Annotated in this window: 53 protein-coding genes and 1 pseudogene (1 of these 54 running past the window's edge); 35 read left to right on the top strand and 19 right to left on the bottom strand. The window is 68.3% G+C overall.

Going from position 1 to position 57,671, the window contains the following annotated elements:
- From GOAMI_RS08075 to GOAMI_RS08085, 4 genes and pseudogenes are all read left to right on the top strand, one after another.
- Nucleotides 1–216, top strand: partial view of a thiamine ABC transporter substrate-binding protein gene (locus tag GOAMI_RS08075; RefSeq protein ID WP_006435974.1) — the 3' end only. 876 nt of this gene lie to the left of the window's left edge; 216 of the gene's 1,092 nt are visible here — the last part of the coding sequence; its start codon lies off the left edge, out of view; it ends in the stop codon at nt 214–216.
- 7 nt (nt 217–223) lie between these two features.
- A complete protein-coding gene (locus tag GOAMI_RS08080) occupies nt 224–1,885 on the top strand; it encodes an ABC transporter permease (RefSeq protein WP_006435975.1) in 1,662 nt (553 codons plus the stop codon).
- Nucleotides 1,882–2,955, top strand: coding sequence for an ABC transporter ATP-binding protein (locus GOAMI_RS22325; protein WP_006435976.1), 1,074 nt, complete (start codon nt 1,882–1,884; stop codon nt 2,953–2,955). The genes GOAMI_RS08080 and GOAMI_RS22325 overlap by 4 nt, the downstream gene beginning before the upstream one ends.
- Nucleotides 2,956–2,979: 24 nt before the next feature.
- Nucleotides 2,980–3,869 (top strand): annotated as a pseudogene (locus GOAMI_RS08085) (EamA family transporter).
- A gap of 4 nt (nt 3,870–3,873) precedes the next feature.
- Here the strand turns inward: GOAMI_RS08085 and GOAMI_RS23195 are convergent.
- Nucleotides 3,874–4,050 carry a hypothetical protein gene (locus GOAMI_RS23195; protein ID WP_006435979.1) on the bottom strand — a complete coding sequence of 59 codons (177 nt, stop codon included), beginning with the start codon at nt 4,048–4,050 and terminating at the stop codon, nt 3,874–3,876.
- A 206-nt stretch (nt 4,051–4,256) separates the two neighbouring features.
- Between GOAMI_RS23195 and typA the strand changes: the two genes are divergently transcribed.
- From typA to cofG, 7 genes are all read left to right on the top strand, one after another.
- Entirely contained in the window at nt 4,257–6,167 is a 1,911-nt protein-coding gene (gene typA / locus GOAMI_RS08090) for a translational GTPase TypA (protein WP_006435980.1), read from the top strand.
- A gap of 65 nt (nt 6,168–6,232) precedes the next feature.
- Nucleotides 6,233–8,164, top strand: a complete 1,932-nt coding sequence (locus GOAMI_RS08095) for an ABC transporter family substrate-binding protein (protein WP_040004668.1) — start codon at nt 6,233–6,235, stop codon at nt 8,162–8,164.
- Nucleotides 8,161–9,051 carry an N-acetyl-1-D-myo-inositol-2-amino-2-deoxy-alpha-D-glucopyranoside deacetylase gene (gene mshB, locus GOAMI_RS08100; RefSeq protein WP_006435982.1) on the top strand — a complete coding sequence of 297 codons (891 nt, stop codon included), beginning with the start codon at nt 8,161–8,163 and terminating at the stop codon, nt 9,049–9,051. The genes GOAMI_RS08095 and mshB overlap by 4 nt, the downstream gene beginning before the upstream one ends.
- Before the next feature lie 92 nt (nt 9,052–9,143).
- Nucleotides 9,144–9,527, top strand: coding sequence for a hypothetical protein (locus GOAMI_RS08105; RefSeq protein WP_006435983.1), 384 nt, complete (start codon nt 9,144–9,146; stop codon nt 9,525–9,527).
- A gap of 62 nt (nt 9,528–9,589) precedes the next feature.
- Nucleotides 9,590–10,744, top strand: coding sequence for a hypothetical protein (locus GOAMI_RS08110; protein ID WP_006435984.1), 1,155 nt, complete (start codon nt 9,590–9,592; stop codon nt 10,742–10,744).
- A gap of 98 nt (nt 10,745–10,842) precedes the next feature.
- Nucleotides 10,843–12,279, top strand: a complete 1,437-nt coding sequence (locus GOAMI_RS08115) for a flavin-containing monooxygenase (RefSeq protein ID WP_210738061.1) — start codon at nt 10,843–10,845, stop codon at nt 12,277–12,279.
- Nucleotides 12,276–13,583 carry a 7,8-didemethyl-8-hydroxy-5-deazariboflavin synthase CofG gene (cofG, locus tag GOAMI_RS08120; protein WP_006435986.1) on the top strand — a complete coding sequence of 436 codons (1,308 nt, stop codon included), beginning with the start codon at nt 12,276–12,278 and terminating at the stop codon, nt 13,581–13,583. The genes GOAMI_RS08115 and cofG overlap by 4 nt, the downstream gene beginning before the upstream one ends.
- 72 nt (nt 13,584–13,655) lie before the next feature.
- Here the strand turns inward: cofG and GOAMI_RS08125 are convergent, their stop codons facing one another.
- The 5 genes from GOAMI_RS08125 to GOAMI_RS08145 form a co-directional block, all read right to left on the bottom strand.
- Nucleotides 13,656–13,997, bottom strand: a complete 342-nt coding sequence (locus GOAMI_RS08125) for a DUF3703 domain-containing protein (RefSeq protein WP_006435987.1) — start codon at nt 13,995–13,997, stop codon at nt 13,656–13,658.
- On the bottom strand, nt 13,981–14,697 hold the full coding sequence (locus tag GOAMI_RS08130) for a cation efflux transmembrane domain-containing protein (protein WP_006435988.1): 717 nt from the start codon (nt 14,695–14,697) through the stop codon (nt 13,981–13,983). Before GOAMI_RS08130 ends, GOAMI_RS08125 begins: the two co-directional genes overlap by 17 nt.
- Nucleotides 14,697–15,032, bottom strand: a complete 336-nt coding sequence (locus GOAMI_RS08135) for an ArsR/SmtB family transcription factor (protein WP_006435989.1) — start codon at nt 15,030–15,032, stop codon at nt 14,697–14,699. Before GOAMI_RS08135 ends, GOAMI_RS08130 begins: the two co-directional genes overlap by 1 nt.
- 63 nt (nt 15,033–15,095) lie before the next feature.
- On the bottom strand, nt 15,096–15,491 hold the full coding sequence (locus GOAMI_RS08140) for a rhodanese-like domain-containing protein (protein ID WP_006435990.1): 396 nt from the start codon (nt 15,489–15,491) through the stop codon (nt 15,096–15,098).
- Entirely contained in the window at nt 15,488–16,081 is a 594-nt protein-coding gene (locus GOAMI_RS08145) for a cysteine dioxygenase (RefSeq protein ID WP_006435991.1), read from the bottom strand. The genes GOAMI_RS08140 and GOAMI_RS08145 overlap by 4 nt, the downstream gene beginning before the upstream one ends.
- 450 nt (nt 16,082–16,531) lie before the next feature.
- On the opposite strand from GOAMI_RS08145, the gene fdxA reads away from it, so the two are divergent.
- Both fdxA and dapC read left to right on the top strand, forming a co-directional pair.
- Nucleotides 16,532–16,861 carry a ferredoxin gene (gene fdxA / locus GOAMI_RS08150; protein ID WP_006435992.1) on the top strand — a complete coding sequence of 110 codons (330 nt, stop codon included), beginning with the start codon at nt 16,532–16,534 and terminating at the stop codon, nt 16,859–16,861.
- Between the two features lie 63 nt (nt 16,862–16,924).
- Nucleotides 16,925–18,067, top strand: a complete 1,143-nt coding sequence (gene dapC, locus GOAMI_RS08155; RefSeq protein WP_040004669.1) for a succinyldiaminopimelate transaminase — start codon at nt 16,925–16,927, stop codon at nt 18,065–18,067.
- A gap of 21 nt (nt 18,068–18,088) precedes the next feature.
- On the opposite strand, the gene GOAMI_RS08160 is transcribed toward dapC, so the two are convergent.
- Nucleotides 18,089–18,745 (bottom strand): TetR/AcrR family transcriptional regulator, encoded by a 657-nt coding sequence (locus GOAMI_RS08160; RefSeq protein WP_006435994.1) that lies wholly within the window; start codon nt 18,743–18,745, stop codon nt 18,089–18,091.
- Between the two features lie 247 nt (nt 18,746–18,992).
- Between GOAMI_RS08160 and GOAMI_RS08165 the strand changes: the two genes are divergently transcribed.
- A complete protein-coding gene (locus GOAMI_RS08165; protein ID WP_006435995.1) occupies nt 18,993–21,128 on the top strand; it encodes an ABC transporter permease in 2,136 nt (711 codons plus the stop codon).
- 144 nt (nt 21,129–21,272) lie between these two features.
- Here the strand turns inward: GOAMI_RS08165 and dapD are convergent, their stop codons facing one another.
- On the bottom strand, nt 21,273–22,238 hold the full coding sequence (dapD, locus tag GOAMI_RS08170; RefSeq protein WP_006435996.1) for a 2,3,4,5-tetrahydropyridine-2,6-dicarboxylate N-succinyltransferase: 966 nt from the start codon (nt 22,236–22,238) through the stop codon (nt 21,273–21,275).
- Between the two features lie 141 nt (nt 22,239–22,379).
- Here dapD and GOAMI_RS08175 point away from each other — a divergent pair, with 141 nt between their 5' ends.
- The 10 genes from GOAMI_RS08175 (at nt 22,380) to GOAMI_RS08215 (ending at nt 31,083) form a co-directional block, all read left to right on the top strand.
- Complete coding sequence (locus tag GOAMI_RS08175; protein ID WP_051995388.1) at nt 22,380–22,961, top strand: DM13 domain-containing protein; 582 nt, start codon at nt 22,380–22,382, stop codon at nt 22,959–22,961.
- A gap of 18 nt (nt 22,962–22,979) precedes the next feature.
- Entirely contained in the window at nt 22,980–24,077 is a 1,098-nt protein-coding gene (gene dapE / locus GOAMI_RS08180) for a succinyl-diaminopimelate desuccinylase (protein ID WP_006435998.1), read from the top strand.
- Between the two features lie 51 nt (nt 24,078–24,128).
- Entirely contained in the window at nt 24,129–24,953 is an 825-nt protein-coding gene (locus tag GOAMI_RS08185) for an LOG family protein (RefSeq protein ID WP_006435999.1), read from the top strand.
- Nucleotides 24,950–25,486, top strand: coding sequence for an LOG family protein (locus tag GOAMI_RS08190; RefSeq protein WP_006436000.1), 537 nt, complete (start codon nt 24,950–24,952; stop codon nt 25,484–25,486). Before GOAMI_RS08185 ends, GOAMI_RS08190 begins: the two co-directional genes overlap by 4 nt.
- A 76-nt stretch (nt 25,487–25,562) precedes the next feature.
- A complete protein-coding gene (locus GOAMI_RS08195; protein WP_006436001.1) occupies nt 25,563–27,395 on the top strand; it encodes a long-chain-acyl-CoA synthetase in 1,833 nt (610 codons plus the stop codon).
- A complete protein-coding gene (gene folP / locus GOAMI_RS08200; protein ID WP_006436002.1) occupies nt 27,392–28,273 on the top strand; it encodes a dihydropteroate synthase in 882 nt (293 codons plus the stop codon). Before GOAMI_RS08195 ends, folP begins: the two co-directional genes overlap by 4 nt.
- Nucleotides 28,270–29,283 (top strand): glucosyl-3-phosphoglycerate synthase, encoded by a 1,014-nt coding sequence (locus tag GOAMI_RS08205; RefSeq protein WP_006436003.1) that lies wholly within the window; start codon nt 28,270–28,272, stop codon nt 29,281–29,283. Before folP ends, GOAMI_RS08205 begins: the two co-directional genes overlap by 4 nt.
- A 139-nt stretch (nt 29,284–29,422) precedes the next feature.
- Nucleotides 29,423–29,869, top strand: a complete 447-nt coding sequence (locus GOAMI_RS08210; protein WP_006436004.1) for a DivIVA domain-containing protein — start codon at nt 29,423–29,425, stop codon at nt 29,867–29,869.
- 102 nt (nt 29,870–29,971) lie between these two features.
- Complete coding sequence (locus GOAMI_RS22555; protein WP_004019232.1) at nt 29,972–30,139, top strand: DUF3117 domain-containing protein; 168 nt, start codon at nt 29,972–29,974, stop codon at nt 30,137–30,139.
- A 41-nt stretch (nt 30,140–30,180) separates the two neighbouring features.
- Nucleotides 30,181–31,083: a putative RNA methyltransferase gene (locus GOAMI_RS08215; protein ID WP_006436005.1), complete on the top strand. Its 903-nt coding sequence runs from the start codon at nt 30,181–30,183 to the stop codon at nt 31,081–31,083.
- A 24-nt stretch (nt 31,084–31,107) separates the two neighbouring features.
- Here the strand turns inward: GOAMI_RS08215 and glgA are convergent, their stop codons facing one another.
- Nucleotides 31,108–32,274, bottom strand: a complete 1,167-nt coding sequence (gene glgA / locus GOAMI_RS08220) for a glycogen synthase (protein WP_210738045.1) — start codon at nt 32,272–32,274, stop codon at nt 31,108–31,110.
- A 113-nt stretch (nt 32,275–32,387) separates the two neighbouring features.
- On the opposite strand from glgA, the gene glgC reads away from it, so the two are divergent.
- On the top strand, nt 32,388–33,602 hold the full coding sequence (gene glgC, locus GOAMI_RS08225) for a glucose-1-phosphate adenylyltransferase (protein WP_006436007.1): 1,215 nt from the start codon (nt 32,388–32,390) through the stop codon (nt 33,600–33,602).
- 364 nt (nt 33,603–33,966) lie between these two features.
- On the opposite strand, the gene GOAMI_RS08230 is transcribed toward glgC, so the two are convergent.
- From GOAMI_RS08230 to cofD, 3 genes are read right to left on the bottom strand one after another with little or no spacing between them, the layout of a single operon-like run.
- On the bottom strand, nt 33,967–34,542 hold the full coding sequence (locus tag GOAMI_RS08230; RefSeq protein ID WP_006436008.1) for an NUDIX hydrolase: 576 nt from the start codon (nt 34,540–34,542) through the stop codon (nt 33,967–33,969).
- Nucleotides 34,539–35,888 carry a coenzyme F420-0:L-glutamate ligase gene (locus GOAMI_RS08235; protein WP_006436009.1) on the bottom strand — a complete coding sequence of 450 codons (1,350 nt, stop codon included), beginning with the start codon at nt 35,886–35,888 and terminating at the stop codon, nt 34,539–34,541. Before GOAMI_RS08235 ends, GOAMI_RS08230 begins: the two co-directional genes overlap by 4 nt.
- Nucleotides 35,885–36,919 (bottom strand): 2-phospho-L-lactate transferase, encoded by a 1,035-nt coding sequence (cofD, locus tag GOAMI_RS08240; RefSeq protein ID WP_006436010.1) that lies wholly within the window; start codon nt 36,917–36,919, stop codon nt 35,885–35,887. The genes GOAMI_RS08235 and cofD overlap by 4 nt, the downstream gene beginning before the upstream one ends.
- A gap of 715 nt (nt 36,920–37,634) precedes the next feature.
- Here cofD and GOAMI_RS08245 point away from each other — a divergent pair.
- On the top strand, nt 37,635–37,898 hold the full coding sequence (locus GOAMI_RS08245; protein WP_232513138.1) for a WhiB family transcriptional regulator: 264 nt from the start codon (nt 37,635–37,637) through the stop codon (nt 37,896–37,898).
- Nucleotides 37,899–37,994: 96 nt separating this feature from the next.
- Here the strand turns inward: GOAMI_RS08245 and GOAMI_RS08250 are convergent, their stop codons facing one another.
- The gene (locus tag GOAMI_RS08250) at nt 37,995–38,516 is read right to left on the bottom strand and encodes a metallopeptidase family protein (protein ID WP_006436012.1); all 522 of its coding nucleotides are present in this window, start codon (nt 38,514–38,516) and stop codon (nt 37,995–37,997) included.
- A 103-nt stretch (nt 38,517–38,619) separates the two neighbouring features.
- Here GOAMI_RS08250 and GOAMI_RS08255 point away from each other — a divergent pair, with 103 nt between their 5' ends.
- The 3 genes from GOAMI_RS08255 to manA all read left to right on the top strand — a co-directional run bounded on the left by GOAMI_RS08255 (nt 38,620) and on the right by manA (nt 41,791).
- A complete protein-coding gene (locus GOAMI_RS08255; protein WP_174324715.1) occupies nt 38,620–39,180 on the top strand; it encodes a DUF3499 domain-containing protein in 561 nt (186 codons plus the stop codon).
- A 170-nt stretch (nt 39,181–39,350) separates the two neighbouring features.
- A complete protein-coding gene (locus GOAMI_RS08260; protein WP_006436014.1) occupies nt 39,351–40,499 on the top strand; it encodes a hypothetical protein in 1,149 nt (382 codons plus the stop codon).
- Entirely contained in the window at nt 40,496–41,791 is a 1,296-nt protein-coding gene (gene manA, locus GOAMI_RS08265) for a mannose-6-phosphate isomerase, class I (protein WP_006436015.1), read from the top strand. Before GOAMI_RS08260 ends, manA begins: the two co-directional genes overlap by 4 nt.
- A 31-nt stretch (nt 41,792–41,822) precedes the next feature.
- Here manA and eccE read toward each other — a convergent pair whose 3' ends face one another.
- Nucleotides 41,823–43,556, bottom strand: a complete 1,734-nt coding sequence (gene eccE, locus GOAMI_RS08270; protein WP_006436016.1) for a type VII secretion protein EccE — start codon at nt 43,554–43,556, stop codon at nt 41,823–41,825.
- A gap of 201 nt (nt 43,557–43,757) precedes the next feature.
- Here eccE and eccB point away from each other — a divergent pair, with 201 nt between their 5' ends.
- Complete coding sequence (gene eccB / locus GOAMI_RS08275; protein ID WP_006436017.1) at nt 43,758–45,236, top strand: type VII secretion protein EccB; 1,479 nt, start codon at nt 43,758–43,760, stop codon at nt 45,234–45,236.
- Between the two features lie 76 nt (nt 45,237–45,312).
- On the opposite strand, the gene GOAMI_RS08280 is transcribed toward eccB, so the two are convergent.
- The 3 genes from GOAMI_RS08280 to GOAMI_RS08290 all read right to left on the bottom strand — a co-directional run bounded on the left by GOAMI_RS08280 (nt 45,313) and on the right by GOAMI_RS08290 (nt 48,372).
- Nucleotides 45,313–46,401: a DNA polymerase III subunit beta family protein gene (locus tag GOAMI_RS08280; protein ID WP_040004684.1), complete on the bottom strand. Its 1,089-nt coding sequence runs from the start codon at nt 46,399–46,401 to the stop codon at nt 45,313–45,315.
- A 52-nt stretch (nt 46,402–46,453) separates the two neighbouring features.
- The gene (gene hpxO, locus GOAMI_RS08285; RefSeq protein ID WP_040004685.1) at nt 46,454–47,611 is read right to left on the bottom strand and encodes an FAD-dependent urate hydroxylase HpxO; all 1,158 of its coding nucleotides are present in this window, start codon (nt 47,609–47,611) and stop codon (nt 46,454–46,456) included.
- A 134-nt stretch (nt 47,612–47,745) separates the two neighbouring features.
- Nucleotides 47,746–48,372 carry a TetR/AcrR family transcriptional regulator gene (locus tag GOAMI_RS08290; protein WP_006436020.1) on the bottom strand — a complete coding sequence of 209 codons (627 nt, stop codon included), beginning with the start codon at nt 48,370–48,372 and terminating at the stop codon, nt 47,746–47,748.
- A gap of 111 nt (nt 48,373–48,483) precedes the next feature.
- Between GOAMI_RS08290 and GOAMI_RS08295 the strand changes: the two genes are divergently transcribed.
- The 5 genes from GOAMI_RS08295 (at nt 48,484) to nrdF (ending at nt 53,730) form a co-directional block, all read left to right on the top strand.
- A complete protein-coding gene (locus GOAMI_RS08295; RefSeq protein ID WP_006436021.1) occupies nt 48,484–49,041 on the top strand; it encodes an NAD(P)H-dependent oxidoreductase in 558 nt (185 codons plus the stop codon).
- A gap of 392 nt (nt 49,042–49,433) precedes the next feature.
- Nucleotides 49,434–49,670: a redoxin NrdH gene (locus tag GOAMI_RS08300; RefSeq protein WP_006436022.1), complete on the top strand. Its 237-nt coding sequence runs from the start codon at nt 49,434–49,436 to the stop codon at nt 49,668–49,670.
- Nucleotides 49,671–49,900: 230 nt separating this feature from the next.
- A complete protein-coding gene (gene nrdI / locus GOAMI_RS08305; RefSeq protein ID WP_006436023.1) occupies nt 49,901–50,365 on the top strand; it encodes a class Ib ribonucleoside-diphosphate reductase assembly flavoprotein NrdI in 465 nt (154 codons plus the stop codon).
- A gap of 99 nt (nt 50,366–50,464) precedes the next feature.
- Nucleotides 50,465–52,657 carry a class 1b ribonucleoside-diphosphate reductase subunit alpha gene (nrdE, locus tag GOAMI_RS08310; protein ID WP_006436024.1) on the top strand — a complete coding sequence of 731 codons (2,193 nt, stop codon included), beginning with the start codon at nt 50,465–50,467 and terminating at the stop codon, nt 52,655–52,657.
- 68 nt (nt 52,658–52,725) lie between these two features.
- A complete protein-coding gene (gene nrdF / locus GOAMI_RS08315; protein ID WP_006436025.1) occupies nt 52,726–53,730 on the top strand; it encodes a class 1b ribonucleoside-diphosphate reductase subunit beta in 1,005 nt (334 codons plus the stop codon).
- A gap of 48 nt (nt 53,731–53,778) precedes the next feature.
- On the opposite strand, the gene GOAMI_RS08320 is transcribed toward nrdF, so the two are convergent.
- On the bottom strand, nt 53,779–54,588 hold the full coding sequence (locus tag GOAMI_RS08320; RefSeq protein ID WP_006436026.1) for an SWIM zinc finger family protein: 810 nt from the start codon (nt 54,586–54,588) through the stop codon (nt 53,779–53,781).
- Nucleotides 54,585–57,581 (bottom strand): DEAD/DEAH box helicase, encoded by a 2,997-nt coding sequence (locus GOAMI_RS08325; protein ID WP_006436027.1) that lies wholly within the window; start codon nt 57,579–57,581, stop codon nt 54,585–54,587. The genes GOAMI_RS08320 and GOAMI_RS08325 overlap by 4 nt, the downstream gene beginning before the upstream one ends.
- Nucleotides 57,582–57,671 lie beyond the last annotated feature (90 nt).

The following is a 57,671-nucleotide window of genomic DNA, read 5'->3' on the forward strand; positions in this document are numbered from 1 at the left end:
GCACGCAAGCTCGTCGACTACATGCTGAGCCCGGCAGTGCAGTCCGCGCTGCCGGAGTCGATGTATGTGTACCCGGTGCAGCGGGACATCGCCCTGCCCGAGGGGTGGCCGGCCCGAGCGGCGGTGCCGGCGTGGATGTCATCGATGCCGCCGGCCACGATCGCGGAGAACCGCGAGAGCTGGCTCGACCAGTGGCGTGCCGCTGTCGGAAGGTGATCGCCCGGTGACCCGGGTGACGGCGCGGCCCGCGGCGCGGACGGCGACGGTCGCCGGCCGGGTGGCGCTGCGTCTGATCCCGGCGCTGTTCATCGCCGTCCTGTTCGCCTGGCCGGTCCTCGCGCTCGTCCGCCGAGCCGTGCATCTGGCCGCCGCGTCGGGCGAACGACTCGGCGACCTCCTCACGCGTACCGACGCGTGGGCGCTCCTGGGCGTGACGGTCGGGCAGGCGGCGGCGTCGACCGTGCTCGCGCTTGTCGCGGCCGCGCCGATCGCATGGCTGTACGCCCATGTCGGTGGGCGCGCATCGGTCCTCCTCGCCGTCGCGGTGACGGTGCCGTTCGTGTTGCCGACGGTGGTGGTCGGCGTCGCCTTCCGATCGTTGCTGAGCGGCCCGCTCTCCTTCCTGCACATCCAGTCCGGGCTCGGCGCGGTGCTGGCGGCGCATGTGTTCATCAACGTCGCCGTCGTCGTGCGCGTGGTGGGTGCGGCGTGGCGGAACCTCGACCCCCGGCTGCTGGAGGCTGCGCGCACCCTGGGCGCCGGACGACTGCGCGCGACGCTGACCGTGGTGATCCCCAGGCTGCTACCCGCCACAGCCGGTGCAGCCGCGTTGATCTTCCTGTTCTGTTCCACCAGTTTCGGCGTCGTGATCATCCTGGGCGCGGGACAGTTGCGCACCCTCGAGAGCGAGATCTACACCCAGGCCATCGGCTACTTCCGCATCCCGGAGGCGGTGGTGTTGTCGATGGTGCAGATCGTCGTCGTGTTCGCGGCCCTGATGCTCACCCGTGTGTTCGCCGATCCCGCCGGGACCGGCTCCGCCCGTGGCGGCGCAGAGCGGCGTCGTCGGGATGCGGCGTTCGCGAACGGTCGGTTCGTGCTTCCGGCGATGTGGTTGGTGGGCGCGTGGACGGTGCTGCTGCTCGTCGGGCCGGTCGTGGTCCTGATGGCGCGATCGGTGCGGCCGACGGCCGGGGGTGACTGGACGCTCGCCGGATACCGGGCCCTCGCCGAGCCGGTCAACGGGGTCACGCCGCTGGAGAGCCTCGAGTACTCGCTGGTGTCGGCGGCGTTCGCGACCGTCATCGCCGTCGTCGTGGGCATGCTCGCCGCCGTCGCGCTCCACCGTTCCCGCGGGGTGGTCGGCGCGATCGCCTCGGCCATCTCTCTTGTCCCGCTCGGGATCAGTGCTGTCACCCTGGGTTTCGGATATCTGATCGTGCTGGCGTCGATGCCCTACGCGATCGCGGCGTCGCCCGCGATCATCCCGTGCGTACAGGCGCTGATCGCCATCCCGATGGTCATCCGCATCATGCTGCCCGCGCTCGAGTCGGTACCGGTCCGGCTGCGGCAGGCGGCCGCGACGCTGGGCGCCCGGCCCGCCCGGGTGTTCGCGACGGTCGATCTGCCGATCATCGGTCGTTCGACGGGTGCGGCTGCCGGGTTCGCCTTCGTGATGGCGCTCGGTGAGTTCGGCGCCACCAGCTTCCTGGCCCGGGCCGACACGACGACTCTCCCGGTGCTGATCGGATCGGCTCTCAACCGGCCGGGCGCCGCCAACCTGGCGACCGCGATGGCCGCGTCGGTGGTCCTCGTCGCCGCGACCGCCCTCGCCGTGCTGGTGGTCGAGGTGTTCCGGCCGCGAGCGGAGGTGCCACTGCTGTGACCGGAACCGAACGAGACACCGCGGCCGGTTCCCATGCCCTGCTGGAGATCTCCGACCTCACCGTCGCGTACGGCGGGCACACCGTGATCGACGGATTGTCCTGGCGCGTCGGGGGAGCGGGTGCCCTGGTGAGCGCCGTCCTCGGCCCGTCCGGTTGCGGCAAGTCGACGCTGCTCCGCGCCGTCGCCGGGCTGGAGCAGCCGACACGCGGGGTCGTGCGCTTCGGCGGTGAGGACCTCGCCGGGGTCGAGGTACACCGTCGGGACTTCGGCGTGGTCTTCCAGGACGGGCAACTCTTCGGCGGGCGCAGCGTCGCGTCGAACATCGGCTACGGCCTGAGGATTCGCCGGTGGTCGCGCCGCCGGACCGCCCAGCGCGTGACCGAACTGCTCGACGTCGTCGGTCTTCCCGGCTACGAGAAGCGTTCCGTCGACACGCTGTCCGGCGGTCAGGCGCAGCGCGTCGCACTGGCGCGTGCGCTCGCCCCGCATCCGCGGCTCCTGCTGCTCGACGAGCCGCTGGCCGCGCTCGACCGTCGGCTGAGAGATGAACTGGCGGTGGAGATCTCGGAGATCGTACGGGCGGCGGGTGTCCCCACCGTCGTCGTCACGCACGATCACGCCGAGGCCGCGACCATGGCCGACGAGATCGCGGTGATGCGCGACGGTGCGATGGTGCAGGTCGCCACGCCGTCGTTCCTGTGGAGAAGACCGGTCGACGAGTGGACGGCGCAGTTTCTCGGGGTCACCACCGTGATCGACGCGCAGCTGCGTGCAGGGGTCGCCGACACCGTGCTCGGTCAGATCGCGCTCGACCTGCCGGACGGTTCGCACCGGCTCGGCCTCCGGCCCGAATCGGTGGCGGTCGCCAAGGCGTCCCCCGACGGCCCGGACGCCGACGCGGACACGAACTCCGCCACGGTCGTGCTCGTCGCCGAACTGCCCGCGGGTCCACGCGTGCGCATCGAGACCGCGGTCGGCGAGATCGATGCCGTGGCAGACGAACCCGTCGCCATCGGCGACCGCGTGCGTATCCGTCTGGTGCCCGAGCGGGTCGCGGTTATCGGGTGAGGGTGACCCGGTGACGGAGCGCTGATGACGGACACCGCGCGGCGCGAACTGCTGCTCCCGCCCGGCCTGATGGTGCTCGGCGCGACGTCGATGTATCTCGGGGCGGCGGTCGCCGTCGGCATGTTCGACGACCTCGCACCGTCGGCGGTGGCCTGGTTGCGCATCGCCGGCGCCGCACTGGTGCTGCTGATCTGGGTCCGGCCACCGCGGTCCGCGTGGCTGCCCGCCCGCCTCCGGCTGGCCGGTTGCTTCGGTCTGATCACGGCGGCGATGAACATCACCTTCTACGAGGCCCTCGCGCACCTGCCGATGGGCACCACCGTCGCACTGGAGTTTCTGGGCCCGATCACGTTGGCGGCCTTGGGTTCTCGGACCCGCCGGGACATCGCGGCACTCGTACTGGCGGGGCTCGGGGTGGTCCTCATCGCCGACGTCCGATGGTCGGGAACAGGTGTGGGGGTGTTGCTGGCCCTGGCCGCGGCCACCTGCTGGGCCGGCTACATCGTGCTCGGCAAGCGGTCGCGGCGTGCGGTGCGGGCGTCGAGGATCTGGCCACCGGTTTCGTGATCGCAGCGTTGGCAACCTCACCGCTGGCGTGGTGGGTGGCCGAGGCGGTGCGCGACGGTGCGTCGGCGGCCGCGCTGCTCGGCCAGGGCCTGGTGCTGGGCGTGGCGTCGACCGCCATTCCGTACGCCCTGGATCAGGTCGTGTTGCGCCGCGTGGGCCGCGCGCGGTTCGCGATCCTGCTCGCCCTGCTCCCGGTGACCGCGGCGGTGATCGGCCTGATCGTGCTCGGTCAGGTGCCCCGACCGCTGGAGGCCGTGGGGATCGTGGCGGTCGCGCTGGCGGTCGCGGTGCGGTCGGTCGACCCCGCGGAGCGGTCGATGAACACCGACGAGATCCCGCCGAGCTGATCGTTCAGGCGGCGCGCGCCTTCTTCAGCGCCTTGCTGAGCTCCTTCTTGGTCATGTCCGAGGTGTCGAGCTTGCGCATCCGGTGGATCACCACGGGACACCGCACGCACCGCGTGGAGCTCTTGCAGCACTTCTTCTTGGGCTTCAGAGAGCCCACCTTGGCCGCGTCGACGTTGCCCATGCGGCGAGGTTAGCAGACCCTAACAACGGGCGTTCGAGCGCCTGTGATCGCGGTCTCACCACATAAACCGATACTCTGTAGCGTTGAATCCCTAGGTGATCTGCACTTGTCGCCGGTCAGAGCTGTCGGCCGCGAGCGCCTGAATAGTTCGGCTCGCGCCGAGTGCCGGCCGCCGAAGCGGTCCCCAACCACACGAAAGAGAGCCTGTGAGCGCTGCCCCCACCTTCCGTAACGTCGCGATCGTCGCGCACGTCGACCACGGAAAGACCACCCTCGTCGACGCCATGTTGCGCCAGTCCGGCGTCTTCGGAGAGCGTGCCGAGGTCGTCGACCGGGTGATGGACTCCGGTGACCTCGAACGTGAGAAGGGCATCACCATTCTCGCCAAGAACACCTCGGTGCACCGGCGTCAGCCGGACGGCACCGAAGTGGTCATCAACGTCATCGACACCCCCGGCCACGCCGACTTCGGCGGTGAGGTCGAGCGCGGCCTGTCGATGGTCGACGGCGTCGTGCTCCTGGTCGACTCCTCCGAGGGGCCCCTGCCGCAGACGCGCTTCGTGCTGCGCAAGGCGCTGGCCGCCGAGCTGCCGGTGATCGTGGTCGTCAACAAGACCGACCGCCCCGACGCCCGCATCCAGGAAGTCGTCGACGAGACCCAGGACCTGCTCCTGGACCTCGCGTCCGACCTCGACGAGGAGGCCGCGAAGGCCGCCGAGCTCGTCCTCGAGCTCCCCGTCCTCTACGCTTCCGGCCGCGCCGGTGTGTGCAGCACCGAACAGCCCGCCGACGGTGAGATCCCGGCCGCCGAGAACCTCGACGCATTCTTCGACGTCCTGCTCGAGCACGTGCCCGCCCCCAAGGGTGATCCCGAAGCGCCGCTGCAGGCCCACGTGACCAACCTCGACGCATCGGCCTTCCTGGGCCGTCTCGCGCTCGTCCGCATCCACAACGGCACGCTCCGCAAGGGGCAGCAGGTGTCCTGGTGCCGCGAGGTCGACGGCAAGCCCGTCGTCGAACGCGCGAAGATCACCGAACTCCTCGCCACCGTCGGCGTCGAGCGCGAACCGGCGGAGTCGGCGGTCGCCGGCGACATCGTGGCCGTCGCCGGTATGCCGGAGATCATGATCGGCGACACCCTCGCCGACCTCGAGAACCCGCAGCCGCTGCCGCGGATCACCGTCGACGAGCCGGCCATCTCCGTGACCATCGGCACCAACTCCTCGCCGCTCGCCGGCCGCGTGTCCGGTCACAAGCTGACCGCCCGCATGGTCAAGCAGCGCCTGGACACCGAACTCATCGGCAACGTGTCGCTGCGGGTGCTCGACATCGGCCGTCCGGACGCCTGGGAGGTGCAGGGTCGAGGTGAGCTCGCGCTCGCGATCCTCGTCGAGCAGATGCGTCGCGAGGGCTTCGAGCTGACCGTCGGCAAGCCTCAGGTGGTCACCCGCAAGGTCGACGGCAAGGTCCAGGAGCCGTTCGAGCACCTGACCGTCGACGTGCCCGAGGAGTACCTCGGTGCGGTCACCCAGCTGCTGGCCGCCCGCAAGGGCCGCATGGAGCAGATGAACAACCACGGCACCGGCTGGGTCCGCATGGAGTTCATCGTGCCGTCGCGTGGCCTGATCGGCTTCCGCACCGACTTCCTCACCGAAACCCGCGGCACCGGGATCGCCAACGCCGTGTTCGACGGTTACGACGCCTGGGCAGGCGAGATCCGCGCCCGCCACACGGGCTCGCTCGTGAGCGACCGTTCCGGCACGGTGACCCCGTTCGCGATGATCCAGCTCGCCGACCGCGGCACCTTCTTCGTGAACCCCGGCGACGACAGCTACGAGGGCCACGTCGTGGGCATCAACCCGCGTCAGGAAGACCTCGACATCAACGTCACCCGCGAGAAGAAGCTGACCAACATGCGGCAGTCCTCCGCCGACGTGATGGAGACACTGGCCAAGCCGATGCAGCTCGACCTCGAGGCCGCCATGGAGTTCTGTGCCGCCGACGAGTGTGTCGAGGTCACCCCTGAGGTCGTGCGTGTGCGTAAGGTGCACCTGGACTCGTCGACCCGTGCCCGTGAGCGCTCGCGGGCCAAGTCCCGGGACGCAGCGGTCAGCTGACCGCCGAGCCGGTCTCCCGCCGACGCGGGGGACCGGCATCGTCTGATCGACCGAGAAGCATCTTCATGGGGGTATCCGAGGTGAAACGGGCGAGACCACAGCGGGGTCGCGACGCCATGAACCGGAGCCGTGTGCTCGGGTTGCTCTCGTGCGGTGTCGCACTGCTCATCGCCCTGACGGCGTGCACGGCGGATCCGCCGCCGCCCGTCCGGGACACCGGGCCGCCGCCGACGCCGACCGAGTATCCGGTCGGGAAGACGATCTTCATCGCCACCGACTCGGTGGGGAACGGGTTCAACCCGCACATCGCGGCAGATCAGAACCCGGTGACCACGGCAGTCGCCGCGATGACGCTCCCGAGTCCCTTTTCCCCCGTGCAGACGCCGGCCGGACCGGTGTGGGAGCTGCAGCGCCAGTTCGTCACCTCCGCCGAGGTGACGTCGCGTCAGCCCTTCACGGTGACCTACCGCATCCACACCGACGCCCAGTGGTCGGACGGACTGCCGGTCACCGGCGACGACTTCGGCTACCTGTGGCAGCAGATGTCGCGGCAACCCAACGTGGTGGCCCCGGCGGGCTACCGGCTCATCGACTCGGTGCAGTCCCGGGAGGGCGGCAAGGTCGTCGAGGTGCGCTTCGAGCGGCCGTATCCGGCCTGGCGCGAGCTGTTCACCGGGTTGCTGCCGAGTCACGTCTTCAAGGGCGCTCCGGCCGGCTTCCAGACCGGCATGGACACCGGCAAGCCGGTCTCGGCCGGCCCGTACGCGATCGTCGGGATCGACAAGACCCGCGACGAGGTACGCCTGGCCCGCAACGACCGCTACTGGGTGACGCCGCCGCGGCTGGACCAGATCGTGCTCCGCCGTGCCGGTAGCAACGCGCAGATGCTCGACTCCGTGCGCTCGGGTGACTCCGAGATCGTCGCGCTCGGCGCCTCGCCCGCGACGGCCGCCGAACTGACCGCACTGCCCGGCCTGAAGACCGAGCGCAGTCTCACCTCACGCTCGCTGGGCATCAGCGTCAACGCCCGCACCGACGCGATGAGCTCGGTGGAGGTGCGGCGCGCCATCCTCGGCCTCGTCGATCCACGGCTGACCACGTTCGCCGGTGCGGGGGACTGGATCGTCGAGCCGTACGCGAACACCGTGTTCGCGCCATCCGACCCGGGTTACACCCCGGTCTCGCGCCCGCGTCCCGACCGGGCCGCGGTGGATGCGCTCCTCGCCGGCGCCGGCTACCGCCGCGCGGACCCGGAGACGACCGGACAGACCTCCCCGGTACCCGAACCGTCAACCGAGACGCCCGCGTCCGGGACGCCGTCCGCGGCCGGCTCCTCCACCCCGTCCAACCCGGCCGCGACGCCGACCCCGGGGGCGGTCGAGGTCGCGGAGCTGCCCGAGGGCATCCTGCCGTTCCAGAAGGACGGTCAGGACTTGCTCGTGCGCGTGGGAGCGGTGGCCGGTGACCCGCGCGCCACCTCGGCCGCGTCGAGTGTCGTCGACCAGCTGCGCAGCGCCGGAATCCGCTCGCAGGTGGTGACGATGCCGAACAGCGAGCTGTACGGCTCGGCGCTGACCCAGAAGCGCGTCGACCTCGTCGTCGGCTGGACCGGGCTCGGTGTGCCGCCGGCGGCGTCGCTGGCCTCGACGGTCGACTGCAATCAGCCCAAGCCGAGTACGGCGCCGTCGCCCGCCACCCCGCCGACGCCCACCAGCATCGCGCCGAGCGGCGGGGACGTCGGCGACAGCTACGCCAGCAACGTCTCCGGTCTCTGCGACCCCAGATTGATCGAACTCGCGCGCAACGCGCTGTCCGAGGAGGACCCGATCGGGACCCTCGACCAGGCGGAGCCGCTGTTGGCCGCGCAGGCGATCTACCTGCCGCTGTACCAGGATTCGATGATCGTCGGTGTCACGCCCGCGGTGCGCGACGTGCCGCTCACCGGACCGATCCAGGAGTCGATCTTCGGGACCGCGGTCGACTGGAAACTCTCGTGACCGAGGCCAACCGGGCCGCGGACCGGCGGCTGCTGCTCGTCCACGCCCATCCCGACGACGAGACGATCATGACCGGTGGGACCATCGCCCGCTATCTCGCCGAAGGCGTCGACGTGCGCGTCCTGACCTTCACCCTCGGCGAGGAGGGCGAGGTCATCGGTGACGAATACGCACAACTGGTCGCCGACGGCGGCGCCGACCAGCTGGGCGGCTACCGGATCGCGGAGCTGACGCGCGCCCTCGCGGCACTGAGCCCGGCAGACGGTCCGACCCTGACACCGCGCTTCCTCGGCGGGGCCGGACGCTGGCGCGACTCGGGCATGGCCGGCGCCCCGTCGGCGAACCATCCGCGCGCTCTCGTGCAGGCACCGTTCGACGAGCCGGTCGGCGTGTTGGTCGAGCTGCTCCTCGACTTCGCTCCGCAGGTGGTCGTCAGCTACGACGCGTCGGGAACCTACGGGCACCCCGACCACAAGCTCGTGCACGAGGTCACCGCTGCCGCGGTCGCACGCGCCCGTGCGGCCGGCACCGGCCCCGTGAAGCTGTACGAGTCGGTCACCGAGCGCAGCGCGCTCGAGAACGGCCTGGCGGCGGCTCCCGGTGTGCCCGACGGCTGGCGGATGCCCCATCCCGGCGAACTGCCGAGCTACCCCGACGAGCAGATCACCACCGAGGTCGATGTGGCGGCATACCACTCCCACAAGGTCGCCGCACTCGCCGCACATGTGACGCAGGTGACCGTCGCGCCGTCGGGAACCGAGTTCGCGCTGTCGAACAACATCCTGCAGCCGATCCACCATCACGAGCATTTCGTCCTCACCGACCACGATCCGCGTGACGCTCTCGGCGGCGACCGGGAGACGGACCTCTTCGCCGGGATCGTGTGAGGACGGTGGGGAACATGTCAGCCCGCGGTACACGCAATCGCACCTCCGGGACTCCGGACCCGAAGAGTCCGGTGCGGGGCGGTGGTGGCTCGATGATCGATCCGCACGTCCGTGACCGGCTCCTCCTGGCGCTGCTGACCCTGGACGGCTTCGCGGTGGGCCTTCTCAGCGTGGCGTTCGCGTACCAGCGTTTCGGCGGGGTCGCGCTGCCGGTGGCGGCACTCGTCGCCGGCCTCCTCAACGCGACGCTGCTCTGGCTGGCGGCCGGGTACACCTCGTCGCCGGTGCGGTATGCCCCGCTCGGCGCCTGGGGGCTGGTGGTTCTCATCGCCGGCGGCATCCCGGGACCGGGCGGTGACGTCATCCTCAGCACGTCGGGGAACTACCTGGTCCAGACCCTGCTGCTCCTCGTGCTGGGCATCGGGCCGGCCGCGGTGCTCAGCTGGACTCACCGGCTACCCGAGGCCGACGACTGACTTTCGCCGGGGCCGATCCTGCGGCGCGCAGGTCCACTGCGGCCGAGCGTTAGAGTGTGGACATGGTTCTGCGCGCGTGGGCCGAAGACATCACGGCCCCGATCGAGCGCGTCACAGCGGCCCTGAGCCGTCTCCGTGACGACCCGACAGCCCTCGGCCCGGACGCCCTCGACGACGAGGGCTGGGTCGCGTTGCTGGGCGCCTCCGGCACCGAGCTCGAGGAACTGTGCGAACTCGCCGACGCGGTCCGGGGCCGGGTCACCGAGCCGGGCGTCCTGACCTTCGTCGTGAACCGCAATCTCGACACCGGGGTCGCCGCCCGCCTCATCTCGGATGAACGGCGATCCGACGATCCGACACTCGCCGATCTGGTCGGGGAGGCCGTCGAACTCGGCGCCACCGAGATCTGCATGCAGGGGCCGTTGCCCGCCGACCGGCCGGCCGGTGACTACGTCCGCCTGGTCGAAGAGATCACCGGCGCGGCAGACGGTCTGCACCTGCACGCGTACCGCGCGGCGGAGATCGCCGACGGGGCGGCCCGAACCGGGACGACGGTCGACGAACATCTCCGCCGGTTGCGCGCCGCCGGACTCGGGTCGATCCCCGGAACCGCCGCCCAGATCCTCGACGACACCGTGCGCGGGTATCTGTCGCCGACGGGCTCCGCACCGGCGCGTGAGTGGATCGAGGTCGTCGAGGCAGCGCACGGCGTCGGCCTGTTCTCGACCGCAACCATCGTCTACGGGCACGTCGAGACCCCCGGGCAGCAGGTCGCACACCTGCGGACCCTGCTCGGAATCCAGCGCCGCACGGGTGGTTTCAGCGAGCTGATCCTGATGCCGATGGTCTCGTCGAACACGCCGCCGCACCTGATCGACGCCGCGACGTCGAGCGTGTCGCAACGGGAGACCCGCGCCCTGCACGCGGTCGCCCGCCTGATGTCCGCCGGGCTGATCGACCATCTACAGGTCGCCTGGACCAAACTGGGGTCCGACACCGTCGACCTCCTGCTGCGCGGCGGTGCCGACGACATCGGCGGCCTGCTGCTCGACGGCCGGCTCATGCCGCATGCGGGTCCGGAGGCGGGTCGTGTCCTCGACGTCGACACCCTCGTCGCCGTCGCCGATCGTGCCGGGCGCACGCCACGTCAGCGCACCACCCGCTACACCGAGCCGGAAACGCATCGGCTGCTCCCGCTCCCGCAGGTACGTTCGTGACGGGAACGGCGACGCACGGGGGTGACCGGGTGGACGGAAACGACGGGGTGCACGACATCGACGTCGCCATCGTCGGTGCCGGCTTCGCAGGCCTCGGCATGGCCACGCAGCTCGCCCGCCGCGGCCGCGAGTCCTTCGTCGTCCTCGAGCGGGCCGACGCAGTCGGCGGTACCTGGCGCGACAACGTCTACCCCGGCATCGCGTGTGACATCCCCGCGCATCTGTACTCGTTCTCGTTCCGCCCACCGGCCGACTGGGCGTCGCGGTATCCGAGCGGCCGCGAGATCCGTGACTATCTCGAACAGACCGTCGCCGACGAGGGTCTCGCCGAGCACATTCTGCTGAACTGCGAACTGCGGCAGGCGACCTGGGACGAGGCCTCAGCCGGCTGGATGATCACCGCGGCCGCCGCGGACGGGTCCGGCCGGACGTTTCGTGCGCGGACGCTCGTCCTGGCCGTCGGCCGTCTGTCCGAGGCCAGGATTCCCGACATCGAGGGTCTCGGCGGGTTCCCCGGTCAGGTCGTCCACACGGCGGCCTGGCACGCCGACGTCGCCGTCGACGGGGCCCGGGTCGGTGTCGTGGGCACCGGTGCGTCGGCGGTGCAGCTCGTCCCGCACCTGGCCGAGGCCGCCGAAGAGCTCGTCGTGTTCTGCCGGACCGCTCCCTACGTGGTGCCTCGTGAGGATCGCCGTTACACCGCGGAGGAACGTGCCGCCCTGCTCGACCCGGAGGTCGCCGGCGAAATTCGCCACCAGCTCCTCACCGAGGCCGACGGCGCCTTCCGGCAGCGACTGGGCCTGCATCCCGACATCGACGAGATCCGGGCGCGGGCCCGCGACCACCTCCACCGCCAGGTCGACGATCCGATGTTGCGTGAACTCCTGACGCCCGACTACGAGATCGGATGCAAGAGAATCCTGCTCAGCGACGACTTCTATCCGTCGCTGCAGCGGCCGAACGTGGTCTTCGAGCCGAGTGCGCTCGATTCCGTCACCGAATCGAAGGCCACCGCACGCAGCGGACGCACCTTCGACCTCGACGTCCTCGTGATGGCAACGGGTTTCGAGTCCGCGCGGCCGCCCGCGGCGAGCCGCGTCGTCGGCCGGGCGGGACTACGTTTGTCCGAGCACTGGTCGTCGGGGATGACCTCGTATGCGTCGACCGTCGTCAGCGGATTCCCCAACATGTTCGTCCTCGACGGGCCGAATGCGGCGCTCGGCCACAACTCGGCGATCTACATGATCGAGACGCAGCTCGACTATGTGCTCGGCGCTCTGGAGTTCCTCGGGGACAGTGACGTGGGGGCATTGGAGGTCTCGCCCGAGGCCGAGGCCGCCTACACTCGCGAGATCGACGAGCGCAGTGCGTCGACCGTGTGGCTGACCGGTTGCGACAGTTGGTATGTCGACCCGGACAGCGGACGTCTCACGCTGCTCTGGCCGGGTACCGCGGCGTCGTTCCGCGAACGCAACGGGACCTTCGACCCCGCGCCGTACCTGACCAGTCGTGATCCTTCGGAAGGGGAACGATGACCGACCTCAGCATCCCCACGGTGAGGGATGAGGCTGTGGAACATCCTGCCGCGGAACGTCCTTCGCGGGAGGCGATCGATACCGCCCTGGCCGCTGCCGCGGCGCGCGAGTCCATCGACATCGACCAGGCGGTCACGCTGCTGTCTTGTGCGGGTGCGGATCTCGTCCGCCTGCAGTCGATCGCCGGTGCGATTCGCGACGAGGGGCTCGACGCGGTCGGGCGTTCGCGTCAGGTCACGTACTCGCGCAAGGTGTTCATCCCGCTGACCCGGCTGTGCCGGGACCGGTGTCACTACTGCACGTTCGTGACGGTGCCCGGCAAACTCGCCCGGGCCGGCGAGGGGTTGTACCTCGAACTCGACGAGGTCGTCGACCTCGCCCGTCGGGGTGCCGAACTCGGCTGCAAAGAGGCGTTGTTCACGCTCGGTGACCGTCCCGAGGACCGGTGGCCGGAGGCGCGCGAATGGCTTGCCGCGCGCGGCTATTCGTCGACCCTCGACTACGTTCGCGCGGCGGCCGTGGCCGTGCTGACCGAGACCGGCCTGCTGCCACATCTGAATCCGGGGGTGATGAGCCTCGAGGAGATCCTGCGTCTGCGTCCGGTGGCCCCGTCGATGGGCATGATGCTCGAGACCACGTCGCGCCGTCTGTACACCGAGAAGCGGCAACCGCACTACGGCAGCCCGGACAAGGACCCGCTGGTCCGGATGCAGGTGCTGCGCGACGCCGGGACCGCGCGGGTCCCGTTCACGACCGGCATCCTCGTCGGGATCGGCGAATCACTGTACGAGCGAGCCGAATCCCTGCTCGCCATCGCGAAGGTGCACGCCGCGGGCGGTCACATCCAGGAGGTGATCGTGCAGAACTTCCGGGCCAAGCTCGACACCGCGATGCGATCCACCCCCGACGCGGAGAAGACCGAGTTCCTCGCGGCGGTCGCCGTAGCGCGCATCGTCCTCGGACCGCACATGCGGGTGCAGGCGCCGCCGAACCTGGTGTCGCCGGCCGAGTGTGCCGCGCTCATCGCCTCCGGCATCGACGACTGGGGTGGGGTGTCGCCGCTGACCCCCGACCACGTGAACCCCGAACGTCCCTGGCCGAATCTGGATGCGCTGGCCGCCCGCACCGCCGAGTCGGATTTCGTTCTCACCGAACGGATCACAGCGCAGCCGACGTATGTGCTCGACGCCCCGGACTGGATCGACCCGGCACTCGCACACCATGTGGCCGCGCTTGCCGACCCGTCGACCGGCCTCGCCGTCGACACGTGCCCGGTGCCGCGTCCGTGGCCCGCGGTGGCCTGAGCCGTCGTCAGGAGTTCGCGGCGCGGCCCAGGGCCTGCGTCAGGTCGTCGATGGCGATCTTGGTCGGTCTGCTCATGCGTTCAACGTGGCCGCTATGTCGCCGGGGATCGGCATCGGCGTCATCAGGCCGGCGTCGACCCGACCGGTGTTCCCCTCTGGGTAGCGGCCGGTCAATGATCCCGGTGCGGCGACGACGATTCGCACCACCTGTCCGATCGCTTCTCGTCGATCATGTTGCCGGACGGCGAATCTGAACATCGAAATGTGGTTGCAGGTGTGCAGCCACGGGTCTGGCTGAGACACGATGTGGGCGCGTTCGAGATGGCGCCACCGCTCGTCGGGTCGGGTGGTGGCCGCTGCCGCCGCCATCTCCGAGCGGTACAACGCTCTCGCGGTGTCACTGATGCGAGCCATGAGTGTTCTCCTCGTCGCAGCACGTGCATTGGTCGTCCGTGTTGTCCCTGATGCCGGTGGCGCAGCATGCGTCTCCCCGCCACGCGTTCCTTCCCTCGCGGACCGCCACCGCAGCGATCACCAGAGCCGCGACCGGATCGGCCCACGACCACCCGAACAGACTGTTGAATGCCAAACCGGCCAGCAGCACGGCGGACAGATAGGTACAGAGCAGTGTTTGTTTGGAGTCGGCGACCGCACTGGCAGAACCCAACTCCCGACCGGTGCGTCGTTCAGCCCACGACAGCAGCGGCATGATCACCAGACTGACTGCGGCCAAGGCGATTCCGATGGACGAGTGTCGTGCCTGCTCACCGAGGCCGAGCAGCGAACGAAGCGACTCGACGGTCACGTAGGCCGCCAGGGCGAAGAAGGAGAAAGCGATGACCCGAAGTGCGGTCTTCTCCCGCCGTGCGGGGTCGCCGCCGGCGAACTGCCAGGCGACCGCGGCGGCCGAGGAGACCTCGATGACCGAATCGAGTCCGAAGCCGATCAGCGCGCCGGACGAAACACGTGCGCCCTCGCTGATCGCGATCACGGCCTCGATCACGTTGTAGGCGATGGTCGCCGTGACCAGCCATCGAATCCGACGCTGCAGCAGATCACGCCGGTCGATGCTCATCGACGGGGGTCCCGTCGACATGCCGGATTCGGAGACCATCAGCAACACCCGGTGGTCGCGGAGTCGTCGCAACAATCAGGGTCCACCGCCAAGACCAGGCCGAGTAGATCGTCGAGAGCATGGCCGATGCGCTTGTCGGCGAGTTCGTACCGCGAACGTCGACCTTCGGGCACCGCCACCACCAGGCCGCATCCCCGCAGGCAGGCAAGGTGATTCGACAGCGTCTGTCTCGACACGCCGATGGCGTCGGCCAGTTCCGAGGGAAATGCCCCGCCGCTTCGTAGGCGCAGCAGGACCTGTGTTCGTGTCACGTCGGACAGGGCGTGGCCGAATCTGGTGAGCGCGTCGCGCTGCGAGGTCGCCACGGTGTTCATGGAGGTGACGGTACACCGGATTCTGTATTCAGGAAACGGTGTACTCGGTTCGCCGTCGCCGGTTCAGTGCACCGATCCATCGACGATCGGTGCGAGCGCCTCGTACCCGCCGATCACATCGGTCGCGCGATGCAATCCGAGGTCGTGAAGCGCCGCGGCCGCCAGGCTCGACGTGTAACCCTGCTGGCACAGGATGATCCACCGCACATCGTGGTCGACGGCTTGGGGGATGCGTGCGTCGCTGGCCGGGTCGCATCGCCATTCGAGGACGTTGCGCTCGATGACCAGTGACCCCTGGGCCTCGCCCTCCGCGGCGCGCTGGGCCGCCGGTCGGATGTCGACGAGGACGGCGCCGGCCGCGAGTTCGTCGGGCACCGATGCGGCGTCGATCCGTTCGATACGTTCGCGGGCCGCGGCGAGGACGTCGTCGATGGTGCGCGGAGCGGGCTTGTCGCTCATTCGGGTTCGTCGGTCAGGACCGTGCGGGTACGACGCAGGTGGCCGGCGTCGGCCACCTCGTAGTACGACATCGCGGTCAGCGGCGGCGAATAGGCGTGCACACTCAGCGTCGGGCCGGTCACCTCGACCGTCGGGTTCTTCACGACGTCGTGCACCCATCCGAGCGGGAAGGCGGCCTGGTCGCCGGCATCGAGAACGCGCACAGCCAGATCGTCCCCCGTCCAGTGGTACTCCCGCAAGGACCCCGACAGGACGGTCAGCGCACCGAGGGAGCCGGCATGGTCGTGGAGTTCGGTGGCCTCGCCGGGAGTCCAGCTGATGAGCCACAGGTCGAGGTCGTCGTCCGCATACAGGCGCGTCGACCATCGGTGGGTGGTGTCCCACTCGGCCGGGAGAAGTGTGTCGTGACGGCCGTCGAGCACATCGGCCACCCCCTGGTCGGTGATGCGCAGAAGGTCGGCCGGCCGCAGGTGCGTCGGCAGGTGGGTTCGTGTCCGCGGCGCGATCGCGGTCACCGGGCCTCGGGTGCTCGGGGTGACGTTCTTCGGTGGGGAAGCGGCGATCGAGGCGCGAGCCAGGGTCGAGGTCATGGCAGATCCTTGAGAGGGGAGTGGATGTGCGGGTCGGGGCTGATCAGGTCAGCGACAGCACATACACATCGACCGCGGGGTCGGTTCGAGCCCCGGAACGGCCCACCGGCCGGAACGGGGACGGTCTACAGCGACCGGATTCGACACGACGATCATGCCGCCGAGAATGCCCGACGCCTCGGCCGGAGTCGAGAATTGTCGGCACACTGAGCGAAAGTCGCCCGTCATGCCGGTGGGCATCCGCTCATCGATGTGATCCTCGTTACAGCAAGGCCTTCTGTATGTCCTGGAGCCGGGGGCCGATTTCGTCGTGGACACCACCGCAGCGGATACTGTGGGATGCGATTCGACCAGCCCTCGGATCGCGCCGGCGCCGACGCCGGAGAGTTGTTCGACGCCGAGCTGCTCACCCCGTCGCGCCGACAACGATCTTCCCTAGCGAAGGAGTGAGTGGTGACCTACATCATCGCGGAGCCTTGCGTCGACGTCCTGGACAAGGCTTGCGTGGAGGAATGCCCCGTCGACTGCATCTACGAGGGTGAGCGCATGCTCTACATCCAGCCGGATGAGTGCGTCGACTGTGGTGCGTGCGAGCCGGTGTGCCCGGTCGAGGCGATCTTCTACGAGGACGATGTCCCGGATGAGTGGGAGCCCTACGTCAGCGCTAACGCCGACTTCTTCGACGACCTCGGCTCGCCCGGTGGCGCCAGCAAGGTCGGCAAGACCGATGCCGACCCGACCTTCATCAAGGGCCTGCCGCCGATGAACCAAGAAGACTGACAGCCGACGACGACCGACGGTACGACGCAGACAGACAGTACGAAGAAGACAGAGCGGCCCGCAGTGAGCACACCCATTTCCCGCGCAGCAGCGCCGCTCCGCGTGTCGACGACGCGCGTGAGCGGTCGGCTGCCCGATTTCCCGTGGGACACCCTCGCGGGTGCGAAAGCCACGGCGCAGTCCCATCCCGACGGCATCGTCGACCTGTCGGTCGGCACGCCGGTGGATCCGGTGCCGGCGCTCATCCGGGACGCGCTTACCGACGCCTCCGGGTTCCCGGGGTACCCGACCACCATCGGCACCACCGAGCTCCGTGAGGCCGCTGCGGAGTCGCTGACCCGGCGTCACGGTGTCACCGGGCTCGACGAGTCGGGCATCCTCCCGGTGATCGGCACCAAGGAGGCGATCGCCGGCCTGGCGTCGACCTTCGGCCTGGGACCGGGGGACGAGGTCGTGATCCCCGAGGTGGCCTACCCGACCTACGAGGTGAGTGCGCTGCTGGCCGGTGCTCGGCCGGTGCGGGCGGATTCGACCGTCGCGCTGGGGCCGTCGAAGCCCGCGCTGATGTTCATCAACTCGCCGTCGAACCCGACGGGCAAGATCCTCGGCGTCGACCACCTGCGCAAGGTCGTCGGATGGGCACGTGAACGCGGCACCGTCGTGGTGTCCGACGAGTGCTACCTCGGCTTGAGCTGGGAGGGCGAACCGCTGTCGATCCTCGACCCGCGGGTGTGCGACGGCAACCACACCGGTCTGCTGGCCGTGCACTCGCTGTCGAAGATCTCCAACCTCGCGTCGTACCGTGCCGGCTTCTTCGCCGGTGACCCCGAGCTCATCGCCGAACTCCTCGCGGTGCGCAAGCACGCCGGCTTGATGCTGCCGTTCCCGATCCAGGGGGCCATGACCGCAGCCCTCCGCGACGACGCGCACGTCGACGAACAGCGTGCGCGCTACGCGGATCGTCGTCGTAGGTTGCTGGCCGCGGTCGAGGCGGCCGGGTTCCGCATCGACCATTCCGAGGCGGGTCTCTACCTCTGGGCCACCCGTGACGAGCCGTGCCGCGACACCGTCGCCTGGCTCGCCGAACGCGGAATCCTCTGTGCGCCCGGCGATTTCTACGGTCCGGCAGGGCAGAAGCACGTCCGCATGGCACTCACCGCCACCGACGAGCGCATCGCGGCGGCAGCGGCGCGGCTCGCGGGCTGACGATCTCCCTCCGCGGGGTGCCTAGAGCAATGCACCGGGTGACGCCGGACTGAAATTGCTCGGCACGGTGATGGGCGCTGCCAGCATGCCGGCGGCGGCGTCGGTGAGGAACACGCCGAACTCATCCCACTGTGGAGGTGTCCTGTCCGCGGCGACCGCCGCCTCGTACTCCGCGCACACATCGATCACCATCCTCGACAGAAGCCAGATACGCCCGGTGATGACACCGCTCGGCACCGACATGGCCTGCACGATCGCGGCCACCAGCTCGTCGACCACGGAGTCGACTCTGGCCACGTCCGTCACGATGGCTGCCAACGCCGGGACGTCTCGCGCCTGAAGCACGAACCGAGCGCGCCACGACGGTACGGGGAGTCCGCCGAGATACCTGGTGACGGGCTGGATCAGGCAACGGAGGAGGTCGGGGATGGCCGGATCGGCCGGGAGTTCGGCCATCATCTGTGACCGCAGTGCACGCGTGTGCTGGGAATGGCGTTCGACCAGTTCGCGAAGCAGGTTCTCGCGCCCACCGAAGTGGTAGCTGATCGCCGAATGATTCGCGTTACCCGCATGCATGCAGATCTTCCGGTTCGAGACCGAGTCGATTCCCTCGGTCGCGAACAGTTGCTCGGCGGCATCGAGCAACGCTCGCCGCGCCTGATCACCGTGCTTCGCCATGGATTGTCTCCTTCATGCGCGTCGGGTCCCGCGCCGGCCGAAAGCCTACGACGAGGGTCACACCGCTCCATGCTCGCCAGTTTAAGACACGTGGCGTAAATTGGGGGAGTCGCCGCAGCAGCGGAAGCGGACTTCACGTGCACCACTCGCGTATGCGCGGTCCGGGAGCGCGGGCGGCCAGATTCTCAGACATCCAGGAGGTTTTCGTGGCCACACCAGCGCCGGCCCACACCGACGACGCCCGCCGGTGGAGGACGCCGCCGCCCTCGAGGCGGCAAGACAAGCGCGGAAGGAGAAGATCGGCCGGATCGGCTTCGCCTTCGTGTTCCCGTTCCTCATGGTGGTCATGATGATCACCGGCTACCTCGGCGCCATGCACGATCCGCGGCCCAACGACATGCCGATCGTCGTCGCCGGCCCGGCCGCAGCCGTCGAACAGTTCGCGTCTGCGCTGGAGAACGCCGACCCGGACGCAGTCGACATCCGGCTCGTCGACTCCGCCGACACCGCTCGGGCGATGGTGATAGATCGTGAGGCCTCCGGTGCGGTCGTGCTGCCGGCGGCGTCTCCCGACGAGAAGGCCGCCACCGTCTACACGGCCGGTTCCGCGGGTGCCTCTCAGGCGAGCACGGTCCAGGGCCTGGTGACGCCGCAGCTCCTGGCCGGCGGCCTGCAGATACAAGCGCAGGATCTGGTCCCGTTGCCCGCCGAGGATTCGGCGGGTCTGGCCCCGATGTTCCTGACCACCGCGCTGATCCTGGCCGGCTACATGCCGCTGAGCCTGGTGCTCTCCTCCGCGCCCGAATTGTTGCGTCTGCGTCGCACGGTCCCGATTCTGGCGGTGTGGTCGGGTGTGGCGGCCCTGCTGGGTTGGATCATCGCGGGTCCGGTCCTCGGGGTTGCGCAGGGCAGCGTCTGGCTGGTGCTCGGCATCGCCTGGCTCACGGTCTTCGCGGTCGGCTCCGTGCAGCTGTTCCTGACCAGGATCCTGGGTCCGCTGGCGGTGCTCGCCGGCATGCTCTTCTTGATGGTGCTGGGCATTCCGGCGTCGAACATGGGCATGTCCGTACACACGATGCCCGGGATATTCTCGTGGCTGCACGGCTTCCTCCCGACTGCGGCGGCCGGTGAGGCATTCCGCTCGGTGATGTACTTCGGTGGCAACGGCGTCGGCGGACATCTGCTGGTGCTCGTCACCGGCGCGGTCCTCGGGCTGGCCGCGGTGGCGGGGATCGACGCCCTCAAGCGCCGCCGCAACACCTACGAGGAGCCGGTGCAGTCGGTGATCTCGATGACTGGAGGTGCCACCGCGCCCAAGACATGGGTGCGGTATGCCACCCTGGTCTTCTTTCCGCTCGCGATGGTCGCGATGATGCTGTCGGCGATGCTCGGCGGGATGGGCAAGCCCATTCCCCGTGAGATGCCGGTCGCCGTTGTCGGTTCGACGCCGGAGCAGGCACAACTGACCGCGGCGGGCCTCGACCAGAACATGTCCGGGATGTTCGACTTCAGTGTCGGTACCTCGACGGCGGACGCGGCGACGATGGTGCGCGACCGCGAGGTCGTCGCGGCCTTCGTGCTGCCATCGGCGGAGAACCCGTCGGCGACGCTGCTGACCAACGGCGCTGCGGGGATGAGTCAGCAGCAGGCGGTGCAGTCGGTGTTCGGTCAGGTTGCCCAGGGGCAGGGGATGACGCTGGGCGTCGACGATCTCGCGCCGCTCGACTCCGACGACTCGGTGGGTACGGTGAGCTTGTACCTCGCGATCGGCTGGATCATGTCTGGATTCCTGCTGCTGATCGTATTGGCCATGGCCGCACCGGATCTCATGCGCAAGCGAGTACTCGTCCCGATCATGGCCGGCTGGTCGGTGTTCATGTCGGCGGTCTTGTGGGTGATCGCCGGGCCGATTGTCGGTGCGATCGACGGGCACTTCCTGCCGCTGTTCGGGGTGGGAGTCGTGGCGATCTTCAGCGCGGCGATGTTCACCACGGTGTTCACCAGGATGATCGGGTTGCTCGCGGTGCTGCCGGTGGTCGCGGTGCTGATGTTCCTGGGAGTGCCTTCGTCCGGCGGCGGGCTCTCGGTGTACATGGCGCCGGACGTCTTCAGGTTCCTGCACGACGTGCTGCCGTTGCCCGCCGCAGTGGAGTCGGCGCGCTCGATCCTGTACTTCGGCGGCGACGCGATCGGGTCGCCGCTGCTCACGTTTGCGATCTGGGCGGCCGTGTCGTTCATCGTGGTGCTGGTCCTCGACACGTTCTTCGCACGCCCGCCGCAACCGATCCCGGGACGCGCGGTGCCACCAGGCGTGGCCGATGACGGAGGCCCGGTGGCCGACGCAGCGGAACCTGCCGCAGCATCGCCGGCCGGACGCACCTAGACGCACCGAAGACGAGACGCCGGACGATGATTCGTCCGGCGTCTCGATGTCTCAGGTTGTTGTTCAGCCGCGTCCGCACTTGCTCTGCACCCGACCGATATCCTCGGCCGGTCATCGGCTGGGCGCCCGCGACTCCGGCGCGGATCAGTTGTGCTTGTGCAGCGCCTCGTTGAGCGCGATGCCGTCGCCCTTCCACGGCACGACCTCGACCGCGCCGGTCAGGCTGTTGCGCCGGAACAGCAGATTCGACTGACCCGAGAGGTCGCGCGCCTTGATCTGGGTGCCGTCGGGGCCGGTCACCTTGGTGCCGGCGGTGACGTACAGCCCGGCCTCGATGACGCAGTCGTCGCCGAGCGGGATGCCGCAGCCGGCGTTCGCGCCGAGCAGGCAGCGCTTGCCGAGCGAGATGATCTCCTTGCCGCCGCCGGAGAGGGTGCCCATCGTCGACGCGCCGCCGCCGATGTCGGAGCCGTCGCCGACGACCACGCCGGCCGAGATGCGACCTTCGACCATCGACGACCCGAGGGTGCCGGCGTTGAAGTTGACGAAGCCCTCGTGCATCACGGTGGTACCGGCGGCCAGGTGGGCGCCGAGCCGGACACGGTCGGCGTCACCGATGCGGACTCCGCCGGGGACGACGTAATCGACCATGCGCGGGAACTTGTCGATGGAGTACACGGTGACCGGGCCGCGGGCGCGCAGCTTGGCGCGCATCGACTCGAAGTCCTCGACCGCGCACGGGCCGTGGTTGGTCCAGACGACATTCGTGAGCATCCCGAAGATGCCCTCGAGGTTCGCGCCGTGCGGCTCGATGAGCCGGTGGGAGAGCAGGTGCAGTCGGAGGTACACGTCGTAGGCGTCGACCGGGGCGGCGGACAGGTCGGCGATGCCGGTGCGAACCGCGATGGTCCGGACGCCGCGGGCCTCGTCGACACCCACCAGGTCGCGCAGTTCGGACGGCGTCGACTCCTCGTCGAGGACGACGGTCTCGGCGGTCTCGACGCCGTCGAGTTCGGGTGCGGGGAACCAGACGTCGAGCACGACTCCTGGGGTCGACCCCCCGTCGATCACGGTTGCGATGCCAGTTGCGTGTGCGCCAGTAGTTGTCACGACTCGTCAGTCTAGGTGATCGACGACGGCGACTCCCGCCGCCCACCGGTCGTCCAGGCATCGCGGCACTCGGTGCGCGGCGTCATCCGAATGGCTCAAAGTCCTGGTGGGAGCGTGTTCACCGCTCGTATCGTCGCAGCCATGACCGGCCACGACCGACCTTTCCCACCCGCCCCCCGGCGCAGACGCCGCCTGCCCTGGGTACTCGGTGGCGTGGGGTTCGTGGTCGTCGTCGGCGTCGCGGTCGCGGCGGTGATCTTCCAGCCGTGGCTGATCTTCGTCGACACCGAGGTCGACGACGAGATCCCGGTCGCCGTGACGCCGTCCACCTCGCAGGTCGGTCAGCCGCCGCCGGTCGCGCCGGTCCTGGTGTCACAGGGACGATTCATCAGCCACGAGCACTCCACCTCCGGAACCGTGTCGATCATCGAGAAGCCGGACGGCTCGCGGGTTCTCGCCATCGAGGACCTCGACACCACCACCGGACCCGATGTCCACGTCTGGCTGTCGCAGGCCGAGGTCGTCGAAGGCCTCGGCGGTTGGCGAGCCGCGGCCGACCCGCCCCACGTCGACCTCGGGATGATCAAGGGCAACAAGGGCAACCAGGTCTACGAGATCCCCGCCGATGTCGACCTCGACGCCTATCCCGCGGTGTTTCTGTGGTGCGTGAAGTTCAGCGTCTCCTTCGGCGCCGCCGAACTGACCTCACCGCCCGCAGACTGACCCCGCTAACGTATCTGCGTGAGCACCGCACTCGACCTCGCCGCCGATCCCGTCGAACTGACCGCCGCCCTCGTCGACATCGAGAGCGAGTCACGCAACGAGACGGCGATCGCCGATGCGGTGGAAGCGGCACTGCGGGAGCAGACGACGGGCTTCGAGATCCTTCGGCACGGAAATCGCGTGCTGGCCCGTACCGATCGTGGTCGCGCCCAGCGTGTCATCCTCGCCGGGCACCTCGACACCGTGCCGGTGGCCGGCAACCTGCCGTCGCGTCGGGAGACGCATCCCGAGGAGGGCGACGTCCTGCACGGGTGCGGCACCGTCGACATGAAGTCGGGCGACGCGGTGTTCCTGCACCTCGCCGCGACGCTCGACGAACCCGCGCACGACCTGACGCTGATCTTCTACGACTGCGAGGAGATCGCTGCCGAGTTCAACGGCCTCAACGACATCGAACGTGAGCTGCCCGAATGGCTCGCCGGCGACGTCGCCATCCTCGGCGAACCCACCACCGGTCTGATCGAGGCGGGATGCCAAGGGACGCTTCGGGTTCGACTGTCCACCTCGGGTACTCGATCGCATTCGGCCCGCTCGTGGATGGGTGACAACGCGATCCACAAACTCGGGGGAGTGTTGACGAAGCTCGCCGCATACGAGGCTCGTCGCGTCGACATCGAGGGGTGCGAATACCGCGAGGGACTCTCGGCGGTCGGGCTCGGCGGCGGTGTCGCGGGCAACGTGATCCCCGATGCTGCGCACGTCGACGTGAACTTCCGCTTCGCCCCCGATCGTTCCGTCGAACAAGCCCTCGACCACGTGCGCGAGGTCTTCGCGACCGACCTCGCCGATGGCACGGTCACCCTCGAGGTCACCGACGCGGCGGCCGGTGCACTCCCCGGCCTGGCGCACCCGGCGGCGGCCGCGCTGGTCGAGGCCGCTCAGGGGCGCTTCCGGGCCAAGTACGGCTGGACCGACGTCTCGAGGTTCTCCGCACTCGGCATCCCGGCGGTGAACCTCGGACCCGGCGACCCCAACCTGGCCCACCGCGTCGACGAACGGGTTCCGGTCGAGCAGATCCGCATGGTCACCGACCTGCTGCGCAGCTATCTGTCCTGAGCCGCCCGACGCCGGGCGGGGGTGGATCGGCCCGCTGCTAGCGTGAGCCGCATGTCGACCAATCCGGAATCGTCCGCGTCCGATCCCGCCGCCGACGACGTCTACTACGTCGGACCCATCCGCGTTCGCCCGAAGCAGCGCGGCAAGACGACGGACCGGCGACTCCTCGAGTGGATCGACCCGCGCGACGAGAACCGTCGCGCCGAACGCACGATGCGCGATTCCTGGCGGGTGCTGCGCATCCAGTCGGAGTTCGTCGCGGGCTTCGACGCCATGAGCGAGGTCGCGGAGGCGGTGACGGTCTTCGGGTCGGCGCGTCTCGCGCCCGAATCGCCGGAGTACGCACTCGGCGTGCGGGTCGGACGTGCGCTCGGGGAGGCGGGCTATGCCGTCATCACCGGGGGCGGGCCCGGTGTGATGCGGGCGGCCAACCAGGGTGCGCACGAGGCGGGCGCCCAGTCGATCGGCCTCAACATCGAGCTGCCCTTCGAGCAGGACCTCAACCCGTGGGTCGACCTCGGCATGAACTTCCGCTACTTCTTCGTGCGCAAGACCATGTTCGTGAAGTACGCGCAGGCCTTCGTCTGCCTGCCCGGCGGGATGGGCACGCTCGACGAACTCTTCGAGGCGCTCACGCTGGTGCAGACGAAGAAGGTCGTGCGATTCCCGATCGTCCTGGTGGGTCGTGATTTCTGGGGCGGGTTGCTCGACTGGATGCGCGACGTCCTGGCCGCGCGCGGGATGATCTCTCCCGAGGACCTCGACCTGCTGACCGTCGTCGACGACCCCGACGACGTCGTCGCGGCGATCGAGGCGGCCGCTCCCACCCAGCCCGGCGCGAAACAACCCGGCGCCGATGGCACGATTGCCCGGTGAGTGCCGTCTGTGTCTACTGTGCGTCCGGTCCCGTCGAGCAACGTTTCCTCGACCTCGCTTCCGAGGTGGGCGCGGCGATCGCGCGTGCCGGGCACTCGGTCGTGTCCGGCGGTGGCAATGTCTCGATGATGGGTGCGCTCGTCACCGCGGCGCGCGCGGAGGGCGGCACCACGATCGGGATCATCCCGAAGGCGCTGATCCAGCGCGAAGTCGCCGATCTCGGGTCCGACGAACTCGTCATCACCGAGACCATGCGCGAGCGCAAGCGCCTCATGGATGAGCGCGCGGATGGTTTCATCACGCTTCCCGGGGGTATCGGAACACTGGAGGAGCTGTTCGAGACCTGGACGGGCGGCTACCTCGGGATGCACGACAAGCCGGTGGTTCTGCTCGATCCTTTCGATTTCTACGCGCCGCTCCTGGGCTGGCTGCGAGAGTTGTCGACAACCGGGTTCGTCTCCCGGCGATCGCTGGACCGGCTGCTGGTCACGGCATCGATCGACGAGGCGATCGAGTTGGCGACACAGCGGTAGAACTTCCTACCGGCCGGTAAGGTAGCCCGGTGAGTGCGCGGGGCACTCACGACGCCCAGCGGAGAGCGGAGCCCACATGTCCCCAGACACCCAGCGCAAGGACGTCCAGAACGACACGACCAACGGTTCGACCAAGGATGCGGTCAAGACCGTCGGGGTCGCGGATCTCCTCCGCGGAGTGGTGAAGATGGCGCCCCACGCGAGCGGGATGATCAAGCACGCACCCGGCCTGATCCGTCGGCCACCGGAGGCCAAGAAGACCATCGGATCGGTGTTCCAGAAGCACGCGGCTGCGCATCCGGACCGCCCGTTCGTCCGCTTCGAGGGACGCACGACCACCTACGGCGAAGCCAATCGCCGTGTGAACCGTTACGCCGCAGTCCTTTCCGAGGCGGGCGTCGGCAAGGGTGATGTGGTGGCGCTGCTGTCCAAGAACAACGCCACCGATCTGTTGCTGATGTTGGCGACGGTGAAACTCGGCGCGATCGCCGGGATGCTGAACTACAACCAGCGCGGTCACGTCCTCGAACACTCGGTCGGGTTGCTGGACGCCAAGGTGCTCGTCCACGATCCGGACTGTGCCGAGGCCTTCGAGTCGATCCCGAAATCGGCACTGCCCGAACACGTCTACGACTTCGCCCGGTTCGACGCGGCCGCGGAGGGCAAGCCGGACTCGGACCCGGAGATCACCGCGCAGCTGCCGGCGTCGACCAAGGCCTTTTACATCTTCACCTCGGGGACCACCGGAATGCCCAAGGCCAGCGTGATGAGCCACAACCGCTGGCTGGCGAGCCTCTCCGGCATCGGTGGTCTCGCGGTCCGACTGCGCCACAGCGACACCATGTACGTGCCGCTGCCGCTCTATCACAACAACGCCTTGTCGGTGTCGCTGTCGTCGGTGCTCGCATCGGGTGCGTGCATCGCGATCGGCCGCTCGTTCTCGGCGTCGAAGTTCTGGGACGACGTGATCCTCAACCGCGCCACCGCCTTCTGCTACATCGGCGAGTTGTGTCGCTATCTGCTGGCGCAGCCGGAGAAGCCCACCGACCGGCAGCACTCGGTTCACACCGTGGTCGGCAACGGGATGCGGCCCGACATCTGGGACGAGTTCCGCGAGCGGTTCGGTGTGGACCGCGTCGTCGAGTTCTACGGCGCCAGCGAGCTCAACCTGGCCTTCGTCAACGCCTTCACCGTCGACAAGACGGCCGGGTTCTGCCCGTTGCCGTACAAGATCGTCGAGTACGACGATGAGGGCAACCCCAAGCGCAACGACGACGGGCGGCTCACCGAGGTGGGCAAGGGCGGCACCGGTCTGCTGCTCGCGCAGATCTCCGACCGGGTACCGATCGACGGCTACACCGACGAAGAGGAGACCGAGAAGAAGATCGTTCGGGACGCCTTCAAGAAGGGCGACGCGTACTTCAACTCGGGTGACCTCGTCCGCGACCAGGGCTTCGCGCACATCTCCTTCGTCGACCGGCTCGGCGACACGTTCCGCTGGAAGGGTGAGAACGTGGCCACCACCGAGGTCGAGGGTGCGGTCGACTCCTACGACGCGGTCGCCCAGTCGGTGGTCTACGGTGTCGAGGTGCCCGGCACCGACGGTCGCGCGGGGATGGTGGCCATCAAGCTGCGCGAGGGCGCCGACCTCGACCCCAAGCGTCTCGCCGAACACCTCTACGAGGAGCTGCCGTCGTATGCGGTCCCGCTGTTCGTGCGGATCGTCGACGACTTCGAGCGGACCTCCACCTTCAAGAACCGCAAGGTCGAGCTCCGCAAGGAGGGCTACGCGGAGGCCGATGCCGATGGCGGACAGGTCTATGTCCTGCTCGGCAAGGAGAAGGGTTACGTGGAGTACTACGAGGACTACGCCGACGAGGTGGCGGCCGCCAAGGTTCCCAAGGGATGACCGTTTCGCCGACCCTGTGCGGTCGTCCGGTGGCCACCGACCGCGCGTTGGTCATGGCGATCGTCAACCGCACGCCCGACTCCTTCTACGACCGTGGCGCCAGCTTCGACGACACGGCCGCGCAGCGACGCGTCGACCAGGTGGTCGCCGAGGGGGCCGACATCATCGATGTCGGAGGCGTGAAGGCAGGGCCGGGCGAAGAGGTCGACGCGACCACCGAAGCTGCCCGCGTGGTCCCGATGATCGCGTGGATCCGTGAGCGCCATCCCGACGTGCTGATCAGCGTCGACACCTGGCGCAGCGAGGTCGCCGACCAGGCGTGTGCGGCGGGCGCCGATCTCATCAACGACACCTGGGCCGGCTACGACCCCGAGGTCGTCGCGGTGGCGGCGGAACGGGGAGCCGGGATCGTCTGTTCCCACACCGGTGGTGCTGTCGTGCGGACCCGGCCGCACCGTGTCGCCTACGGCGACTCCGTCGACGCCGTGGTCGCCGACGTGCTCGCCGAGGTGACCGGTGCGGCGGAGCGGGCGCTGGCAGCGGGCGTGCATCGAGATGCGATCGTTATCGACCCGACGCATGATTTTGGCAAGAACACTCACCACGGGCTTGCTCTGTTACGCCATGTGAAAGATCTTGTTAATACGGGCTGGCCGGTCCTGATGGCGCTGAGCAACAAGGATTTTGTGGGGGAGACTCTGGGTACAGATCTAGAGCAACGGTTGGAGGGAACTCTCGCCGCGACGAGTCTGGCAGCCGCCGACGGCGCCCGGATTTTTCGCGTACACGAGGTCGCCGCCACCCGTCGCGTGGTCGACATGGTCGCTGCCATCGCGGGAACGAGACCGCCCGCCCGAACAGTCAGGGGACTTGCATGACCAAGCAGAAGCGACGTAACCCCATCAGTCGTGACAAGGCCGCCGTGTGGCCGACGCCGGCCGAGTCGCTCGCGGCCGAGCGGCAGTGGTCGACGACCCACACCTGGGAACAGCCGAAGTGGACCATCGAGGAACTCGTCGCCGCCAAGGGCGGACGCACCGTCTCGGTGGTTCTGCCTGCCCTGAACGAGGAAGAGACCGTCGCCGACGTGATCGCCACGATCATGCCGCTGTACGGCACGCTCGTCGACGAACTGATCGTCCTGGACTCGGGCTCCACCGACGCCACCGCCGAACGTGCACTGGCCGCCGGGGCGCAGGTCATCACCCGCGAGGAGGCGGTTCCGGAACTCGAACCCGTCAAGGGCAAGGGGGAGGTGCTGTGGCGCTCGATCGCCGCGACCACCGGCGACATCATCGCCTTCGTCGACTCCGACCTGATCGATCCGGATCCGATGTTCGTGCCGAAGATGCTCGGCCCGCTTCTGGTGAATCCCGAGATCCACCTCGTCAAGGGGTACTACCGCCGTCCGCTGCGTACCGGCGGCACCCAGGACGCCAACGGCGGCGGTCGAGTCACCGAACTCGTCGCCCGGCCGCTGCTGGCCTCGCAGAAGCCCGACCTCACCGCGGTCCTGCAACCGCTTGGCGGCGAATACGCCGGAACCCGCGAGATGTTGTCGTCGGTGCCGTTCGCGCCCGGCTACGGCGTCGAGATCGGACTCCTCATCGACACCTACGACCGCTACGGCCTCGCGGGGATCGGCCAGGTGAACCTCGGCGTCCGCACCCACCGCAATCGTCCGCTGATCGAGCTCGGCGTGATGAGCCGTCAGATCGTGGGCACGCTCATGCGCCGGTGCGGCATCGAGGACTCCGGCGTCGGGCTGACGCAGTTCACCGCCGAGCCCGACGGCTCGTTCACGCCGCACACCACCGAGGTCTACCTCGAGGACCGTCCGCCGATGAACACCCTCCGCTCGATGGGCTCCAAGGTGATGGCCTCCTAGCGGGCCGATCCACCCGACTCCGGCGACACCGTGACATGCCCTCGGCGTGACGCGGTGTCGCCGGATGCCTGTGTGGGCCGGACGGAGGCGGCCAGGTGCCGGCGGGGCCGCGGGACGACGGTCTGTCAGGATGGAATGTATGCAGACCCTGCTGCTGTACCTGCTGATCATGGCGCTCGTCGCCGGGGCAGTGTTCGCCGTCGTGTGGTTCGTCTTCGGGCGCGGGGAGGACCTGCCGCCGGTCGAACCCGAAACCACACTCACCCGTCTGCCGACGGTCGGGATAAGTGGCGACGACGTCCGGGCGCTGCGGTTCGCGCAGACGTTGCGAGGCTACAAGCAGTCCGAGGTCGATTGGGCGCTGGCGCGTCTCGCACGAGAGGTCGACGACCTCCGGTCGGTCATCACACGTCTCCGGGAGCGCGAGTCCGGGACAGGTGTGATCCACGGCTCCGCAGGCGTTCCCGAGACCGGAACGGGCGACACCACCGGCTCCGAGAACGGCCGGGAGCGGACGGTTTACGACGACCCGACCCCCAATCCCGCATCCCGCGAAGAAGGTCCGTCGGTACCCTCCGACCGATGACCGGATCACGCCGGAACAGCGCTTGTGTCGCGCACTCGCATTCGATTGAGACGACGACACGTATCATGTTCAAAGCAGGGACACTGTGAAGGGAGCTTGAGAATGGCGGCAATGAAGCCACGTACTGGGGACGGCCCCCTCGAAGCGGCCAAGGAAGGGCGTGGAATCGTTGTCCGGATTCCGATCGAGGGCGGAGGTCGCCTCGTCGTCGAGCTGACCGCCGACGAAGCCGCCGCACTGGGTGAAGAACTCCGCGGGGTCACCGGCTGAACGGAGATCTCGCCGACGTCGTCGAGTTGCTTCGATGCCCGGTGTGTGCCGGGCCATTCGAGACCGGTCTCCCGGGGACCGGACACGACGAGACTTCCCCGGCTGTAGCCGGGTCTGGGCCGTCGCCGCGTGGAGGGACACTCCGCTGCGGTGACGGTCACTCCTTCGACGTCGCCAAGCAGGGTTATGTCTCACTGCTCGACGGACGTTCGGGATCGTTGCGCGCCGACACCGCCGCCATGGTCGCGGCCCGCGCGCGGGTGCACGACGCCGGGTTCTTCGCTCCGGTCCTCGACGCGGTGGCGGACCGAACGCGCGAATTGGGTGCCGGCGTCGACAAACCCGTCGTACTCGATGCGGGAGCCGGTGGCGGCCACTACCTTCGCGCCGCGGTCTCCGCACTCGCCGACGCCTCGCCGTCCGTCGCGGCCCGCGGGCTCGGCATCGATCTCTCCAAATTCTGCGCGCGGGCCATCTCCCGCGGCACCCCACGCCATGCGGCGATCGTCGCCGACATCTGGCGTGGCCTCCCGGTCGCCGATGACGCTGTGACTGTTGCGCTCTCGGTGTTCGCACCCCGTAACGTGGCCGAATTCGCGCGGGTACTGCAACCCGACGGTGGACTCGTCGTCGTCAGTCCGGCCGCCGACCACCTCGCCGAGAGCATCGAACCCATGCGGATGCTGCGCGTCGACTCCGGCAAATCCGAACGGCTCCAGGCCACATTCGCCGACGGCTACGAGATCCTCGATTCGTCGGCGATCCGTTCCGTCACCGAACTCGACGCCCAGACCGTGGGCGACCTGGTTGCGATGGGCCCGTCGGCCTTCCATGCCGACGACGCCGACATCCGCTCACGTGCAGACGCATTCGTGGGGAAAGGCGTCGTCGATGTGACACTGTCGGTGGTCGTCACGGTCTGCCGCCCGACCCCGCAGGGCTGACCCCCGCTGGACGGAGATGCTCGGTCAGCGCAGTACGGACCGGTATACCCCGAGAGTCTGTTCGGCAATCGTCGCCCAGGAGAACTCGGCCTCGGCCCGTTCGCGGCCGGCCACTCCCATCGCCGCCGCCCCGGCGGGATCGCCGACGACCGCGTTGACCGTCTGGGCGAGATCGTGTTCGAAGGTTTGCGGATCGACCGGGTCGTAGGGCACCAGACGGCCGGTGACGTGATCGCGCACGACCTCCGGGATGCCACCGACCTCCGACGCCACCACGGCGGTCGCGCAGGCCATGGCCTCCAGGTTCACGATGCCCAGCGGTTCATACACCGACGGGCACACGAAGACCGATGCGGCGGTGAGGATCTCGCGGATGCGGGGAAGCGGCAGCATCTCCCGAACCCAGTGCACACCCGGTCGTGAGGCCGACAGTTCACCGACCGCCGCCTCGATCTCGGCGCCGATCTCCGGGGTGTCCGGTGCTCCGGCACAGAGCATGAGCTGGATGTCGGGAGCGAACCGGTGTGCGGCCGAAACCAGATGGGCGACGCCCTTCTGCCTGGTGATACGTCCGACGAAGGCGACGATCGGGCGGTCGGGATCGATGCCGAGCGCGGTCAGCGTCGACTCCGGCCCGAACGGATCGTCGACCGGATACCACTGGCCGGTGTCGATGCCGTTGCGCACCACGTGGACACGTTCGGGATCCAGTCGAGGGTAGGTGTTGCAGACGTCGTTGCGCATTCCGGAACTCACCGCGATCACCGCATCCGCGTATTCGACTGCGTTGCGCTCGACCCAGCTCGACACGCGATAGCCGCCCCCGAGTTGTTCGGCCTTCCACGGCCGCGACGGTTCGAGCGAATGCGCCGTGAGGATGTGCGGGACGCCGTACAGCTGCCCGGCGACGTGGCCGGCGAGTCCGGTGTACCAGGTGTGGGAGTGCACGACGTCGGCGCCCTCGGCGCCGACGGCCATCCGCAGATCGGCCGAGAATGTCGTGATCGCCGCATTCGCACCGGCCAGACCCGGATCGGGTGAATAGACCGCTGCGGTCTCCCGTTCGGCACCCATGCAGTGCACGTCCACGGTCGCGAGATCGCGTAGATGGCGGACCAATTCGGTGACGTGTACACCGGCGCCGCCGTACACCTCGGGCGGGTACTCCCGTGTCATCATCGCCACCCTCATACCGACGACGCTAGTGGCATCGCGGGCAGTTCGCCATCGCTGTGCGAACACGACCACGAATCCGATGGCGCCGTCGTCTGGCCGAGGCTCCCGATCGCGGTTAAGTTGGGGGAGTGAGATCACAGCCGCACGTCCTCGGCATCGTCCTCGCCGGCGGCGAAGGCAAGCGCCTTTATCCGCTGACAGTCGACCGGGCCAAGCCCGCGGTGCCCTTCGGAGGTGCCTACCGGCTGATCGACTTCGTGCTGTCGAACCTGGTCAACGCCGGATACGAGCGCATTTGCGTGCTGACACAATACAAGTCGCATTCGCTGGACCGGCACATCTCGCAGACGTGGTGGACGTCGGGTTTCCACGGCGAATACATCACCCCGGTGCCGGCCCAGCAGCGACTCGGACCGCGCTGGTACACCGGCAGCGCCGACGCCATCTTCCAGTCGATGAACCTCATCACCGACGAACAACCCGAGTACATCGTGGTCTTCGGTGCCGATCACGTGTACCGCATGGACCCGTCGCAGATGGTCGATGCGCACATCGAATCGGGCGCCGACGTCACCGTCGCCGGCATCCGCGTACCGCGCGCCGAGGCGTTCGCCTTCGGGTGCATCGACTCCGACGCGTCCGGCAGGATCACGCGTTTTCTCGAGAAACCCGCGGACCCGCCCGGGACACCGGATGATCCGGACTCGACCTTCGCCTCGATGGGCAACTACGTGTTCACCACCGAGGCACTCGTCGAAGCCTTGCGCGCCGACGCCGCCGACTCCGACTCCGACCACGACATGGGCGGCGACATCATCCCGGCGTTCGTCGAGCGCGACACGGCCTACGTCTACGACTTCAAGGACAACGAGGTACCCGGGGCGACGGAGCGCGACAAGGGCTACTGGCGCGACGTGGGGACCCTCGACGCGTTCTACGAGGCGCACATGGACCTCGTGTCGGTGCACCCGATCTTCAACCTCTACAACGGTCGCTGGCCGATCCGCGGTGAGACGCACAACCTGCCGCCGGCAAAATTCGTCCAAGGGGGCGTGGCCGAGGACTCGGTGGTCGGCTCGGGCTGCATCATCTCGGCTGGGACCGTACGCAATTCGGTGCTGTCGTCGAACGTCATCGTCGAGGACGGTGCAATCGTCGAGGGCAGTGTCCTCATGCCGGGCGTACGCGTCGGCAAGGGCGCCGTCGTCCGCCGGGCGATCCTGGACAAGAACGTCGTCGTCGGCGACGGTGAGCAGCTCGGCGTCGATCCCGACTCCGATCGGGAACGCTTCTCCGTCAGCGCCGGTGGTGTGGTGACCGTCGGCAAGGGGATTCGGGTCTAGCGCCGAACTTCTGCTCCCTGACGAGCGTCCGGAGCGCCGCGTATCGAGGTCACCCGCCGCTGCGGTCCACGCTCTGCAATAGGTATCGCCAAGCGATACCTATTGCTGACCGTCCTCGTCGATTGCCCGCCGGTCTCGCCTGAGGTTCGAAAACTCGTCCCGCTCAGCGGTGTCCAAGGGCAATCTGCCCTCGGAGGCATCTCAGGGGGACGAGAAATTCGGAGCTTGCGGAACCCCCGCTTCGCACCTCAGACAGCAGAGGGTGGCTCGCTTCGCTCCTCAGGCGGCACGGGATCTGAGCGTAGCGAGGATGCACCGTTCTATCGCCGGCCGAGTAGCGAGGACGCCGCGCATCGAGATCCCGTCAGCCCCGCAGCGCGGCCCGGATGAGCTCCGGGATGTCGGCGTCGGTGTCCGCCGGCAGATCGTCGATCGGCCACCACTGCAGGTCCACCGATTCCTCACTGCGTTCGAACGCCGGCAGGCCGCCGTCGGTGGTCGGCGCGACGACCACCCGGTACCGCACGTCGAGGTGTCGGGTCGGTACGCCGAGTGAGCAGGTGATCGGGTGGGTGTGGAGATGGACGACGCCACCGCCGGTGCCGGCCCGATCGAGATCGAGTCCGGGGATGCCGGATTCTTCACGGGCTTCCCGCAATGCGGCGCCGGCCAGGGTCTCGTCGGTCGGTTCACAGTGTCCGCCGAGCTGAATCCACCTGCCCACGCGCGGATGCAGAGTCAGCAGCACATGGCTTCGATCGGCGTCGAAGACGATGGCCGAACCGGTGAGATGACCTGCCGCACAGGCGCGCAGGCAGGCGTCGGGAGTGGCGGCGAGGAACGCGAGGTAGGCGTGCCGCAGGCTGTCCTGCGCCGAGTCCGGCGCCTGCCAGGCGGTCAGGGCCTCGACCGCCGAGGCGTGCAGCGACTCCGCGGTCACAGCTCGACCACCCACTCGGCGGTCGGCGCGGCGTCGCGCAGCGGGGCGGCCTCGAGCGGGTGCCCGATGGCGACGGCGCCCAACGGCTCCCACGACGAGTCGAGTTCGAGGACACGTCGCACCGTCGGCGCGGCGAAGATCGTCGATCCGACCCAGCAGCTGCCGATCCCGCGGACCGACAGCGCGATGAGCAGGCTCGCCACTGCGCCACCCGCGGCCACCGTGAACATGGTGTGCTCGGCCGCGTTGCGTCGCTCGTCGGGGTACTCGTGCACACCGTCGGGCACCAGGAACGGGATCACCAATTCGGGTGCGTCGTACAGAATCCGACCGCGACGGAGTCGCTTCTCGATCGATTCGGGTGTCTTGGCATCGGATTCGAGGTCGGCGCGCCATTCGGCGTTCATCGCATCGAGCAACGCACGACGCCGCTCGACCGACCGCACCCACACGAACCGCACCGGATGGGTGTGGTGGGGCGCGGGCGCCGTCAGGGCTTCCCCGAGCGCGGTCCGCATGTCGTCGGGATCGACCGGTCGGTCGTCGAAGGTGCGCACCGAACGTCGTGTGCGGATGGCCTGACGCCGTCCCAGGGCGATGGCCTCCTCCGTGCCGAGCCGGAACAGGTCCTCTTCGGCGGGCCGGATCAGATCGGCGGCGGTCGAACCGTTGTCGACGGGTGCGAAGCCGCGGACGACGGCCACCGGGACAGCCGCGAGCTTGCCCTTGACCAGGTCGGCGGCCGCGGCCAGTTCGTCGGCGACCGCGATGTCGGTCACCACCAACGGATTCCCGTAGTCGTCGGTGCCACCGTCATACGGGTGGGTGACGGCGATGCCCGCCGAGCCGATCGCGACATCGGTCTGCCCGGTGCGCCACGCACGGCCCATCGTGTCGGTGATGATCACCGCGACCTCGAGGCCCGTTCGCTCCGCGATGGCGGCCCGCAGCCGTGCCGCGCTGCCGTCCGGATCCTCGGGGAGCAGGGCCAGCTGGTCGGAGCGCACGTTGGAACCGTCGATCCCGGCTGCGGCCTGGACCAGACCCAGACGGCTCTCGGTGATGAGCGTGCGGTTCTTGCGAGCGAGCACACGCACCGACTCGGCCTCGACGAGCTTGCGCCGCAGCGCATCACGTTCCTCGGGGTCGGCGGGCGCGTCGACCATGCGGCCCTCGGCCTTGGAGATGATCTTGCTCGTCACCACCAGGACATCGCCGGATTCCAGCCACGGTGCGGCGGCGAGGACCTCGGCGGCGACGTCGGATTCGGCGGTGAATTCGGGGAGCCCGGTGACGGGTCGGATCTCCAGGCCGTCCGGGGCGCGATGATCGGCGAGCTCGCTCACGCGGTGCCCACGTTCTGGTCCGGCAGGGCCACGTCGACGAGCGCGCAGGCCGCACGGATCATCTGCGCGGTGGCCTGCGGGTCGGTCATCAGCAGCGGGGCCGAACCGATCGAGATGCCGTCGACGCGTGCGTGGTCGCCCTCGGCGATCAGCCAGCCGTCGAGGATGCCGTTGCCGCTGCGGGCCCCGTAATGGGCGGCGATGGCCTCGGCCGACGATTCCACGCCGATCACCGACAGGCATTCGTCGGCCATACCGCGCAGCGGCCGGTTGTCGATGACCGGGGAGACGCCGACCACCGGGGCCGTCGTGGTCCGCAGTGCGCTGCGCATTCCCGGAACACTCACGATCGCTCCGATGCTCACCACCGGATTCGACGGCGCGAGCAGGATGACGTCGGCGTCGGCGATTGCGTCGAGGACACCGGGTGCGGGCGTGGTGTCGTCCGAGCCCACCTGCGCGAAGCCGAAGGTCGGGACCTGCGCCCGGTGGCGCACCCACCATTCCTGGAAGTGGATCGCGACCCGCTCGCCCTCGTCGCCGTCCGGTTTCGCGATCACCACGTGGGTCTCGTGCCGGTCGTCGGTCACCGGTACCAGGCGCACCCCCGGGTTCCATCGGCGGCTCAGGGCGGCGGTCACATCGGACAACCGGTACCCGGCGTCGAGCATCTGGGTGCGGATCAGATGGGTGGCGAGATCACGGTCGCCGAGGCCGAACCAGTCCGGGTCTGCCCCATAGGCGGCGAGTTCCTCTTTCGCGTGCCAGGTTTCACCGCGCCGGCCCCACCCACGTTCGGGGTCGATGCCACCGCCCAGGGTGTACATGCACGTGTCGAGGTCGGGGCAGATGCGCACCCCGTGCATCCACGCGTCGTCACCGACGTTCACGATCGCGGTGATCTGATGTTCGCCGACACCGAGAGTGGGGTCGTCCGGATGCGGCGGGAACGGGGTGACACCCAGCAATTCGCGCAGTCCGAGGAGGAAACGGGCACCCCCCACGCCGCCGACGAGTACGGTCACCTTCACAGCAGGTACTCCTTCACACCGCCACTCTAGTGGTCGGCCGCGAGGGTTCGTACGCCGCTGTCATGCCCGTCCGGCGGGCTGGGGGAGGGCTCGTGAGTGTGATCTTCGCTTCGCCTTCGCGTCATCGTCGTGTCGAGTCACAGATTTGTCGGCACGCGATGGTAAAGGGAATTCTTCGATTCAACTTGACCGGGACCGCCCTCGGCGTGTCTAATCACATCAGTGTCATTCCGAGTTTGAGATCGAGAACATTCGAAGTCGAGAACTACTGGCCTCCAAGGGATTCGATCATATGTTCGAACTCGGCAGAGGGTCGGTGCCGACATTGAGGGCCGTCGCTCGGGCGCTGTGTACAACGGATGCAGGGAGTTCGCGCACCCGGAGTACAAGTGGTGTGGCAGCAGTGGTGGGTACGGCAGCACGTCGTGTTCGCAAAGGACAGATTACGACCAACATCCCGAGCTAGGAGGCGCCGACGATGGCTTTGAACAACCCGATCGGCAATCCGCTTGAACCACATGATCGCCCGCAGTTCATCGCAGAGTCTCCCGTGATGACATCCGCCCCGGAGATCGGTACCCCAGAATTCCGAACCCTTGGCCCCGTTGACGATTCGATGATCGGCGGCACCGCGCGTGCGGCCTCAGTCGAATTCGCCGCCGACGCAACCGGTCTCGCCGGTGCCGACGCGGACGAGTCGGCGGGTCGTCGTCATCTGGCCCTGGTGCCCAACGACTTCGACGACCTGTTCGACGCGGTCGAGGAGCAGTGGCAGGACCGCGCACTGTGTGCGCAGACCGATCCCGAGGCGTTCTTCCCGGAAAAGGGTGGATCGACACGTGAGGCCAAACGCATCTGCCAGGGCTGCGAGGTCAAGGCGGAATGCCTGGAGTATGCGCTCCACAACGACGAACGCTTCGGTATCTGGGGCGGGCTGTCGGAGCGCGAGCGCCGTCGCATCAAGCGCGGCATCATCTGACCGACGTCGCCGGAACGGCGTCGTCAGAACACACGAATACGCCAGCGACAGCTGGACGCTCGACGGTCATCGTCGAACGCGATCATCGACCGCGGATCACTCAGGTCCGCGGTCGATCGTGTCTTCGTCGACGCCCAGGTGGGTCGCGACCTGCTGGACGAGAACCTCGTGGACCAACTCGAGAAGATCCGTGCCCTTCTTCGCGCGGGACTCCAGCGGCCGGCGGAACAGGATGATCTGAGCCCGCGTCGGAACCCCGTGGACGTCCATCCCCGCCGGGATCAGGCGTGCGAGCGGAACCGCGCCGTCGGCGGTCACCTCGTCGGGCCACTCGACGGTCTCGGGATCTCTGGGGAGCAGTCGCGGGATCTCGTCGACGGCGATGTCGAGTCCGGAGAGCTGATCGTGCCACTGCGCGTCGATCTCGGCGAAGGCCTCCAGCGCGACGGCGTCGAACTCATCGGATCGGGTGTTGTAGGCGGGGACGTTCTGCGGCAGCAGCGGGGAACGCAGGCCGCGTCCTCGCCGGTCTCGGTACCGTCCGACCCGTCGTCGGCCCCGACGAAGTCCCGGCTGGCCGTATGAGCCGCGCTGCGTCGGCTTCGGGTGGATGCGCATGGCGCGAGTCTAAGAGGTGGCAGTGGCTCGTGTCGCCCCCGCCTCGGCCCGTTGTGAGCGTGTCGAATCTGTGGTTGCGGACGGGGCGGGCTAATCTCGTCACGTGAAGCTTCCCCGTCTGTGCTGCCGACCCGGCTGCGCCCGATCCGCGGTGGCTACCCTGACCTTCGTCTACGCCGAATCGACTGCGGTGATCGGTCCGCTGGCGACCTCGGAGGAGCCGCATTCCTGGGATCTGTGCGACGACCACGCCCGGCGGATCACCGTGCCGCGGGGGTGGGAGATGCTGCGCAGTGAGCGGGGATTCTCGGTACCTGCCGAGGACCACGAACTGACCGCCCTCGCCGAGGCCGTCCGTGAGGCCGGCGCCGTCGCCGGTGGTGCGCGCCCGGGCTTCGTCGATCGCGGGTCCCTCGGCCGTGGTCCGGACCGGATGCCGGTGGACTCCCTGGACGCCTTCGACTCGCGGGCACGGGACGAGGCACGTGCGGCCGATGCCGCCTACGAGGCCGCCCTCGCGGATCGCCGGAGCGGCCGCCATCGCGCCGGGCCGGTCGACTCGCCGTCGCAGCCGCCGGCCGTCCCGGGAGTGCCGCGCCACCAGACGCGGCCACGGCCGGGCCGCCGCGGTCATCTCCGCGTACTCCCGGATCCGGTCGACTGAGCGGACACCACCACGCGGGGGGCGTGGAACCCGTTGTCGCCGTCGGGGGCCGCGGATCATTCGTGCTCCGGCCCGGACCCGGCCTCCCGCCCGAACCCGGTCCGAGGATCGATCGGGTGACTGTGTCGCGTACCCGGGCGTGTGTCCCCGCACCTGGCTACGCTGGTTCCATGCGTACCGGTACACCCGACCTCGACGATGCCGAGGAGTTGTTCTCCGCGGACGTCGACGGACTGCTGCGGGCCGTCGCGCTCGCCGGAGCGCAGGTCCGTGCCACCGCCGAGGCCGTCCGCGAGGGTGTCCTCGCCCCTCTCGCGGATCTCCGGCCACGCAGCGTCGTGGTCGTCCACGGTTCCAGTGAGGTCTCGCATCGCGCGGCCGAGCTGGGTGTCGCCACCCTCGCAGCGCGTGTCGACGTACCGGTCGTGAGCGGTCCCGTCCTGCCGGGCTGGGTCGGTCCTCTCGACGTCGTGATCGTGGCCGGCGAGGATGCCGGCGACATGGCGCTGGCGGATGCCGCCGCGCGCGCCCAGCGTCGTCGGGCGGAGGTGGTCGTGGCCGCGCCGATCGCCGGCCCCCTGCGGGATGCCCTGGGCGGCAACGGGATCGACCTCTCTCCGCGGTTCGACGTCGAACCACGCTTCCGTTTCGTCGGTTTCGTCGCGGCACTGCTGGCGGTGTTCGGCGCACTGACGCAGGTCCGTGTCACCGGCCCGACGCCCGTCCTCGACGACCTGGCCGACGCGCTCGACGCCGAGGCCTCCGGATCGCATCCTTCCCGCGAGACCTTCCACAATCGCGCCAAGTCGCTGGCGGTCCGCGTGCAGGGCCGTCCCGCCGTCTGGACGTCGGATTCGTCGGCGGGTTCGGTACTGGCCGCTCATGCCGCCTCCAGCTTCGTCGGGTTCGCCGGGATCATCAGCGCAGTCGCCGAACTCGGCGACGTGGCGAGGATGTCCCGGCTCCTGGAGTCGCGGCCGGGCGGAGCGCCGGCCGCCGACTCGATCTTCTACGACCCGGAGTTCGACGGTCCGGCACAGGAGCCGGCTCCCCGCATCATGGTGGTGTCGACCCCCCGACGCGAGTGGTACACCCGGCAGCGAGTGATGGGACTGGGCGACGTCGATCTGGTTGTCGGTGCCGACGAGGCAGCCGGGGTGCCGCCGGGTGGCGGCCAACCGTGGGACGACCGGCGTCCGGCACCGGGTGAGGACCCGGTGGCCGACGGCCCGGGGGACGTTCTCGGTTTTTTGGTCGTGGCGTTGCGGGTCGAGATGGCGGCGGTGTATCTCCGCCTGATTGGGAACACGGTGCAATGAGGATTCTCGACGGAGTGGTGCGCCCCTATGCGTGGGGTTCACGGACGGCCATCGCGTCTATTCAGGGTAGGCCTGTCCCGTCCGCCCATCCGGAAGCCGAGCTGTGGTTCGGCTCGCACCCGGCGGGTTCGGCGCGATGTGTCGACCCCTCCGGTCCCGAGCAGGACCTCGTCGAGGTGATCGACGCCGATCCGCTGGCGACACTCGGCACGGCCAGTGCGGCCGAGTTCGGCAATCGGCTCCCGTTCCTGCTGAAAGTCCTCGCCGCCGAAGAGGCGTTGTCGCTGCAGGCGCACCCCTCCGCGGAACAGGCGCGAGAGGGGTTCGAACGGGAGAACGCGCGTGGCCTCGCCATCGACGCCCGCGACCGCAACTACCGCGATCCGTGGCACAAGCCGGAGCTGATGGTCGCCACCACGCCCTTCGATGCGCTGGCCGGTTTCCGCGATCCGCACAAGACCATCGCCCTGCTTCGCGAACTTCAGGTCAGCGAACTCGACCATTATCTGGGAATGCTTGTCGGGCAACCTGATTCAGAGGGGCTCCGGGCGGTGTTCACCACCTGGTTGACACTGCCGGAGTCGCTGATACGTCAGCTCGTGCCCGCGGTACTGCACGGCGCGATCGAGGTGCTGAGCGCGGGACGCACGGAGTTCGCCGCCGAACTGCGCACGGTGTGTGAACTCGGTGAGGACTATCCGAACGATCCCGGTGTGCTCGCCTCGTTGCTGCTCAATCACGTGCACCTCGAGCCGGGGCAGGGTCTGTACCTGCCGGCCGGCAATCTGCACGCGTACCTCCGTGGCACCGGCGTGGAGATCATGGCCAACTCCGACAACGTCTTGCGCGGCGGCCTCACGCCCAAGCACATCGATGTGCCCGAGCTGTTGCGCGTCCTCGATTTCACCCCGGTCGACTCCGCCCAGCTGGCACCGCCGGTGCGCATGGTCGGCGCCGAACGCGTGTACCTCACCCCCGCGCCAGAGTTCCGGCTGTCCCGAATCGAGCTGGACGGCACCGGGTTGCATCATTCGTCGTCGATCTGTTTCGACATGCCGGGACCTCAGATCCTCGCGGTGCTCAGTGGTGCGGTCGAGGTTCGTCCCGCAGATGGCGCGCCGCTGACGGTGCAGTCCGGTCGTGCCCTGTGGATCACGGACGACGACCCGGATGTGATCGTGCGGGCCGCCTCGGCGCGCGCGGTGTTCTACCGAGCGCTCGTGCCGGTCGCGGTGTCGGCTGCCGACGGGGTGCCCGCGTCCGCGCCGGCCGCGGCGACAGCCGCTGAGTGATACCGCGGTGACCGCCGGTGAGTGATACGGGCTAGCGCCGAACGGGTCCGGCGGGTGTCTGTGCCGCGGGTTCGGGGTAGCCGCCGATCAGGTTCCACTCGTCCGGGGTCGCGACCATCGTCACCAGGATCGGTTCTCCGCCGGTGTCGAGTGAGAGGTCCTGTGGCGCACGCGGATTCTGCATCAGGGCGACGGTGTGCCCGCCGGCCGGGTCGTCGACGCCGGGTGCGGACACGATCATCCGCGTCGTATCCGGTTGTGGGGATGGAGGACTGACGCCGTCGACGATGACGAGCGCCGGTCCCGGGCGGGCCGGTGTGCGGTCGCCGGCCAGTGACAGTGCGCTCGGGTCGGCGACCGCGGTGACCAATGGCGTCCAGCGATGCGGGCGGTCGGTGTGGACCCGGACCGAGGCACCCACGGCGACCGCGCGCAGCGCCATCTGCGCGACGACGTGGATTCCGGCGGCAACGGAGACGGCGGCGATGCCGGGGCCGACGAGTCGGGTGGCGACGGCGCAGCCCGCGTGGTCGGCTCCGATGAGCTGACCGCATCCTCCGGCGGGGAGGCGAACCGATCCCAGGAAAGCCTGGGCCGCGTCGCCGGTGAGGGTCGGCAGGGCCCGGTCGAGGCGGGTGGGCGTCGCGATCGGAAGGCTGACCGCGAGGGCGTCGAACTGGCGTCCGTCGAGTGGTTGCAGACCGGCCGGCCACGACGGCACCGACCGGCGCGCATCCGGGAACTCGTTGAACCGGACGAACGCGGACACCTCGACCTCCCGTCGTCCATTGCGGTGGCGGCGGTCGGCGGCGATGTGCCGGAGTCGGATGGTGAGTGTCGTCGAGACGGCCGAGTTGACCCAGACGTCGCGGACGACGGCGGGCAGCGCTTCCGGATCGACTGCGGCACTGCGGATGCGGAGCCCCGACACCCCGACCGATTCCCACTCCTCGACCAGGGAGTCGATGCCGGCTCCCTCGGTCAGCTGGGTGGTGACGGAGGTGATCTGAGCGGCGGACAGGATGGTGGTGGTCAGTCCGTGCTCGGCAAGGCGTTTGGCGACGCGGCGCGTGGTGACCGTCGCGGTGCGCAGGGCACCGGTCGCGCCGCCGCCGCGCCGCGCCACGGCGTCGGGGCACTCGAGCGGGTCGAGCCGGAGCACGACGAACACCGAGCGCTGGGCGGTCGCCGACAGCGGTCCGAGGGTGCGGTCATAGGTCGCTGGTGCCACACCGGAACCCCACACGCGCACACCGTGACTGATGACCTCGATGGAACTGAGCGCGATGTCGTAGCGGTCGATGCATTCGGCGAGGACGTCGAGCGGAACCAGTTGGCCCGTCTCGTCGGCGAGCGTGCTGTTGCCGGGGGTCAGGTAGGTGACCCCGGGACCGCCGGGGTCGACCCGGACCACGGTGACCAGGGTGTCGCCCACCCAGCGGGCGCCGATGGTCGTGGGTGCCGACGAGCGGCGTGCTGATGGGCGAGTCGACGACCCGGACAGCGGGACGTCGAAGGGGGCCGGGTTGAGGTCGGCGGGGCTCCGGCGCATCCGCAACCAGGAGAACGACATCCGTGCGCCCACCCGCCCGAACAGAGACCGGCCGCCCACGCTGACCAGTCCGGCTGCGACCACCACGGCCACGATCAGGGCCGCCGAACCCCACACGCTGCCGGACAACGCCCACACGACGAGGCCGAGAGCCACGATCACCTCGATCACCAGGAGTGTGCGAAGCCCCGTCGCACGCGTGTTCCGATCCACGATCCCCCCTCGATCCCGGTGCCGCCCCGAATGCGGCGCCGCCCGTCGGTGTGTCCACAGGCGGCAGAGCCCCGCACGTGAGGGGCCTGATTGTCGGTTAGGCTACTACCGCGCGGCAGGGGGTATGCCGCGGGAGATCACAACCGGTCCACAGCGGCGCCCGTTCGCGGGTGGGTGGGATCGGTGCGGACAGGGGGAGTCGTGGCACGTCAGCTCACGACCAAGGCGCAGGTCAACGGCTATCGTTTCCTGATCAAGCGGCTCGAGCACGCGCTCGTGCGCCGTGATGTGCGAATGCTGCACGACCCGATGCGATCCCAGTTGCAGGCGTTGGTGGTCGGCACGATTCTGGGCCTGCTCGTTCTCGGCGGTTGCGGGGTGTACGGCCTCGTCCGGCCGCAGGGTTCGGTCGGGGACGCGACCATCATCGTCAGCAAGAACAGCGGAAGCACCCATGTCCTCGTCGAGGACACGCTGCACCCCGTGCTCAATCTCGCCTCGGCCCGGCTGATCACCGGGAGTTCCGAGAAGCCGACGTCGGTGGCGGACACCAAACTCAAGTCCTATCCGCGTGGCCCTCTGCTGGGTATCCCGGGTGCACCCGCGTCCCTGCCGGGTTCGGCGCACAAGGGCACCTCCATGTGGACGGTGTGCGATTCGTCGACCGTCGCGTCGGATTCGTCGAGCGAGTCGATCCGGCAGACGGTCATCGGCGAGAAGTCCGCGTTGGGTTCGTCGACCGTCGAGACCGTGCGCCCGGCCGACGCGGTGCTCGTCCGTGCCGGCGACGACACTTTCCTGGTCTATCAGTTGTTCCGGGACGGCGCATGGAGCCCGGTTCGCGCGGAGGTCGACACCGGCAGCGCCCCGGTCATGCGGGGTCTCGGACTCGACGGAGTGACGCCGCGGCGGATGACCCCCGGCCTGCTCAACAGCTTCCCGCTGGTCGATCCGCTGACGCTGCCCGCCATTCCGGGCGCCGGACAGCCGGGCGCGGTGGACTCGGCGACCGTCGGCTCGGTCGTGAAGTCGGTCGGCGTCGACGACGAGACGACCTTTCACGTCGTGCTCCGCGGCGGTGTCCAGGAGATCAGTGCCCCGACGGCCGAGATCCTGCGTCTGGCCGACCGCGACGGCGCCGCTCCCGTCAGAACGGTGGCGCCCGGCGAGCTCGCGACGCTGAAGGTGGTGGAGGAGTTGCCGATCGGCGACTTCCCGCAGGCCGACCCGTCGTTGCTCGGTCTCGCTGCCGATCCGACGCTGTGCCGCAGCTGGTCTCGTGAAACCGACGAGCCTCGGGCCGAGACCGCGTTGCTGGCCGGGCGTGCCCTTCCGCTCGCGTCCGATGCGGTGCCGGTCCGGCTCACCTCGGCCGACGGTGCCGGACCCGGTCTCGACGAGGTCTATCTGCCGCCTGGGTCGGGGGAGTATCTGCAGGTGACCGGTAACGAGGCCGACAGTGCCCGCACCGAATCGCTGTTCTACGTGAACGATTCGGGTGTACGGTTCGGGATTCCCGACCTCGAGACCGGCGGGATCCTCGGGCTCGGTGACTCGCCGGCGCGTGCACCGTGGTCGGTGGTGTCACTGCTCGCGCCCGGTCCGACGCTCTCCCGGGAGGCCGCGCTGGTCGCTCACGACGGATTGAAGACGGCCGAGATCGCGCCGGCCGGGGGATAGTCGACACGCCTGCGGTCGTGTCGCGGTGGTCGACGGCCGCGCTCACCTGCGCGGTTGTGTTGTCGCGGGAGGCCGTTCAGCGGTCTCTGGCCGGCGGTTGTCCGACCTCGGGCGGCACGGTCGGCATCACCAGAGTGGTGAGATCACCACGGTCCGCGGAACGGATGGTGGCGGGCTGAGTGTCGCCTCGGAAGTCGATGAGTACCTCGGCACCGATCGCGGAGCTGATCCCGGGATACAGTGTGATCATCTCGAACCAGATGTCGAGCGATGGACCCCACACCGTCGCCGGTATCCGAATGTCGTTTTCCGACTCCAGATCCCGCAGCGTCACCGTCGACTGCTCGACGACCATGCCGATCTGATCCGCGTTCCGTTCCTCGAGCGCGTTCAGGAACGCCGTGGTGGGTATCGCGGCGCGAGTCGTCACCGGCGGGAGCGCGTCCAGCATGGCGCGATGGTCGGGGAAGGGTTCGGCGAGCAAGCGGCAGGACCGGTCGCCACGGCCGGTGAGTCGCAGCCACATCTCGTTCTCGTTGGCCTCGATCTCGACTCGCGGGCTACGCCGGAGGTCGGCGAGGGCCCTGCGCAGATCGCCGCCGTCGACCGTTTCGGCCCAGGTCGTCGGTCGGGAACCGGTCGGTACGACGGTGCGGGTGGCCAGGCGGTAACGGTCGGTGGCGGTGACGGTCAGACCGTCCGGGCCGGCTTCGAAGCGCACCCCGCCGAGCACCGCGATGTCCGGGTCGGCGGTGGCCGCGGTGACGACCTGCCCGATCGCCGCTGCCAACACCGGACCGCTGAGTGCCGCGACCGGCTCGACGGACCGGGCGAGGAGGGTGTCCTTGATCTGGAGTGCTTGTCGCCGAGCAGCCGCGGCATCGTCGACGACGATGTCCACGTGTTCGTCCACGAGACGGATCGCTTCGACCGGGTCGGCGTCGAGTGCCTTGCCGACCGCCGCGAGCGACATACCGATCTCGCGTAACCGGCGAAGCAGGACCGCGCGGCGGAGCTGGTCTTCGCCGTAGAGCCGATACCCCGTGGTCGGTGTTATCTGAGCCGGTGGCAACAGCCCGGCGTCGTCGTAGAAACGGAGGGCGCTGGCGGTCAGCCCGCATCTCTGTGCGAATGAACCGATCGGCATCAACTCGGGATTGGTCACCGTCACATCATTCGGCTTCCAGCTACCTGAAGGTCAAGCACTGAGCCGGCGATCAGGTCAGGGGGCCGCCGACGATGTTGCCGACGATGCCGCGGATGATGTTGGTGCCGTCCTCGCTGCGCAGTTCGTCGTACCAGGCGGCGGTCTTCTCCGGGTCCTTGCCATGGGTGACGTCGCTGCGCTTGCGGGCGCGGAGCACCAGATCGCCGGCGCGTTCGGTGCGCGCAGCCTGGTAGGCGTCCAGGGCGGCGATCGGATCGTCGGGGTGGTCGCGGAAGGCGAACTGCAGTGCGACCGCGTCCTCCATCGCCGAACATCCGCCCTGTCCGATGTCGGGGGTGGTGTTGTGCGCGGCGTCGCCGAGCACGGCGACGCGTCCCTTGACCCAGATGTCGAACGGGTCGAGGTCGAGGATCTCGACGCGATTGGTGGTCGCGGGATCGAGTTCCGCGATGAGGGTCTGGACGCCGGGCGCCCAGTCGGCGAACTCCGCGGCGAGCACCTCGCGCGCGGTGCCGCGTTCGAACGGAACGCCCTCGGGCATCGGGACGTCGAAGAAGAAGTAGAAGCGGTTGCCCGCCACCGGCATCACCGACACACGCCGTGAATCACCCACGTAGGTGGTCCATTCGGTGGCCGGGCCGATCTTCTCGTCGACCTCGACGAGTCCGTTGAAGTTGACGTACCCCGCGTAACGGCGCGCAACCGGGCCGCCCAGGACGTATTCGCGGGCCAGTGACCTCGCGCCGTCGGCGCCGATCACGATGTCGCCGGAATCGGTGGTCCCGTCGGCGAATTCGACGGTGGCACGATTCTCGTCGCTGCGGACCGCCACCATCTCCTTGCCGAAGTGGATGTCGTCGAAACCGTACGCGTCCATCAACATCTGCTGCAGTTCGGCCCGCGCGATCGGGTACGGACGCTGACCCACCTCGTCGATGAGTGGCTGCATGCTGAAGCGGCACATGGTGTCACCGGTGAAGCCGTCGACGTAGCTCATCGAGTCGAGGATCCCGCCGATCTCGGCAGTCTCCTTCTCCAGCCCGAGGTGGTTGAGGCACTTGACGCCGTTGGACCACACCGAGATCGCGGCACCGACGGGCTTGTTCTCGGTGACCTGCTCGTAGACCTCGACCTCGAATCCCAGCTGTTCGAGAGCGATGGCCGCCGACATACCGCCCATACCTGCGCCGACGATCACTGCCTTCACGCTCACCACCGCTTTCTCCGATGTCACCCGCCGGCCGCTTCTCACCGACACGACACAAGGCTAAGACGCGACCGACGCTGGTGCGCGACCAAACATCTCGTCCGGCCTACGAGAGGACAGCAGGGGGAGGGGAGTCACTGCGAACGGCGGGAGGCCACGAGGGCGGTGACCATCTCCTGCCACTGTGTGGTGATGGTCTCGAGATCGAGGCCGACCTCGACCATCAGATACCGGACCGATCCGGCGGCGAGCGGTGCCTGCACGGCCAGCGACATGAAGTCGAGCTCGTCCGCGAAACCCAACTGCCGCAGCAAGATCTGTACGTGCTGGGTCGACGCGCGACCCACCGGGTGGGTCATGAAGTCGTCCGCGGCCGCCCCGGCCTCCAGCAGGATGTCGAGGTGGTCGCAGGTGAGTTTGAGTCGGGCGCGGCCGTAGGCCAGCAACCGGTCGAGCGGGGGTGCGCCGGGACCCAGGGGTTCGGGTCCGGACAGGTAGGCCTGCTGCATCTCGGATTCGGAATGGTCGAGCAGTGCGAGCATCAATCCGGTGCGGTTGCCGAAGCGTCGGAACACCGTGCCCTTGCCCACACCTGCCTCGCGGGCGACCGCTTCCATGGTGACCGCCGCCGCGCCGTGGTGATCGATCAGGTTTTTGGCGGCAGCCAGCAACAGACGCCGATTTCGCGCGGCGTCGGCACGTTCGGTCCCCGAGGTGTTGAAGGAGATATGGAGCGGGGAGTGGTCTGGCCCGTTCGGCACGTGATGAGGGTAACTCTTTACCTCGGCCAGGAATCAATCGGACCCGGGTCCGGTTACTTGATGCGTATTCACGGTCCCCTCCGGGCCGATGCCCTCGTCGAAAGGAATGACATGTCGGATCGAACTGTCGAACTGGTTGCGCTCGTCGGAAGCCTTCGTGCTGCCTCCGTCAACCGGCAGCTGGCCCAGGTCGCTGCCGACAATGCTCCCGCCGGGGTCGACATCACGGTCGTCGACGATCTCGGTTCGCTGCCGTTCTACAGCGAGGACATCGACGTCGAGGGCGCCCTCCACGACGGTGTGGTCGCCCTCCGTGAGTCCGTGGCGAAGGCGGACGGAGTGCTCATCGCCACCCCCGAGTACAACGGCACCATTCCGGCCGCGCTCAAGAACGCCATCGACTGGCTGTCGCGTCCCTACGGCGCCGGGGCTCTGGGCGGCAAGCCGGTGGCGGTGCTGAGTGCGGGCCTCGGCCAGTACGGCGGACAGTGGACCCGTGAGGACACCCGCAAGTCGGTCGGCATCGCCGGCGCTCGCGCGATCGAGGAGGCCGACCTCGGTCTGCAGATCCCCGCGCTCCCCGAGGGCGGCCTCACCGATCCCACGATCGTGGCGAAGGTCGTCGCGTCGGTCACCCGCCTCGTCGACGAGGTCGCCGTCAGCGCCTGACCTGTTCTCTGGTTTCTTCGACGCCGCACCGGGCCACGCCCGGTGCGGCGTCGTCTTGTCGGCGAGCTGGGGATTGTGGACATCCGGTGCACATGTTGTGGAGCAGTCCTGGACAACCTGTGAGCGACACGCCGTACGGGCCCGTGACACGCCGGAATTTCGAATCCTGCACCCCTCCGACCTGCATGTCTTCCACCGATGTTATTCACAACCCCTTGTGGTGAACAGAAATGTCAGCCACTAGGTGTAGTGTTTGCGGTACCAGTCAGGCGGACAAGAGGAAGTGGATCTACTCCTCCGGAAACGCCAGGAAGACGGTGACGTAGATCACCATCTTCACGCTGGGAAACTGCACGTCACTGGCGATTCCAACGACCGAGGAGAACCTCTCGATGTCTTCCATCACCGTCTACACGAAGCCGGCATGTGTCCAGTGCAACGCCACCTACAAGGCCCTGGACAAGCAGGGTCTGTCCTATGAGGTCGTCGACATCAGTCAGGACCCGGAGGCCCGCGACTATGTGATGGCGCTCGGTTACCTCCAGGCCCCGGTCGTCGTCGCCGGCGACGAGCACTGGTCGGGCTTCCGTCCCGACCGCATCAAAGCGCTCGCCACTGCTGCTGCCTGATCTCCGCAGTCTGCTGTCACCGTCGACCGGGGTGCGGGTGCGATCCGAAGGGGTAGCCGGATCCGCCGCGTCGGGATGTGACAGTCGAGAGTGACTCCGGTCTCGGATCGGGAAATGGTCACGAGGGTTCCGGTGTTGGAATCAGAAGGCGTCGGTGATCGGCGCCGTCGATCAGAACGCAAACGAACAGACGTTCCACACGGTCATCGTCAGCAGGGTTGGAGGGAGACATGTCGGCCACGTCGCCGTTGATCGTCTACTTCTCCTCGGTCTCCGAGAACACCCACCGATTCGTCGAGAAGCTGGATATGCGCTCGGTGCGTATCCCGCTGACCGGAGCAGCCGGTGAATTCCGTGTCGACGAGCCCTACGTGCTGATCTGCCCGACCTACGGGGGAGGCAAGGCGACGGGCAAGCCCGGCGGTTTCGTCCCCAAGCAGGTCATCCGCTTTCTCAACGACGAACACAACCGATCCCTCATCACGGGGGTGATCGCGGCCGGCAACACGAACTTCGGTGAGGAGTTCTGCTACGCCGGCGACATCATCTCGCGCAAATGTCGCGTGCCCTACCTGTACCGATTCGAATTGATGGGCACCACCGACGACGTCGACCGCGTGCGTACGGGACTGGCCGACTTCGCCCAGGGTCCCGCGTTCGCGGCAACCGGTTCCCTCCACGCCGCACCCGCCTGACAGTCGGCCGGGCGCGCCGCCACCGGACTGTCACACCCCGCCCATACTCTGCCCATGAGGCACTTGGTAAGCCACCACTATCCGCAGGAGTCATCTGTCGTGTCGCCCACCGCCGCCGTCTCGGACACCTCTTCAGCAAGTAAGTCGGGCGTGCATGCCGGCCCGTCGGGTCATGAGCCCGGCGAGCTGGACTTCCACGCGCTCAACGCGATGCTCAACCTGTACGACGCCGACGGCAAGATCCAGTTCGACAAGGATCGTGAGGCCGCGCGCCAGTACTTCCTGCAGCACGTCAACCAGAACACCGTGTTCTTCCACGACCTCGACGAGAAGCTCGACTACCTCGTCGAGGAGAACTACTACGAGCCCGAGGTCCTCGCCAAGTACGACCGCGAGTTCGTGAAGGGCCTGTTCAAGCACGCCTACGACAAGAAGTTCCGGTTCCCGACGTTCCTCGGGGCGTTCAAGTACTACACGAGCTACACGCTCAAGACCTTCGACGGCAAGCGCTACCTGGAGCGCTTCGAGGATCGTGTCTGCATGGTGGCGCTGACGCTGGCCGACGGCGACAAGGCACTGGCCCGTGACCTGGTCGACGAGATCATCTCCGGTCGCTTCCAGCCGGCCACGCCGACCTTCCTCAACTCGGGCAAGAAGCAGCGCGGCGAGCCGGTCTCGTGCTTCCTGCTCCGCATCGAGGACAACATGGAGTCGATCGGCCGCTCGATCAACTCGGCCCTGCAGCTGTCCAAGCGCGGTGGCGGAGTTGCGCTGCTGCTCTCCAACATTCGTGAGCACGGCGCTCCGATCAAGAAGATCGAGAACCAGAGCTCGGGTGTCATCCCGATCATGAAGCTGCTCGAGGACTCCTTCTCCTACGCCAACCAGCTCGGTGCGCGTCAGGGCGCGGGTGCGGTCTACCTGCACGCCCACCACCCCGACATCTACCGCTTCCTCGACACCAAACGCGAGAACGCGGACGAGAAGATCCGCATCAAGACGCTGTCGCTCGGCGTGGTCATCCCGGACATCACGTTCCAGCTGGCCAAGGCCAACGACGACATGTACCTGTTCAGCCCGTACGACGTCGAACGCGTCTACGGCGTGCCGTTCGCCGACATCAACGTCACCGACCGCTACCACGAGATGGTCGAGGATCGTCGTATCCGCAAGACCAAGATCAAGGCCCGCGAGTTCTTCCAGACCCTCGCCGAGCTGCAGTTCGAGTCGGGCTACCCCTACATCATGTTCGAGGACACGGTGAACCGGTCGAACCCCATCGACGGCAAGATCACCCACTCCAACCTGTGTTCGGAGATCCTGCAGGTCTCGACGGCGTCGACCTTCAACGACGATCTGTCGTACTCCCATGTGGGCAAGGACATCTCGTGCAACCTGGGGTCGCTCAACATCGCCAAGACGATGGACTCGCCGGACATCGGCCAGACCATCGAGACCGCGATCCGCGGACTCACCGCGGTGAGCGATCAGACCTCGATCACCTCGGTGCCCTCGATCGAGCACGGCAACAACAACTCTCACGCCATCGGTCTCGGCCAGATGAACCTGCACGGCTACCTGGCCCGCGAGCGCATCTTCTACGGCAGCGAAGAGGGCATCGACTTCACGAACATCTACTTCTACACGGTGCTCTTCCACGCACTGCGCGCGTCGAACCGGATCGCCCGCGAGCGCGGCCAGGCGTTCACCGGCTTCGAGAAGTCGAAGTACGCGTCGGGTGAGTTCTTCGACAAGTACACCAACAAGGCATGGGAGCCGGAGACCCAGAAGGTGCGGGACATCTTCGGGCAGGCGGGCATCCACATCCCGACCCAGGACGACTGGCGCGAGCTGAAGGAAGCCGTGCAGCGCGACGGCATCTACAACCAGAACCTGCAGGCGGTTCCGCCGACCGGTTCGATCAGCTACATCAACCACTCGACCAGCTCGATCCACCCGGTCGCGGCGAAGATCGAGATCCGCAAGGAAGGCAAGATCGGTCGCGTCTACTACCCGGCGCCGTACATGACCAACGACAACCTGGAGTACTACCAGGACGCGTACGAGATCGGGTACGAGAAGATCATCGACACCTACGCGGCGGCGACCCAGCACGTCGACCAGGGCCTGAGCCTGACCCTGTTCTTCAAGGACACCGCCACCACGCGCGACGTCAACAGGGCGCAGATCTACGCATGGCGCAAGGGGATCAAGACGCTGTACTACATCCGTCTGCGCCAGATCGCCCTTGAGGGGACCGAGGTGGAGGGCTGCGTGTCATGCATGCTGTGACCCCCTGCTCCGCAATGCCTTTCAGCAATCCCGGCCCCCACACGACCCGTTAGACGAGGAACAGTCACATGACCTCCACCGAAAGCCACAGCCCCGCCGACGGCGCACCCATCAAGCTGGTCAGCCGGGTCTCGGCGATCAACTGGAACCGCGTCCCCGACGACAAGGACGCCGAGGTGTGGGATCGCCTCACCGGCAACTTCTGGCTACCGGAGAAGGTGCCGGTGTCCAATGACATCCCGTCGTGGGGCATGCTGACCGAGTACGAGAAGCAGCTCACCATGCGGGTCTTCACCGGCCTGACGCTGCTCGACACCATCCAGGGCACCGTCGGCGCGGTGTCGCTGATCCCGGACGCCACCACTCCGCACGAGGAGGCGGTGCTCACCAACATCGCGTTCATGGAGTCGGTGCACGCCAAGTCCTACAGCTCGATCTTCTCGACCCTGTGCTCCACCAAGGAGATCGACGAGGCCTTCCGCTGGTCGGAGGAGAACGAGCAGCTGCAGCGCAAGGCGCGCATCGTCATGGACTACTACCGTGGCGAGGACCCGCTCAAGCGCAAGGTCGCCTCGACACTGCTCGAGTCGTTCCTGTTCTACTCGGGCTTCTACCTGCCGATGTACTGGTCGAGCCGCGCCAAGCTCACCAACACCGCCGACCTGATCCGCCTCATCATCCGCGACGAGGCCGTTCACGGTTACTACATCGGCTACAAGTACCAGCGCGGTCTGGAGACGCAGTCGCCGGAGCGTCGTCAGGAACTCAAAGACTACACCTTCGAGTTGCTGTTCGAGCTGTACGACAACGAGAGCGACTACACCGAGTCGCTCTATGACGAGGTCGGGCTCACCGAGGACGTCAAGAAGTTCCTGCGCTACAACGCCAACAAGGCGCTGATGAACCTCGGCTACGAGGCGATGTTCCCGAAGGACGAGACCGATGTGAACCCGGCGATCCTGTCGGCGCTGTCGCCGAACGCCGACGAGAACCACGACTTCTTCTCGGGGTCGGGTAGCTCGTACGTCATCGGCAAGGCCGTCAACACCGAAGACGAGGACTGGGACTTCTAAGATCCCGCCCGATATATAGCCCGGAGCCGCGCTCAACGCGGGTTCGGGCTATAAATCTGTGGCGGTCAGGCGGTCGTAGAGATCGCCGAGTTCGTCGATCGCCTCGGCGATGTCGGCCGGCGCCACCCCGGTGGCACGCAGCGCGGCGCGCAGATCCGCGCCGTCGAGCGCGGTGAGGGGATTCATCCGCGGGACCGAGGGCAGCGGCGGCCGCGTCGACGCGGTGCCGTAGAAGTCGTCGGGCCGCAGCGTTCCCGACGATGAGTCGTCGTCGGCGACGGGGGAGGGCGCGGGGCGCGAGTCGATCTCGGCGAGCAGGTCGCGCAGGTCGGTACCCATCACGGTCAGCAGCGTCAGCGGCGACCGATCGATCTCGGCGGCGATCTCATAACTGGTCACCAGGGCGTGGACGCACCTCGGTGCCTCGTCCGGACAGGTGCAGTCGGTCGCGACGTCCGCCGATTCGGTGGGGACGAGCAGCTCACCGAGGATCGGTGGCTGCTCACCGCGGGTGAGTCGCATGAGTTCTTCGACGCCGCCGCGGTCACGGAGCAGACCGGCGAGAGTCGGGGTGTCGACGGTCCGGGTGGTGATGATGACGTCGAACGGTTCGAGTTGGGTGCCCTCCACCGAAGCCGTCACCTGGCCTGCCCCGATCCGCAGACCACGCACATGCCGGTCGCGGAAGTACCTGCGCGCCTTGGTGACATGTCGGCTGTCGGCGACCGCCTCACCGTCGGCGCCACGGCCCTCGACCACGTCGACGAACGCCCGCGACCACGGGGTGAGACCGTACCCGCGGACCGCGATGGTGCCCCGTTCGCCTTTACGCTGGGTACCCTTCTTGCGCACGGTCATTCGCTCACCGCCTCATCGCGGAGCCGGAACAGTTCGAAGAGTTCGTCATCGGCGAGGTCGGACACCCAGTTCTCGCCGGCCGCGACGGTCAGCCGGGACAGTTCGCGCTTCTTGGCGATCATGTCGTCGATCCGTTCCTCGATGGTGCCGACGCAGACGAAGCGGTGCACCGACACCTTCTGGTTCTGGCCGATGCGGTACGCGCGGTCGGTGGCCTGATCCTCGACCGCGGGATTCCACCAGCGGTCCACGTGGATGACGTGGTTGGCAGCGGTCAGGTTGAGGCCGGTGCCGCCGGCCTTGAGGGTCGCAAGCATCACCGGGGGACCGTCGTCGGACTGGAAGTCGGCGACCAGACGATCGCGTTCGGTGCGACCGAGACCACCGTGCAGCAGCGGGATCTCGGTGCCGAACTGTTCGCCGAGCCAGCCCGACAGCATCTCGCCGAATGCCGCGAACTGGGTGAAGACGAGTGCGCGGTCGCCCTCGTCGGCGACGGTGGAGACGATGTCGGCCAGCAATTCGACCTTGCCCGAGCGGTGTTCGCCGTCGCGGACGAGGTCGGTGCCGTCGGCGAGGTAGTGCGCAGGGTGGTTGCACACCTGCTTGAGCCGGGTGAGGGCGGCGAGCACGTTGCGACGACGCAGGGTTCGCTGTTGTTTGTCGCGCAGTGCCGCCATGAGTTCGTCGATGACGGCACGGTAGAGCGCGGCCTGTTCGACGGTGAGGTTGGCGCGCACCGCGAACTCCGCCTTCTCCGGCAGGTCGGCGGCGATGGCCGGATCGGTTTTCTCGCGCCGCAGGATGAACGGCCGCGTGATGGCGGACAGGCGTCGGAGGGCGCCGGGGTCGCGGTCCCGCTCGATGGGTTCGGCGTAACGGGCCCGGAACACCGACGCGGACCCCAGGAGGCCGGGGTTCACCAGGTCGATCACCGCGCGCAGATCCTCGAGTCGGTTCTCCACGGGAGTGCCGGTCAGCGCGAGGCGACGGTCGGCCGGGATCGTCCGTATCGCCTTGGCGGCGATGGTGTTCACGTTCTTGAGGTGCTGGGCCTCGTCGACGACGATGCGGTGCCACGGATGTGCGGAGAGCAGTTCGAGGTCGCGGCCCGCGATCGCGAACGTCGTGATGACCACGTCGACGGAGTCGCGGATGGCGGTGAAGGTGGCGCCGGCCGCCCGTGAAGGACCGTGATGGATGGCCACCCGAAGGGTCGGCGCGAAGCGCGCGAACTCACGAGACCAGTTGCCGACCAATGACATCGGACAGACCACGAGGGTCGGCCCGGGTGTCTCGGCGTCGTCGGCGACGACGCTGCGTTCGTGACACTCGAGTGCGATCACCTGCAGGGTCTTGCCCAGACCCATGTCGTCGGCGAGCACACCTCCGACACCGAGGTTCGACAGATGGGCCAACCAGTCCAGGCCGCGCTGCTGGTAGGGACGCAGGATCGCTTCCAGATCGGCCGGGGGCGTGACGGGTTCGGGTCGGATGGCACCGCCCTCGGCGACATCGTCGAGCCACGAGAGTCCTTCGACCCGGGTGACGGGCACCGGAAGTCTGTCGGACTCGCCGGTCACGAGTCCGAACAGTTCGCCGAAGTCGGCAGGTGGCGCAGATGCGGCGAGCGCACGCTGGGTCGCGACGAAGGCGGCGGCACGCGTCAAAGCCGAACCCTCCGCGCGGACCCACACGCCGCGGACCCGCACCAGATCACCCTTCTGGCCGGACAAGTCGTCGAGATCCGCATCGGTCAGGGTGATGGCATCGGGCGAATCTCCCAGTGCCAGTCGCCATTCGAATTCGCGGATCTCGCGGAGTCCGACCATCGCCGCCGGTGCGCCGCCGCCGGGCGGCGCCAGTGCACGCAGCGTGAGGCTCGGCCGGACCTCGGCGATGGTGCGGGGAAGCAGCACCGGTATCCCGGCGGCGCCCAGGGCTGCAGCGCCGGTGGCGAACAGTTCGGCGGCGACGTCGGTGGGCAACAGGAAGTCGAGGGAGCCGCGGTCCGGGTCGGCTCGATCGAGTTCGGGGAACTCCCTTACCGCGGCGGCCAGTGCCGTGGTCAGCTCGTCGAGTTCGTGGGCGTCCAGGCGATGGGGTGCGACCGGCTCGATCTGACCGTCGATGCTGCGGCGGCAGACCTCCAGCCGCCATCGTGAGGCGTCGGCGACCTCGTCGCGGGTCGGCAGGTCGAACGTCTCGTCGTCCCACGCATCGTCCCAGTGACTGTCGGCGAGGTCGTCGTACTCGGGCTCGTGGAGACGGAAGATGAGTGACTGGTCGTCCCGTGGCACGCCGGCATCCCATCGGGACCAGCTCCCGGCGGCGGCCGAGAGTCGTTCGGGGGAGCAGGGCGGACCGACGTCGGTCCCGGGTAGGAGTGCACGGACGACCGGCGACGCCGGACGTGGTTCACCGAGCCGGGGGATCGAGCGGACGATCGTGGTGCGGCACTCGTGATCGACGAGCTCGGCGAGGAAATCGTCGAGTGCGGCGTGGGAGCCGTTGTGCAGCAGTGCATCCGGCGCGCTACTGAGCACGACGGCGTGCCAGCTGCGCCACGTCGGCGTCGGGATGGCGACCCAGCGGAGCAACCATTCTCCAGCGACCTGCTCGGCCGACGGCGCGACGGCACCGGCGGTGACGAAGGCGCGCACGCCGTCCAAGAGGTATCGGTACCACCGGACGTCGCCCGGGACCGTCACCGACCTCGACGCATCGAGCAGGGACACCGCCGAGGTCAGACCCAGTGTCGCCGCCCGGACGAATCGTCGCCGGTTGCCGTCGTCGACGATCGGGATCTCGCTGCGGAACCGGCGACCGGACACGGCGTCGCGAAGCGGCTCGGGAAGGTCGGCCGGTTCGCCATCGATCCACACGGCCATACCGACACCGGGCCGCCACAGGACGTGGAGGGGTGCGAGGGTATGGGACGACGGGGCGGAGTCCGGTGGAGTCGGCCCACTGAGCTGGGGTTCTGATGGCATCGAGGATCGCCCGCCAGTTTAACGGCGACTCCCGACAGTGCCGGTTTCCGCATCGTTCGGCGGGGGTATGGACGAGGACTGGAGATCCGG

Origin of the sequence: Gordonia amicalis NBRC 100051 = JCM 11271 (assembly GCF_000332995.1) — a bacterium.
GTDB lineage: Bacteria > Actinomycetota > Actinomycetes > Mycobacteriales > Mycobacteriaceae > Gordonia > Gordonia amicalis.

Coding starts and splice junctions, on each gene's coding strand:
- folP (WP_006436002.1), top strand. CDS start 27,392: ATGACCGTTTCGCCGACCCTGTGCGGTCGTCCGGTGGCCACCGACCGC.
- GOAMI_RS08140 (WP_006435990.1), bottom strand. CDS start 15,491: ATGAGCGACAAGCCCGCTCCGCGCACCATCGACGACGTCCTCGCCGCG.
- GOAMI_RS08250 (WP_006436012.1), bottom strand. CDS start 38,516: ATGCGCATCCACCCGAAGCCGACGCAGCGCGGCTCATACGGCCAGCCG.
- GOAMI_RS08320 (WP_006436026.1), bottom strand. CDS start 54,588: ATGACCGTGCGCAAGAAGGGTACCCAGCGTAAAGGCGAACGGGGCACC.
- GOAMI_RS08160 (WP_006435994.1), bottom strand. CDS start 18,745: ATGGCGAAGCACGGTGATCAGGCGCGGCGAGCGTTGCTCGATGCCGCC.
- GOAMI_RS08195 (WP_006436001.1), top strand. CDS start 25,563: ATGTCCCCAGACACCCAGCGCAAGGACGTCCAGAACGACACGACCAAC.
- glgA (WP_210738045.1), bottom strand. CDS start 32,274: ATGAGGGTGGCGATGATGACACGGGAGTACCCGCCCGAGGTGTACGGC.
- GOAMI_RS08145 (WP_006435991.1), bottom strand. CDS start 16,081: ATGACCTCGACCCTGGCTCGCGCCTCGATCGCCGCTTCCCCACCGAAG.
- manA (WP_006436015.1), top strand. CDS start 40,496: ATGAGGATTCTCGACGGAGTGGTGCGCCCCTATGCGTGGGGTTCACGG.
- GOAMI_RS23195 (WP_006435979.1), bottom strand. CDS start 4,050: ATGGGCAACGTCGACGCGGCCAAGGTGGGCTCTCTGAAGCCCAAGAAG.
- cofG (WP_006435986.1), top strand. CDS start 12,276: ATGACCGACCTCAGCATCCCCACGGTGAGGGATGAGGCTGTGGAACAT.
- GOAMI_RS08175 (WP_051995388.1), top strand. CDS start 22,380: ATGACCGGCCACGACCGACCTTTCCCACCCGCCCCCCGGCGCAGACGC.
- GOAMI_RS08095 (WP_040004668.1), top strand. CDS start 6,233: ATGGGGGTATCCGAGGTGAAACGGGCGAGACCACAGCGGGGTCGCGAC.
- GOAMI_RS08205 (WP_006436003.1), top strand. CDS start 28,270: ATGACCAAGCAGAAGCGACGTAACCCCATCAGTCGTGACAAGGCCGCC.
- GOAMI_RS08260 (WP_006436014.1), top strand. CDS start 39,351: ATGCGTACCGGTACACCCGACCTCGACGATGCCGAGGAGTTGTTCTCC.
- GOAMI_RS08105 (WP_006435983.1), top strand. CDS start 9,144: ATGATCGATCCGCACGTCCGTGACCGGCTCCTCCTGGCGCTGCTGACC.
- GOAMI_RS22555 (WP_004019232.1), top strand. CDS start 29,972: ATGGCGGCAATGAAGCCACGTACTGGGGACGGCCCCCTCGAAGCGGCC.
- GOAMI_RS08185 (WP_006435999.1), top strand. CDS start 24,129: ATGTCGACCAATCCGGAATCGTCCGCGTCCGATCCCGCCGCCGACGAC.
- GOAMI_RS08130 (WP_006435988.1), bottom strand. CDS start 14,697: ATGGTCTCCGAATCCGGCATGTCGACGGGACCCCCGTCGATGAGCATC.
- GOAMI_RS08295 (WP_006436021.1), top strand. CDS start 48,484: ATGTCGGATCGAACTGTCGAACTGGTTGCGCTCGTCGGAAGCCTTCGT.
- GOAMI_RS08135 (WP_006435989.1), bottom strand. CDS start 15,032: ATGAACACCGTGGCGACCTCGCAGCGCGACGCGCTCACCAGATTCGGC.
- GOAMI_RS08115 (WP_210738061.1), top strand. CDS start 10,843: ATGGCCACGCAGCTCGCCCGCCGCGGCCGCGAGTCCTTCGTCGTCCTC.
- GOAMI_RS08325 (WP_006436027.1), bottom strand. CDS start 57,581: ATGCCATCAGAACCCCAGCTCAGTGGGCCGACTCCACCGGACTCCGCC.
- nrdI (WP_006436023.1), top strand. CDS start 49,901: ATGTCGGCCACGTCGCCGTTGATCGTCTACTTCTCCTCGGTCTCCGAG.
- GOAMI_RS08210 (WP_006436004.1), top strand. CDS start 29,423: ATGCAGACCCTGCTGCTGTACCTGCTGATCATGGCGCTCGTCGCCGGG.
- GOAMI_RS08300 (WP_006436022.1), top strand. CDS start 49,434: ATGTCTTCCATCACCGTCTACACGAAGCCGGCATGTGTCCAGTGCAAC.
- nrdF (WP_006436025.1), top strand. CDS start 52,726: ATGACCTCCACCGAAAGCCACAGCCCCGCCGACGGCGCACCCATCAAG.
- GOAMI_RS08110 (WP_006435984.1), top strand. CDS start 9,590: ATGGTTCTGCGCGCGTGGGCCGAAGACATCACGGCCCCGATCGAGCGC.
- GOAMI_RS08125 (WP_006435987.1), bottom strand. CDS start 13,997: ATGGCTCGCATCAGTGACACCGCGAGAGCGTTGTACCGCTCGGAGATG.